The following is a 53,604-nucleotide window of genomic DNA, read 5'->3' on the forward strand; positions in this document are numbered from 1 at the left end:
GCATCCTGATCGGTATTGTGCTGATCATCTTCCTGCTGATCGTGCTCGGCGTCTTCGCCGTGACTTAGCCCGCATATTCGCCGCGGCAGGCCAGAGCCGCGTCCTGGCCGGGAGTCGCGTTGCACTGGTAATTCCCGCCCGTTTCCGCCATATAGCGCCAAACGGAATTGGAACGACCGGTTAGATGGCAGGCACTGCCCCATTCGCCAAGATGAACGGCATCGGCAACGAGATCATCGTCGCCGATATGCGCGGCCGTGCCGACAAGGTGACGGCAGCCGCGGCGATTGCCCTCAATGCCGACGCGGCGACCAAGTTCGATCAGATCATGGCGATCCATGATCCGCGCACGACCGGCACTGCTTATTACGTCGACATCTTGAATTCGGACGGCACCGGTGCGCAGGCCTGCGGCAATGGCATGCGCTGCGTCGTGCAGGCGCTTGCGGCCGAGACCGGCCAAAAGACCTTCACCTTCGAAACCCGCGCCGGCATTCTCAATGCTCAGGAACATGCCGACGGCTCGATCTCGGTCGACATGGGCAAGCCGCGTTTCGGCTGGCAGGAGATCCCGCTTGCCGAGGAGTTCCGCGACACTCGCATGATCGAACTGCAGATCGGCCCGATCGATGCGCCGGTGCTGCATTCGCCTTCGGTCGTCTCGATGGGCAATCCGCACGCGATCTTCTGGGTTGATCGCGACGTCTGGTCCTACGAGCTCGACCGATTCGGTCCGCTGCTCGAGAACCATCCGATCTTTCCCGAGCGCGCCAACATCACCATCGCCCAGGTCACCTCGCCCGAGATGATGATCATCCGCACCTGGGAGCGCGGCGCGGGTCTCACCAAGGCCTGCGGCTCCGCGGCCTGCGCCGCCGTGGTGGCTGCCGCCCGCACCAAGCGCACCGGCCGCAGCGTGTCGCTGATCACGCCCGGCGGCGGCGAGCTCAATGTCGAGTGGCGCGACGACGATCACGTCATTTTGACCGGCGCGGCCGAATGGGAGTTTTCCGGCAGCTTCGACCCGTCGACCGGCGCCTGGGCCCGCGACACCGAAAGCGCCGCCTGATGTCCGCTCTTCAAAAGGGCCCGGCGCCCGAAGGGCCTATCGGCAACGGTATCGACGTGGTCACGTTCGGCTGCCGCCTCAACACCTATGAATCGGAGGTGATGCGCCGCGAGGCCGAGAGCGCCGGCCTCGGCGCGCTGGAAGGCGGCGCCGTCATCTTCAACACCTGCGCCGTCACCGCCGAAGCCGTGCGCCAGGCCAAGCAGGCGATCCGCAAGGCCCGTCGCGAAAACCCTGAAGCGCGCATCATCGTCACCGGCTGCGCCGCGCAGACCGAGCCGCAGAATTTCGTCGCCATGGACGAGGTAGACCTGGTGCTCGGCAATGAGGAGAAGCTCAAGGCGAACTCCTACCGCGCGCTGCCGGACTTCGGCGTCAACGATACCGAGAAGGCGCGCGTCAACGATATCTTCTCGGTGCGCGAGACGGCGAGCCACATGGTCGACGCCATTGAGGGCCGGGCGCGCGCCTTCGTGCAGGTGCAGAATGGCTGCGACCATCGCTGCACCTTCTGCATCATTCCTTACGGCCGCGGCAATTCGCGCTCGGTGCCGATGGGCGCCGTGGTCGAGCAGGTCAAGCGTCTCGCAGGCAACGGCTATGCCGAGATCGTGCTCACCGGCGTCGACATGACCAGTTTCGGTGCCGACCTGCCGGGCAGCCCGAAGCTTGGGAAGCTGGTGAAGACGATCCTGCGCCAAGTGCCCGAGGTGAAGCGGCTGAGGCTGTCGTCGATCGATTCCATAGAAGCCGACGACGAGCTGCTCGACGCGATTGCCACCGAGCCTCGGCTGATGCCGCATTTGCACCTGTCGCTGCAATCGGGCGACGACATGATCCTGAAGCGCATGAAGCGGCGGCATTTGCGCGATCAGTCGATCCGCTTCTGCGAGGACGTGCGCAAGCTCCGTCCCGGCATCGTCTTCGGAGCCGACATCATCGCCGGCTTCCCGACCGAGACCGAGGCGATGTTCAAAAACTCGGAGAAAATCGTCGAGGAATGCGGCCTGACGCATCTTCACGTCTTCCCGTTCAGCCCGCGCGAGGGCACGCCCGCCGCGCGCATGCCGCAGCTGCGCCGCGAGGTGGTGAAAGAGCGCGCCGCAAGGCTGCGCGCCGTCGGCGAGGCCGCCTATCGCCGCCATCTGGCCGCCCTTGCAGGCACGCGGCAGTCGATCCTGATCGAGCGCGACGGGCTCGGCCGCACCGAAGGTTTTACGCTTGCCGCGATTGGCGTTGGACAGCCGGGTGAGATCGTCGAGGCGGTTGTCACCGGCCATGACGGCGCCCGGCTGATCGCGGCGCCGCTCGCCGCGCAAGCCGCCTGAGACTGCAAGACGTATGGCTGGTTTCTTCAAGAAGATATTTTCGTTCGGCAAGAAGGAAGTCGTCGAGGAGCGCGTCGACGAGACCGCGCCCCTGCCGCCGATCAAATGGGACGCGCTCGAGGCGCTGAAACCGGAAGCCGAGCAGGAGCCTGCGTCCCGCAGCGCCGACGCCGGCGCCAATCACCCTCGAGCTGCGCTCGGGACCTCCCCCATCGAGGGGGAGGCAGGACCTGCGCCACAGCCGGTTCCCGAGGAGCCGAAGCCCGAACCCGCACCGGACATTCCGCCGGCGCCGGAACCCGTCATCCCGCCGGCACCGGAGCCGGTTGTTCCATCCGAGCCGGAGCCGCTGCCGCAGCCCCAGCCGGAAGAAGAGCCGCGGCCCGCCCCGGAGCAGCCGCAGCCGCCTGCACCCGAGGAAGTGCCTGCTCCGCCCGAACCTGCACCTGAGCCGGTGCCCGCGCCGGCACCGCAGGAGGTGCCTGCACCCGCGCCGGCCGAGCCGGAGATCGAGCCTTCGCGTCCGGAGCCGCAGCCGGTGCCGGCGCCCGTCGAAGTGCCGACGACGCCCAGCGAAGTCCCGGCCGAGGCGCCAGCGCCGATCGAAGTTCCACCGGGCGAGGCACCTTCTATCGAGCCATCTTTAGAGGTCGGCGCCGCGCCTCATCCGCCTGCCGGCACCTTCTCCCCGTATAGTGACGGGGAGAAGGAAGAAGCGCCAACGCCGACGCCCCCTTCTCCCCGTTCTTCACGGGGAGAGGATGAGGGTGAGGCGCAGCGTAAGCCTGCGGAGGATTTGCCGCCACCGGAGCCGGCTCCGCCGGCGGAAGCCCTGCCTCCCATTCGCCAGGCTGCGCCGGTCGAGCCGGGGCGGATCCTTGCCGAGATCGCGCCCGAGCCGGAAGCCGTCCCCGCGCCGCCGCCGACCCCCGCTGCCGGCAAGGTGACGGTCGCCAAAAAGGTCGAGCAGAAGGCCGAGCCGCAGAAGGCACCGGAGCCGGCGCCGCGGCGGTCCTGGTTCCAGCGCATGCGCGACGGGCTTGCCCGTTCCTCGCGCGAGCTCACCGGCAACATCGCCGGCGTCTTCACCAAGCGCAAGCTGGACGAAGACACGCTGCAGGATCTGGAGGACGTGCTGGTCCGCGCCGATCTTGGCGTCGAGACGGCGCTGCGCGTCACCGATTCTCTCGCCTCAAGCCGATACGGCAAGGACGTTTCCGACTCGGAGGTCCGCGCCGTGATGGCGGCGGAAGTCGAAAAAGTCCTGACCCCGGTCGCCAAGCCGCTCGAGCTCGATCTCAGCCACAAGCCGCATGTCATCCTGGTCGTCGGCGTCAACGGCACCGGCAAGACCACGACCATCGGCAAGCTGGCGGCCAAGCTGACCGAAGGCGGGCTTTCGGTCATGCTGGCGGCCGGCGACACGTTCCGCGCGGCCGCCATCGAGCAGCTGAAGATCTGGGGCGAACGCACGAAGTCGCCGGTCATCGCCACCAAGCTTGGCGCCGACGCCGCCGGCCTCGCCTACGATGCCTTCGAGAAGGCGAAGGAGGCAGGCTCCGACGTGCTGATCATCGATACGGCCGGCCGCCTGCAGAACAAGACCGAGCTGATGGCGGAGCTGGAAAAGATCGTGCGCGTGCTGGGCAAGCTCGATCCGGAGGCGCCGCACACCGTGCTGCAGACCGTCGACGCCACCACCGGCCAGAATGCGCTCAGCCAAGTCGAGATCTTCCGCAACGTCGCCGGCGTCAACGGCCTGGTGATGACCAAGCTGGACGGCACGGCGCGCGGCGGTATTCTGGTGGCGATCGCCGCCAAGCATGGATTGCCGGTCTATTTTATCGGCGTCGGCGAGCAGGTCGACGACCTCGAACCCTTCTCGGCCAGCGAATTCGCCAGAGCGATCGCCGGCGTTGCTTGAACGATCCCAAAAGCGCCGACTTTCGGGACAACAAGGACTTTCATGAACATCCTCGAACGCGACCCGTCCGACCCGCAGAAACAGAAGAAGGAGGGCATCAACCCGCCGCTCAAGCTGGTGCTCGAGCTCGGGCCGCTGCTGGTCTTCTTCTTCGCCAATGCGCGCGGCGAATGGCTGGCGCAGAAATTTCCGGCCTTGGCCGAGCTCGGCGGCCCGATCTTCGTCGCCACCGGCCTGTTCATGGCCGCCACCGCGTTGGCGCTGATCGCCTCGTGGCTGCTCACCCGCACCTTGCCGATCATGCCGCTGGTGTCGGGCGTCGTCGTCCTTATCTTCGGCGCGCTGACGCTCTATTTGCAGGACGACGTCTTCATCAAGATGAAGCCGACCATCGTCAACACGCTGTTCGGCGGCGTGCTGCTCGGCGGCCTTTTCTTCGGCAAGTCGCTGCTTGGCTATGTCTTCGACTCGGCTTTCAGCCTCGATGCCGAAGGCTGGCGCAAGCTCACCTTCCGCTGGGGCCTGTTCTTCCTCTTCCTGGCCCTCGTCAATGAAGTCGTGTGGCGGAATTTTTCAACCGATGCCTGGGTTACCTTTAAGGTCTGGGGCATCATGCCGATCACGCTTCTCTTCACCTTCAGCCAGATGCCGCTGATCATGCGCCACTCGCTGGAGGAAAAAGCCAAGGAAGAGCAGGCGAGTAAATAGAGCAGGTTCCGGGGAGGGGGCGGCATGGAATTCCTCACCACGCGCGATGAGCTGAGGACGATCTACAAGACGCCGCGGCCGACCGACGGGTCGATCCGCAAGGAACTCAAGGCGCTCGATGGCCACTGCCGTTCCTTCATCGGCAAGAGCCCATTCGTGCTGATCGGCTCCTCCGACGGCGCCGGCAATGCCGACGTGACCCCGAAGGGCGACAAGCCCGGCTTCACCGCCATCCTCGACAGTTCCACCATCGCCATCCCTGACCGTCCAGGCAACAACCGGCTGGACACGCTGGAAAACATCGTTCGTTACCCGTCGGTAGGGCTGCTCTTCCTCATTCCCGGCATGAACGAGACGCTGCGCGTCAACGGCGAAGCCCACATAACCATCGACGCCGGACTGCGCGCCCGCCTGGCCGTCGACGGCAAGGAGCCGCTGAGCGTCATCGTGGTGGCGGTCAAGGCCGCTTACATGCACTGCGCCAAGGCCTTTATGCGCTCCGAGCTGTGGGAGCCGGAGACCTGGTATGACCGCGCGAGCCTGCCGACGCTCGGCCAGATCATCCGCGACCAGCTGGCGCTTACAGAGAGTGCCGGCGAGATCGACCGCGAACTGGACGACGATTACCGGCAGACCATGTGGTAGGCTCCCGGGCTATTCGTCCGAACCGCCCCCGTCACCCTTGCTGAACCTCCTCGCCATATCCGGCAGCCTGCGCGCCGCCTCGACCAATTCGGCCCTTGTCGCGGCGCTTGCCGCCAACGTGCCCGCGGATTGCCGCGTCACCGTCTATGACGGGCTCGGCCGCTTGCCGATCTTCAACCCGGATGAAGAGGGCGCGCGCACGCCGTGTGAGGCAAGATACCTGATCGAGGCCGTCACCCGCGCCGATGGCGTCATCGTCTCCTGTCCCGAATACGCCCATGGCGTGCCGGGCGGCATGAAGAACGGGCTCGACTGGCTGGTGTCGCGCGACGCCGCCGTCGGCAAGCCGGCGTTGCTGGTGCACGCCTCGCCGCGCTCGCTCTTTGCCCGCGCCGCCCTTGCCGAGATCATGCGCACGATGTCCTTCGCGCTTTACGAAGAGAGCGCGCTGGAGATCGCGCTGCTCGGCAAGAAGCCGTCGGAGGTGGAAGAAATCCTGGCTGAGCCGACCAGTCGGCAGGCGATGCGCGACGCGGTTCGGGCTTTCGCCGGCTTTATCCGCGGCCGCTGACGCCGATGCCGGTCAATAGGTCTTCGCCCCATTCACCATCAGCCAGACCACATAGAGCGAGGTGGTGCCGCAGATGTAGAGGCGGTTGCGCTTGGCGCCGCCGAAGACGCAGTTGGCGACGACTTCCGGCACTTTGATCTTGCCGATCAGCGTGCCGTCCGGCTCGTAGCAATGGATGCCGTCGGCGGCGCTCGTCCAGATGCGCCCGCTTTCGTCGAGCCGGAAGCCGTCGAACAGGCCGGCCGTGCAGTCGGCGAAGACCTTGCCGCCCGAGACCTTCTTGCCGGCCTTGCCGACATTGAAGACGCGGATATGCGCGGGGTTCTTGGCGCCATGGGTGCGGCCCGTGTCGGCGACATAAAGCAGGCTTTCATCGAGCGAGAAGGCGAGCCCATTGGGCCTGACCATGTCGGTGATGACGGCATCGATCTCGCCCGTGCCGGGGTCGACGCGGTAGACATTGCAGGCGCCGATCTCGCTCTCGGCGTGGTCGCCTTCATAATCGCTGTCGATGCCGTAGGCGGGATCGGTGAACCAGATCGAGCCGTCGGAACGGACGACGACGTCGTTGGGCGAGTTGAGCCGCTTGCCGCGCCATTTGTCGGCGATGGTGGTGACCGAACCGTCATGCTCGGTGCGGCTGACGCGGCGGCCCGAATGCTCGCAGGTGATCAGCCGGCCCTGCCGGTCGACGGTATTGCCGTTGGAATTGCCGGACGGCTGGCGGAAGACGCTGACGCTGCCATCGGTCTCGTCGTAGCGCAGCATGCGGTTGTTGGGGATGTCGGACCAGACGAGGTAGCGGCCGGCGGCGAACCAGGCCGGGCCTTCCGCCCACCGGCACCCGGTGAACAGCTTCTCAACCCGCTCATTGGCGTTGAACAGCCGCGAGAAACGCGGATCGAGAAGTTCATAGTCAGCGGCCGTCATGCTTTCCCTCCCGGCAATCAAAAGACGCGCGATCAAGCCAGCACAGAGCGGAGAAGGCAAGATCGCGGATGCCTCTCACGGCATGTTGACGCGTGGAGGGGCTAAGACGCCATTAACCGGCTATGCGCTGCTTGCAATGGTGCATTGCAACATCTTTCTTTTGCAATGCACCATTCCTATGTCATTCTCGCAATCGATCAGGGAGGAATAACTCAGAAGGAACCTCGTCATGATCTTCGACAACCTCGTCACCCGCGCTCGCACCAACCTCGCCAAGCGCCGCCACTACAATCGTCTCGTCGCAGAAATCGAGAACCTGTCGAGCCGCGATCTCGCCGATCTGCGTGCCGACCGCTCCGAGATGCTCTACCAGATCCACAAGCAGATTTACGGTTGAGTCCGAGGCCGGTCGAGCCGGCCTTTGCGCCGCGTCGCTTCGCTCCTTGCCTTGCACTGGAATGACGACGCAAGGGGCGCCTAACCCGAAACCGCCAGGGCCTTCTCGATCTGCGGCAACAGCAAATCCTTCGCCGATTCCGGCGTCAGCGGCCCGACATGCTTGTAGGCAATCTTGCCGTCCTTGCCGATGACGAAGGTCTCCGGCACGCCGTAGACGCCCCAGTCGATCGCCGCGCGCCCGGCCGGATCGACGCCGATCGCCTGGTAGGGATTGCCGAGATCGCCAAGGAAGCGACGGGCGTTTGCCGGCTCGTCCTTGTAGTTCAGCGCGGCAAGCGTGAACCGCTTGTCCTGCGACAGCGCCAAAAGCACCGGATGCTCTTCCCGGCACGGCGCGCACCATGATGCGAAGACGTTGACCAGCGTCACCTTGCCGGCGAAGGATTTCGAGTCCAGCCCTGGCAGGTTCGAGCCTTCGAGCGGCGGCAGGTTCGTCTGCGGCGCCGGCAGGCCGATCAGGGCCGAGGGAATTTCAGACTCGTCGCGGCCGGACAAAAGCTGCGACAGGAACAACCCCGCCAAGCCCAGGAAAACCAGCAGCGGCAGCAGCACGAACAGGCGGCGACGGGGCGACGCCGGGGCTCCGGTTTCGGCGCTCACGGCTTCGCCGTCCCGGCCTTGTCGGAGCGCCGCCGCACGCCGGCCGCGTCGAGCGCCGCGAGCTCACGCTTGCGCGCCCGCTGGTCGAGCAGGATCCAGGCGATCAGCCCGACGAGCACGATCGCGCTGATGGCATAGGCGGCGGCGACATAGAGAGCATGAGCGCTCATATCAGCCGCTCCATCTGGGCACCTTTCGCGCCTGCCATGCCAATCCGTTCGACCATGCCTTCCCTTAACTCTGCGTCACATGCCGCGCAATCAGGCGCGGTGCCGCAGTTGAGAAACGCCCCAGCGCCTCAATCCGTCCCGTGCCGCAACGCCAGCGCCGCGGCCAGCGGTCCGACCACGGCAAGAAACAGCGTCAGCGCGGCAAGAATGAGGAAGGGCTGCAGGAACGGCGCGGGATCGGCCACCGCGCCATAGCTCGCCGAGACGCCGAAGATCAGCACCGGAATGGTGAGCGGCAGCACCAGCACGGAGATCAAGAGCCCGCCGCGCGGCAGCGCCACTGCCACGGCCGCGCCGGCGGCGCCGATGAAGGTTATGGCCGGCGTGCCGACAAGAAGCGTAAATGCCGTCGCGCCGATACCGAGCGGCTCCATGTTCATGAACAGGCCGAGCAGAGGTGCCGCGATCACCAGCGGCAGCACGCTGCCCGCCCAATGCGCCAGACACTTGGTCAGCACCGTCAACGCCAGCATGTGACGGTCGCTGTTGAGCACCAGAAGATCGAGCGAGCCGTCCTCCCGGTCGGCCTGGAAGAGGCGGTCGAGCCCAAGCAGGCAGGCGAGCAGGGCGGCGATCCACAGGATCGCCGGACCGATGCGCGACAACAGGTTGAGGTCGGGCCCGACGCCGAACGGGACCGTGGCAATCACCGCCAGGAAGAAGATGACGCCGATCAGCGCGCCGCCGCCGGCGCGGATGGAGAGGCGGATATCGCGGAGGAAGAGGGCTAGCATGACTTGATATGCCTTCGCCCAGGGGTGCCTCGCGCCGACATCAGTCACCCATCCTCAACGTCTTTGCTCCCTCGAGCCCGAGCGGCAAATGCGTGGCCGCCACGATGATGCCTCCCTCTCGGCAATGCCCTCTCATCAATCCCGCGAATCGTTCCTCCGAAGCCTTGTCCAGCCCAGCGGTCGGTTCGTCGAGCAGCCAGACCGGCCGGCGGCTGACCAGGAGCTTCGCGATCGACGCGCGCCGCCTTTGCCCGGTCGAAAGGTAGCCGAACGGCAGGTGCCCGAGCCCGTCCAATCCGACCGTCTCCAGCGCCTGCCCCACGCTCAAACCAGCCTCGCCCTGGAAGGCGCGCCAGAAGCCCAGGTTTTCTTCGACGCTCAATGCCGTCTTCATCGCATTGAGATGGCCGAGATAGTGCGAGGCCGAAGCGACCGATGGAAACTCGTCGCCGCCGCCCTCGACCTTCACCTTGCCTTCGGCCGGCGGCAGCAAGCCGGCGATGACCCGCAAAAGGGTCGATTTGCCGGCGCCGTTCGGCCCGGTGACGACGAGTGCCTCGCCCCGGTCGAGGGCGAATTCGATGCCGGAAAAAACCGTCTCGCCGCCGCGCTCGCCGCCCAGATTTTCGGCGATCAGCCGCATCCTTGCCCGTCCCGAAAGCACCGTTTCGCGGCCGCCGCCGCATCGCACAAATTTGCTTTTCGACTGTCTAGAACTATTCCAGAAAATTCTCTATATGCGGTTCATCCGTGCCAGCGGTCGGCGCGGGAACAGAATTAGCGCCGAACCAGCGCACGCGCCGCCTTCAACGGCTCGGGTTGCTCGGGAGCGGACAGCGGAAATGGCCGTACCCGCACCTTTGCGCGTGATTGCATGCCAACGGCGTCCGTTCCCTTTCAGGCTGAACAGACAAGGACGGATCGCCGTGACGAAATCCCTCGATAGTTTCAACTGCCGCCGCACCCTGACCGTGGGTGGCGCGGACTATGTCTATTTCGACCTCGCAGAGGCGGAGAAAAACGGCCTTGGCGGCATTGCCCAGCTGCCCTATTCGATGAAGGTGCTGCTGGAGAACCTGCTGCGCAACGAAGACGGCCGCTCGGTCACCAAGGAAAGCATCCAGGCGGTCGCGGCATGGCTCACCGACAAGGGCACTGCCGGCGTCGAGATCGCCTACCGCCCGGCGCGCGTGCTGATGCAGGATTTCACCGGCGTTCCGGCCGTTGTCGATCTCGCGGCCATGCGCGACGGCATCAGGGCGCTCGGCGGCGATCCGGAGAAGATCAACCCGCTGGTGCCTGTGGATCTCGTCATCGACCACTCCGTCATCGTCGACGAATTCGGCACGCCGATGGCCTTCGCCCGCAATGTCGAGCTCGAATATGAGCGCAACGAGGAGCGCTACAAGTTCCTGAAGTGGGGCCAGCAGGCCTTCCGCAACTTCCGCGTCGTGCCGCCGGGCACCGGCATCTGCCACCAGGTCAATCTCGAATATCTGGGACAGGTGGTGTGGACCAACGCGGAAGAGGGCGAGACCACAGCCTATCCCGACACCTGTGTCGGCACCGATTCGCACACCACCATGATCAACGGCCTGGGCGTGCTCGGCTGGGGCGTCGGCGGCATCGAGGCCGAGGCCGCGATGCTTGGCCAGCCGGTCTCCATGCTTCTGCCGGAGGTGATCGGCTTCCGCCTCACCGGCAGGCTCAAGGAAGGCGTCACCGCCACCGACCTCGTGCTCACCGTCACCCAGATGCTGCGCAAGAAGGGCGTCGTCGGCAAGTTCGTCGAGTTCTTCGGCCCAGGCCTGTCCAACATGACGCTGGCCGACCGCGCCACCATCGGCAACATGGCGCCGGAATATGGCGCCACCTGCGGCTTTTTCCCGGTCGATAGCGAGACCATCCGCTATCTGACAATGTCCGGCCGCGAGGAAAGCCGCATCGCGCTGGTCGAGGCCTATTCCAAGGCGCAGGGCATGTGGCGCGACGCCGGCTCGGCCGATCCGGTCTTTACCGATCTGCTCGAGCTCGATCTCGGCGACGTCGTGCCGTCGATGGCCGGCCCGAAGCGCCCGGAAGGCCGCGTCGCGCTGCAGGATATTCCCGCCGGCTTCGCCAAGGCGATGGAGACCGAGTACAAAAAGGCCGTCGAGATCTCGAAGCGTTACGCCGTCGAAGGCACCGCTCACGATCTCGGCCATGGCGACGTCGTGATCGCCGCCATCACGTCGTGCACCAACACCTCCAACCCAAGCGTCTTGATCGGCGCCGGCCTGTTGGCTCGCAATGCCAACCGGCGCGGCCTGAAGCAGAAGCCGTGGGTGAAGACCTCGCTGGCGCCCGGAAGCCAGGTGGTCGCCGAATATCTCGAGAAATCCGGCCTGCAGAAGGAACTCGACCAGATCGGCTTCAACCTGGTCGGCTTCGGCTGCACCACCTGCATCGGCAATTCCGGCCCACTGCCAGCGCCGATCTCCAAGACCATCAACGACAAAGGCCTGATTGCTGCCGCGGTGTTGTCCGGCAACCGCAACTTCGAAGGCCGGGTTTCTCCGGACGTCCAGGCGAACTATCTCGCCTCGCCGCCGCTGGTGGTGGCGCATGCGCTGGCCGGCACCGTCACCAAGGACCTCACCACCGAGCCGCTCGGCGAGGGCAGCGACGGCAAGCCGGTCTATCTCAAGGACATCTGGCCGACCTCGGCCGAGATCCAGGAGTTCATCGAGAAGAACGTCACGCGCGAGCTTTTCGCCCGCAAATATGCCGACGTCTTCAAGGGCGACGAATATTGGCAGAAGGTGAAGGCGCCGGAAGGCCAGACCTATGCCTGGGACGATCATTCGACCTATGTGCAGAACCCGCCTTATTTCGCCGGCATGGGCCGCGCCTTCGGCAAAGTGGGCGACATCAAGGGCGCGCGCGTGCTTGGTCTCTTCGGCGACAAGATCACCACCGACCACATCTCGCCGGCCGGCTCGATCAAGGCGGCTTCGCCGGCAGGCAAGTACCTCACCGAGCACGGCGTCGGCGTCGCCGACTTCAACCAGTACGGCACGCGGCGCGGCAACCATGAGGTGATGATGCGCGGCACCTTCGCCAACATCCGCATCCGCAACCACATGCTGGGCGAGAACGGCCGCGAAGGCGGCTACACGATCCACTATCCTTCGAAGGAGGAGATGTCGATCTACGACGCCGCCATGGAATACAAGAAGGAAGGCGTGCCGCTAGTCATCTTCGCCGGCGTCGAATATGGCAACGGCTCCTCGCGCGACTGGGCAGCCAAGGGAACCAACCTCCTTGGTGTCCGCGCCGTCATCGCCCAGTCCTTCGAGCGCATCCACCGCTCGAACCTGGTCGGCATGGGGGTCATCCCCTTCGTCTTCGAGGACGGCACCTCATGGGCTTCCCTCAACCTCAAGGGCGACGAGCTGGTCGAGATCGACGGCCTGGATGCCATCAAGCCGCGCCAGAAGATGATGGCCAAGGTCACCTATGGCGACGGCACGCTGAAGAACGTGCCGATCATCTGTCGCATCGATACGCTGGACGAACTCGACTACTTCAAGAACGGCGGCATCCTGCAATACGTGCTGCGCGATTTGGCTGCGTAGCGACAGGGAATAGGGTAGGCATAGGCAGGGGGGAGATACTCCCACTGCCTAGTGCCTACTGACGTTCTAATTAAACTGCGGCAGGCCAAGCATTCTCCGCCCGGCTCAAAGTCCAAGTCCGATTGGCGCGCAATAGAAATCCTCCGGCAGCAGCAAACTTACCCCTTCGCGGCGATGCGGTCCCGAAATCGAACCGGGTCGAAGAATGCAGTGGCCCCTCCCGTCGCCGCCTTACCTACGGTCGCGGCGACAAAATTTCACCGCAACGTGACTTCCCGTTGACTGTCCGTTCTGCCACATATTTTAGCAACCAGAACAAGGCCGGCGTGACCGGCGGGAATTGGAACGGTCATGGCATTGCGAGGACCATTGCGGCTTACGGCAGTTGCGCTGGTCCTCACGGCGTTGAGCCGCGTGGCCTCGGCAGCCGAGCTTGAGAAAGCCGCGACCGGCAAGCCGCAGACTGAAAAGCCTTTGGGCGTCGTCGAGTTGTTCACCAGCCAGGGCTGCAGCTCCTGTCCGCCGGCCGATGAATTCTTCGCCGAGCTGGCGGCGAAGGAAAATGTCGTCGCGCTCGCATATCACGTCAATTACTGGGACTATCTGGGCTGGCAGGACACGCTGAGCAACAAAGAGAACACCGAGCGGCAGTATGACTATATGCGCGCCTTTGGCAGCCGTTCGGTCTATACCCCGCAAGCCGTCATCAACGGCCGCAGCCATGTCAACGGCGCCAACCGCAAGGAGATAGACGGCGCGCTGGCCCGCATGGACAGGACCGGCGAGGGCATGCGGGTCGGCATCAAGGTGAGCCGCACCAGCGATCGGGTCATGATTGACGCCGGCGATGCCGGCAATGGGCCGACCGACGCCCATGTGGTGATCGTCTATTTCGATCCGCCGCAGATGGTGAAGATCGGCCAGGGCGAAAACAGCGGCCGCAACATGACGTATTGGAACGCCGTTTCCGACATCCAGATCGCCGGCATGTGGAACGGCAAGGCGCAGCGTTACGAGTTGCCGATGACGGAGATTGCGAAGAAGGGCGGCTGTGCCGTGCTGCTGCAGTCCGTCGGCAAAGACGGCGTCCCGGGACCGATTCTCGGCGCCGCGCTCATCCGCAAGCCTGACCGGCTCTGACGGCTCCGCTGACAAAACCTGATCGCCGACGAAAGCCGGCCGGGGCCCACGAAGCAGAGCATCCATGGCAAAGCGACCCGAGCCGCACCCGATTCTCCTGACGACGCGGCTGCGCCTGCGTCAGTTCAGGGCTGAGGACACGGATGCGATGCACGAATGCTTTGCCGACCCGGAGGCGATGCGGTTTTGGAACGCACCAGTCCACACCAAGCGGACCGAGACCGAGCGCACCGTGCTCAGATATGTCGCCTGCACCCCGTCCTACCATCGGCACTGGGCGGTCGCCGACATTGAGACTGACCGCTGCCTCGGCCTCGTCAGCTATCACGATGGCCATCCGCAACAAGCGTGCGGCCATCGGCTATTTCATCAACCCCGCATATCAGAGCCGGGGCATGGCCACCGAGGCTGTCTCGGCGATGCTCGACTTCTGTTTCGACCATCTCGGCCTGCACCGTCTGCAGGCGTTCATCGATCCCAACAACACCCCGTCGCGCAAATTGGTCGAGAAACTCGGATTCGGGCGCGAAGGCCTACTGCGTGATCATCTGCGTGTCGGCGGCATCTGGCGCGATGAGATCCTGTATGCGCTCCTTAGGACTGGTCGCTCATCCAGCGCAGCGGTTCCAGCTCTCATTCCCTGATCGTGCATTGTGATGACGCCCGCCTGGCCGCGAGACAGGGGCCGGCGGGCCAGAGCGGACAGGCATGAAAAAACCGGCGTCAGCTTGCTTCTGACGCCGGTTATTCAGGTTTTGGGATCGTCGCACCTGATTTTTCCAAGGAAAAACCGAGGTTGGTTCGATCCGACGCTGACCCGTGGGCGGGGGGCTTGGGGTTTACGAGCCGGTGCCGGACCGAACCGTCTCAGGCAACGCGGGTAAACTCGTCGGACATTGGGGCATGAGCGCGGATAATTTGTGGCGACAATGTGGCAGAGCATCACCAATTCCAACACGCGTTTTGCAAACGTGACTGGACCTTTCGGAAACGGCGGACCGCAAGCCTGCTTCGCCGGCCCTTGCAATTCCGCCGGGAAAGCGCGAACCTTGGCCGGCGCAAGATTCAATCGAAGGATCGCGGCATGACCGATCACAGCAGCGGGACGGAGGATGGGGAAGCATCCGGAATACTGATCCCGCTGCATGAGGCGCGCAGCGCACGCCTCGACCAGCCGGTGCGCTTCGACCGGCGCGAGCTCGACCAGATCCTAAGGCTTTACGGACGCATGGTGGCGGCCAATGAATGGCGCGACTATGCGATCGACCATCTTTCCGATCGTGCTGTCTTTTCAGTCTTCCGCCGCGCCAGCGAAGTGCCGCTGTTCCAGATCGTCAAGGACCCGAAACTGGCGCGCCGACAGGGCGCCTTCGCCGTCATCGCCGCCGGCGGGCGCATCCTCAAGCGCGGCCAGGAACTCGGCCGCGTGCTCGGCGTCTTCGATCCCAAGCTGAAGCTGGTCGAAGCTTAACTGTCCAATTTGCCGCGAAATCTCCGCTCCGGCAGTGACTTCGGATCCGGCGGCACTTCCGCGCCGCCGTTGAGCGGCAGCTGCATGAACACGGTGTCCAGCCAGCGCCCATGCTTGTAGCCCGAGCCTTCCAGGCGCCCGGAGTGACGAAAGCCGAGCTTCTCGTGCAGGCGCACCGAGGCGCTGTCGGCATGGCCGTCGCCGATCACCGCGACGATCTGGCGAAAGCCGGCCAGGCGCGCCGCCTCGATGAGCGCCAGCATCAGCAGGCGACCGATGCCCTGGCCCTTGGCCTCGGGCGCCACATAGACCGAGTCCTCGACGGTGAAGCGATAGGCGGGCCGGGGCCGGAACGGTCCGGCATAGGCGTAGCCGAGCACGACGCCGTCCCTTTCAGCCACAAGATAGGGAAAGCCGCCTCGTGCCAAACTGTCGAATCGATCGCCCATTTCGGCGCGGCTGGGCGGCTCCAGTTCGTAGCTTGCGGTGCCGTGCGTGACCGCGTCCGCATAGATTTCGGTTATTCGGTCGAGGTCGGCCGCAGTAGCGGCTCTGATCGCCAGATTGCTCATAATTTGTGCAGTTCTTCCTGTTGCCTCAATATCAGCAGAGGAGCGCACAAAAGGAAAGGGCGGCCGTTGGGCCGCCCTTTCCGAAGTCTATGGTCCAGCCGGACGGCTACCGTTTAGCGGCGGTCGCCCATGAACTGCAGCAGGAACATGAACAGGTTGATGAAGTCGAGATAGAGCTGCAGCGCGCCCATGATCGCCTTGCGGCCGGCGACATCCGCGACGTCACCCTCGAAATACATCTCCTTGATGCGCTGCGTGTCGTAGGCGGTCAGACCCGCGAACACCAGCACGCCGATCGCCGAAATGGCGAAGGCCAGCGCCGACGACGCCAGGAAGATGTTGATGACCATCGCGATCAGCAGGCCGATCACGCCCATGATCAGGAACGAGCCGAACGCGCTCAAATCGCGCCTGGTCGTGTAGCCGTAGAGCGACAGGCCGCCGAAGGCCGCGGCCGTGGCAAAGAAGGTCTGGGTGATGCTGGTGCCGGTGTAGACGAGGAAGATCGTCGACAGCGACAGGCCGACAAGGCCGGCATAAACCCAGAATGTGGTCTGCGCCGCAGCCACGCTCATCGATTGGATCCTGAAGGACAGGAACATCACGGCAGCGAGAGGCGCCAGGATAACGACCCAGCGGAACGCGCTAGCATAGATGAGCTGGCCGAAGGCGGTGAGCTGGCCGTCGCCGGTGACGGCCAGCTGGAATGCGCCCCAGGCGGCAATGCCTGTGATGAGCAGGCCAAGCCCCATCAGGTTATAGACTTTGATCATATAGGCCCGCAGGCCCTGATCGATATCGACGCGCGCGCCGGAGGCGGCGGACGTCTGGTAGTTGCGAATGGGATCAGCCATTGGAAATCCTCTATTGCTTCTGCCCCGTCCGGTGACAGGTCCTTGGAGCGACCTCCTTGGACCAGGCGCCGCTGGCGGGACTCCAGCATGCCTAGCGCGAAATATGAGCGTTCTCGACCTCAAGAACAAGACGGTAACGAGCGGTAACGCTTCGTGAGAAGGCAAAAGCCCGATTTTCAGCCTTTTCCCGCCGGCATTCTTACCAAGATTTAACGCAGACAGGCCATCGAAGGGCGCTGCCGGTAGTGCAACTGATGCACTACCGCGCTGCCGGATCAAAGCTCGCGCAGCACCGGCGCCGCCTTGTGGCCAAGCACCCGCCAGGTGCCGGCAAGGCCGATGCCGACGGTGACGGCGAGCGAGACGAGGATCGTCGCCGCCGCAACTTCCGGCATGAAGTGCGACGGCAGCGTCATGATGCGGGCCACCACGAACCATGCCGCGACGCCGCCCGCGGCAAGCGCGAACAGCGCGGTCGCAAGACCGATCAGCACATATTCCAGCGAGAAGGCCGCAATCAGCGTCCTCCTTGTCGCGCCGAGCGTCTTCAGCACCACCGCGTCGTGGATGCGCGCCCGGTTGCCGGCGGCCAAAGCCCCGGAGAGCACCAGCACGGAGGCGATCAGCGCCACGCCGGCTGCGGCGCGGATCGCAGTGCCCAGCTGTGCGACCAGCCGGTTGACGATGTCGAGCGCGTCCTTGACCCTCACCGTCGTCACTGCCGGAAAGGCGCGGGTGACAGCGTTGAGCAGCCGCGCGTCGTCGGCCATGGTGGCCTTTCTGTCGGTCAGCGTCGCCAGCCAGCCATGCGGCGCGCCGGCGAACGTATTGGGCGAGAAGATCATGACGAAATTGATACCCATGGTTTCCCACTCGACCTGGCGGAAGCTGGCTATTCTTGCCGTCACGTTGCGGCCGAGCACGTTGACCGTGACCGTGTCGCCGAGCTTCAGCCCGATCGCTTTGCCTTCCTCGGCCGAGAACGACACCAGCGGCTCGCCGGAATAGTCCTGCGGCCACCATTTGCCTTCGGTCAGCGTAGCGTTTTCCGGCTGCTTTGCGTCATAGGTCAGCCCGCGGTCGCCGCGCAGCACCCAGGCGCCGTCGGCCGGGACCTTCACCTTGTCGACGGCGATGCCGTTGAGCGCCATGATGCGGCCGCGCAGCATCGGCACCTTGACCAGCATCCCTTGCGGCGCTTCCTTTTCGACCAGGCCGGCAAAGGCATCGACATCGCTGCTCTGGATGTCGACGAAGAAGAAGTTCGGCGCCCGCTCCGGCAGGCTGCCGGAGATCTGGCGTCTGAGATTCCCGTCGATCAGCGCCAGCGTCACCAGCAGCGTCAGGCCGAGCCCGAGCGACAGCACCACCGATGGCGTGAGCGCGCCGGGCCGATGGATATTGCCGAGCGCCAGCCTGAGAGAGACCGACCGCAGCCGCGGGCTTCGCCGGGCCAGCCATTGGACCAGCGCCGCCACCAGCCGCAGCACCAGGAAGGCAAAGACGGTGGCGCCGACGAAGATCGAGGCGATGCGCCGATCGTCGGCGGAAAGGATGGCGAGCGCCGCCAGCGCAAGCACGATCGTCAGCGCGGCGCCGACATAGGGCAGGCGCGGCAGGCCGCGGCTTTCGAACCCCATTTCGCGAAACAGCGCCGTTGCCGGCACGTCGCGGGCGCGGCCGAGCGGCAGCAGCGCGAAGGCCAGCGTCACCAAAAGGCCGAACAGGGCCGCGATCGCAAGCGCGCCGGGATAAAAGCCGCCTTGCGCCGGCACCGGAATGACCGACTGCAGGAGCGCGCTCGCCACGAACGGCATTGCCGCACCCAGGATCAGGCCGAGCACGATGCCGAGGCCGGCAATCAAAAGGATCTGCACGAGATAGATGGCGAAGACGAAGCCCCCGGAGGCGCCGAGGCTCTTGAAGGTGGCGATGACGCCGCGCTTGCCGTCGAGATAGGCGCGGACCGCATTCGCCACGCCGACGCCGCCGACCACAAGCGCCGTCAGCCCGACCAGCGTCAGGAACTGCGAGAAGCGCTGGATGTTGGCGGAAAGCGCCGGTGCTGCGTTGCTGCGCGTGCGAATCGACCAGCCGGCCTGCGGAAAATCCTTCGCCGCTTCGGCTTGTATGCCTTTGATCCGCGCCTCGCTCGCGCCATCGGGCAGTCGGATCTTATAGGCGTTCTCGACCAGGCTGCCGGGCTGAACCAGCCCTGACGCGACCAGCCCGTCGTGCGAAATCATCAGCCGCGGCGCGAAGCCGAAACCGTCGGAAATCGCGTCGGGTTCGCTGACCAATCGGGCCCTCAGCTCGAACGTTGCGCCGCCAAGCTTCAAGCGGTCGCCGATATGCAGATTGAGGCGATCGAACAAGAGAGCGGGCGCGGCGGCGCCGAAGATGCCGGATCTTTCGCCGAACAATTCATTCCTGGGCAGCTGCGGATCGGTCTCCAGCGTGCCGTAAAGCGGATAGGCGTCGTCGACCGCCTTGGCTTCGACCAGCGCCTGGTCGGAGCCGTCCTCGAGCCGCGCCATCGAGCGCATGCCGGAATTCAGCGAGACCGTGCCGAGGCTCTTGATGAAGCCGAGCTCGGCGTCCGAAGCGCTGCGCTGGTTGATCTGGAAGCGCAGGTCGCCGCCGAGCAGCGTCTGGCCCTGGTTGGCGACGCCGGCGGTAATCGCCTGCGCCACCGAATTGACGCCGCCGATCGCCGCGACGCCAAGCGCGATGCAGGCGAGGAAGATCATGAAGCCGGACAGGCCGCCGCGCATCTCGCGCAGCGAGAAGCGGAGGGCCAGCCTCAAAGTCCGCATCAGGCCGGCACCCTAGCCTGTCTTGGCGCGTCCTCGATGCGTCCCGAGCGCATCGACACCTGACGCGAGCAGCGGCCCGCAAGCGCCGGATCATGCGTGACCAGCACCAGCGTCATGCCGCGCTCGGCCGCCTTGGCGAAGAGGAGGTCGGCGATCTGCTTTCCCGTCGCCTGGTCGAGGTTGCCGGTCGGCTCGTCGGCAATGAGGATGCGCGGCGAGGGCGCCAGCGCCCTGGCGATCGCCACGCGCTGCTGCTCGCCGCCCGAAAGCTCTCCCGGATAGTGCGTCACGCGGTCGCTCAAGCCGACCGCCGCGAGTTCCTGCGCGGCCACGCCGAACGGGTCGTTGTGCCCGGCGAGCTCCAGCGGCACCGCGACATTCTCGAGCGCCGTCATGTTGGGGATGAGGTGGAAGGACTGGAAGACAATGCCGATGTTTCGCCCTCGAAACGAAGCAATCTGGTCCTCGCTTTTGCCGTTGAGCAATTCGCCGGCGATCCGCACCGTGCCCGAATCGACCCTTTCCAGCCCGGCCAGAACCATCAGCAAGGTGGACTTGCCGGATCCCGACGGGCCGACGATGCCGGTGGCTTCGCCGGCGGCCACATCGAGGCTGACGCCCTTCAGCACATGGACGGAGGAGGCGCCCTCGCCGAGCGTCAGCGAGACATCCCTCAATGCGATGACGGCTTCTGTCACAATGAATGCGCCCTATATGGTGGAAGAAGGAGGCAAAAAATGTCTCCTTTGCATGAATCGTGTCGGTCATATGGGGCTCGCCGCATGGCTTTCAAACACTCAGCTGCCGCAGCCCTCACTCTTCTCCTGGCGGTTTGCGGCGCTATTTCGCCGGCGCGCGCCGATACGTTCAAGATCGTCGGCTTCGGCGACAGCCTGATGGCGGGGTTCAGCCTTGGTCCCGATGAGGGCTTCACCGATAAATTGCAGGCGGCCTTGAAGGCAAAAGGCCTCGACGTCGCCGTCGGCAATGCCGGGGTTTCCGGCGACACCACAAGCGGCGGCCTCGCGCGGCTCGACTGGTCGGTGCCCGACGGCACCGGGCTCGTCATCCTCGAGCTCGGCGCCAACGACATGCTGCGCGGCGTGTCGCCCGAGATCGCCGAGAAAAATCTCGACGCTATGTTGGCCAAGTTGAAGCAGCGGAACATCCCGGTGCTCCTGGCAGGCATGCTTGCAGCGCCCAATCTGGGCGCCGAGTACCAGAAGGCCTTCGACGCCATCTACCCGAAGCTTGCCGCGAAATACGCCGTTCCGCTCTATCCGTTTTTTCTTGACGGGGTCGCCGGCCACCCGGCCATGCAGCTGGAGGACGGTCTTCATCCCAACCCGAAGGGAATAGACGTCATGGTCAAAGGCATTCTACCGGTCGTGGAAAAGGCCATCGCCGCCAAGGGCGGCGCGTGATGGGACCAAAACGCCACGGTTTCCCCAGGGGAAAGCTTGTGGACAACAAACCGCTTGCCCCGCATGGCTATCGATGATTCGCTAGGGGCGAGAGTTTCGATTCGAGGACAGGAGGCTTCCCATGCCACGTCTTTTCACCGCCCTCGAAATTCCGCGTGATGCCGCGCTTTCACTCTCGCTGCTCCGGGGCGGCCTGCCCGGAGCCCGCTGGATCGACGTCGAAAACTATCATCTGACGCTGCGCTTCATCGGCGATGTGGAGGGCCATATCGCCGACGACATCGCCAATGCGCTCGATCGCGTCAACCGTCCCTCCTTCCCCCTGGCGCTCTCCGGCGTGGGCGCTTTCGGCGGCAAGAAGCCGCACGCCGTATGGGCCGGCGTGTCCGCCTCGCCGGACCTGGTGGCACTGCAGGGCGAGATCGACCGCATCTGCCAGCGGCTCGGCCTGCCGGCCGATCCGCGCAAATTCTCGCCGCATGTGACGCTCGCGCGCCTGCGCAATTCGAGCCCGGCGGATGTCGCGCAATATCTGTCGGCGCGCGGCAACTTTTCCACGCTGCCCTTCCGGGTCGGCCGCTTCGTCTTGATGTCGTCGCGCGATTCGGTCGGCGGCGGCCCCTACATCGTCGAGGAAGCCTGGCCGCTGGTTGGCGCCGATCCGCTCGCCTCCAGCCGCTTCGCCAGCGCCTCCGACGCCTCGCGGATCATGCGGTAGACCGAAACGAAGGCCTGCTGGTCTTCGTAATAGGGGTCCGGCACATCGCGCGCATTTCCGCTGGCAAACTCCAGGAAGAGATGGATGCGGTCGCGCGCGGCCTGCGGCGCTAACGCCTTCAGATCGCGCACATTTGTCCGGTCCATGCCGAGAATCAGGTCGAAGCGCGAGAAATCGTCCAGCGCTATCGTGCGCGCCTTTTGCGCGGAAATGTCGATGCCGTGCCTTGTGGCAACCGCGATCGAACGCGGATCGGGCGCGGAGCCGACCTCCCAGCCGCTGGTCGCGGCCGAATCGAGCAGGATGTCCCGACCTTCCCCGCGCTCGGCTCACACGGCGCGGAAGACGCCTTCGGCCAAGGGCGAGCGGCAGATGTTGCCGAGGCAGACGAACAGAATGGATTTTATGGGCTTTGCGCTCATCGATCCGGCGCTATGGTTGGAATACCTCCGAATAGCACGGGAACCCGACATGACCAGGGAAAAACTCAACAAGGAAGCGATCACCGCAGCGCTGGCGGAACTCGAAGGCTGGTCGCTGGCGGCCGACGGCGCCTCCATCAAGCGCAGCTTCGGCTTCAAGAACTTCTCCGAGGCCTTCGCCTTCATGACCCGCGTGGCGCTGGCCGCCGAGAAGATGGACCACCACCCCGATTGGTCGAACGTCTACAAGACCGTCGACGTCACGCTGAACACGCATGACGCCGGCGGCGTCACGGCGCTCGACATCGAACTGGCGAAGCGGATGAACCGCTATTTCGGCTGACGACTGCCGATAAGTCCGATTCCGATTTGCCGGGCTGGCAACGGTGGAGACCTTGCAGGGGGGTGCCGCTTTCACCACATCTTCCGCGGTGGCCGCAACGCAAGCTGGCGCGTGGCCGAGGAGAGATTGATGGCGCAGGAATCCCGTTTCGATTTCTTTGGCTTCGGCGACAGGCTCGCCGGCGAAGGCGAGGTGCGCGAGAAGTTCTGGCGCACGGCCAAGAAGGCTGCCCGGCAGATCCCGTTCATGGAAGAGGTGGTCGCCGCCTACTATTGTGCCATGGACAAGGACACGCCGCTGCGCACCAAGGGTACCCTGCTTGCCGCGCTCGGCTATTTCGTGCTGCCGGTGGATTTCATCCCCGACTTCGTGCTCGGTCTCGGGTTCACCGATGACCTTGCCGTGCTCACCGCGGCAATCACCGCCGTCAGCGCCCATATCACCCCGGCGCACCGGCAGGCCGCCAGGGACGCCCTCGCCGACAAAGGTTGATCCTGGCTGACTTTTCGCCACAACGAAACCGCGAAACCGCCCGCGCGAAAAGACAAACTCTTGCCGCTTTCGTGCCCTCCAAGTTCGCGCCGGGACATCGCGACCGCCGCGTGGAAGCGGCGGCGCGAATGGCGGCGGTTTCCTGGGGTGAGTTCCTTTTGTTGGGAAAAATTCACCGTTTGGTAACCCTGATTAAATCAAAATGAAGCGACGGCAGGACGCCATGCGACCCGCCTCCGCACCATTTCGGAATACGGGAAGAACGATGCGCGGATTGATTGCTACAGTTTCCAGCCTGGTCCTGGCGGCCGCCTTCGCGGCGCCGGCGCTGGCGCAGCAGGCGACCAAGATCGGCCAGCACAACGCCTGGGGCACCTACAGCTATCAGTCGGCAGGCGGCAAGGTCTGCTATGTGCTGACGGTGCCGACCGACAAGCAGCCGCCAAAGCTCGACCATGGCGACATGTTCTTCTTCGTCAGCCAACGGCCCGGGCAGCAGGTGTCCTATGAGCCGCAGTTCATCGCCGGCTACAACTTCCAGGAAGGCTCCAAGGCCACCGTCACCATCGACAAGAAGTCCTTCTCGATGTTCACCCGCGGCAAGTCGGCCTGGGTCGAGAACGCCGCTGAAGAGCCGGTGCTGATCGCCGCCATGAAGACGGGTACCGACATGAAGGTGCAGGCGAAGTCCGGTCGCGGCAACCCGACTTCCTACGTCTTTTCTCTGAAGGGCATCTCGGCCGCGCTGGCCTCGATCGCCAAGTGCAAATAGGCTGAGGCTCCCTTGGTGGAGGATGGCAATATGGAAGTCCGCCTCCCGCAAGTGCTGCCAGGGACAAGCGAATAAGGCGACAGCGCCAAGCTCGCCATTCAGCCTTGCTGCTCGACGGCCCTGCGCCGCCTGATCGCCTCGGCGATGAACACGCGTGACAGCGCGTGATAGAGCGGCTCGTTGGAGATCAGCCGCGCCGTGCCGTAGCCCAGCATCGCCGCGCACATCAGCGCGATGACGTTGTCGTGGTTGCCGGTCATTTCGAGGATGATGACGAAGGCCGTCATCGGCGCCTGCACGACGCCGGCGAAATAACCGGCCATGCCGAGCAGCGCGGCGAGGCCTGTTCCGGCGCCGAACGCCAGGCCAAGCGTGCTGCCGAGACCGGCGCCCACCGCCAACGACGGCGCGAAGATGCCGCCCGGAATGCCCGACACCATCGACAGCACGCCGGCCGCGAATTTTTCCAGGAAGAAGAACGCGGGTAGCGGCGCGCCTTCGACGGCGCCGCGGGCCTGAGCGTAGCCGGTTCCGAAGGTAAGGCCGCCCGAGACGAGACCGATCGCGGCAACCGCCAAGCCGCAGATGCCTGCCACGAGCAGCGCGCGCCACAATGGCTGCAGGCCATTCCAGCGTCGGACGCGCCGCGTGATCCTCAGCGCCAACAGCGAAAACAGCGCGCCGAAGCCGCCGCCGATGACGCCGCAGGCAATCACCAGCGGCCAGTCGGTGGCGAAGGCCACCGTGTCCCTGGCGACGCCGAAATAGGTGTAGTTGCCGAGCAGGCCGAGCGAGGCGAGGCCGGCGAGGATCACCGCCGTCAGCACCAGCCCGTTGGTCCGTGACTCATAGGCGCGACCCATCTCCTCGATGGCGAAGACGATGCCGGCGAGCGGCGTGTTGAAGGCGGCGGCGACGCCGGCAGCCGAGCCGGCCAGGATCAGGCCGCGCGCCTGCGCCATGCCGCCCCAGCGCGCCGCCTGAAGCATGAGTGAGGCGCCGACCTGCACCGTCGGGCCCTCGCGGCCGATCGATCCGCCGCAGGCGAGACCGATGACGGTAAGCGCAACCTTGCCCGCTGCCAGGCGCAGCGAAAGAAGGTGGCCGCGATCCTCGTCATCGCGCAGGTGACGGGCGGCGATCGCCTGCGGAATGCCGCTGCCTTGCGATCCCGGAAAGAAGGAATGGGCAAGCCAGGCGCAAATCACGAAGCCCGCGGGCGTCATGACCAGCGGCAGATAAAAGCGCCAGCTGCCGCTATCGCCGCCGGTGACGACGTGGAACAGCGCCTGCGCCCGGTCGGCCAGCAGGGCGAACAGCACGCTGATCAAGCCGATCGAGATGGCGCCGGCCCAGAACACAAGGCGCGGCTGCCAGACGCGGCGCGACGCCCACATAGCCTGCGAGCGCCGCAGCATCGGGTATCTACGCGATATGCCGGCCATGCCTGTCCTCTGGGTGATGACCCGCCCCTAGCACACTGAGAGGGAGGATCAAGCCTGCGAGGTCAGGTCAGGTCGAGGCGAGCGACGAAAATCGGAGATCGAGGAGCCAGGGCAGGACCGCGGTTTGGATATCCCGCCGGCCTGCGCCGGCGGGCAGCAGGGCTGGCGAGTCCCACCATTCTCACATCGCCATCTTTTCGCATTCGGCCTGGGCCTTCTTGGTCGACGTATCGATCATGTAGGCTTTGCCTTTGGCGTCGGTGATTATCATCATGCAATGCTTGATCGGCTTCGCCATCTTCATCATTTCGGCGCTCATCTTGGCGTCAGGCATCATGGTGCCCATATGGCCGTCGGGCATGATCGCCGTCATTTGCCCACCCTTCATCATGGTCATCGTGCCCATCGTATCCTCGGCAAACGCCTGCGAGGCAAAAAGGCTTGCGAGACCGGCGATGGCAACAAGCTTGATCGAATGCATTCCGCGTACTCCCATTTCTGCAAGGGCATGGTCGCCCCTTTCAGGTTCGCGGGTGCGCTTCGAGCTGTTACGCCAACACGAATATGTGATCTCACCCGAGGCGGGAATAGCGACACCGGCCGCCTCTGCCGCCGACATGACTCCGGCCGCAAGCTGTGCTATGCGCCGCGCTTCATTTCAGGCACGATGCTGAAATCGGCCGCAAACCGCTTATATTGGCGCAACCATGACCCTTTCATTCGATCTGACCGCCGAAGGCGCCCGCGACGCCTTGCGCGCCCGCGCCACGCCGGCCGAAAAGCCGTCGCTGATCGGCCTGACGCGCGCCGAGCTTGGCGCCGCTCTGGTTGACGCCGGCATTGTGCCGGAGCGCCAGGCGAAGATGCGCGCCCAGCAGCTCTGGCACTGGATGTATGTGCGCGGGGTCTCCGACTTCGCCCATATGTTCAACATCTCCAAGGATCTGCGCGCCGAACTCGATAAGCACTTCACCGTTGCGCGGCCCGACATCGTCGAGGAGCAGATCTCTTCCGACGGCACGCGCAAATGGCTGTTTCGCTTTCCGCCGCGCGGCGCCGGCCGTCCGGTCGAGATCGAGACCGTCTATATTCCGGAGGAAGGCCGCGGCACGCTCTGCATCTCCTCGCAGGTCGGTTGCACGCTGACCTGCTCCTTCTGCCACACCGGCACGCAGAAGCTGGTGCGCAACCTGACGACGGAAGAAATCCTGGCGCAGCTGCTCACCGCGCGCGACCGCCTCGGTGACTTCCCCGACCGCGACACGCCGGACGGCGCCATCGTGCCGGCCGAGGGCCGCAAGGTATCCAACATCGTCATGATGGGCATGGGCGAGCCGCTCTACAATTTCGAGGCGGTGAAGAAGGCGCTGCTGATCGCTTCCGACGGCGACGGACTTTCCCTATCGAAAAGACGCATCACGCTGTCGACCTCGGGGGTCGTGCCGGAGATTGCCCGCACCGGCGAGGAGATCGGCGTTATGCTGGCGATCTCGCTGCATGCCACCAATGACGACCTGCGCGACCTGCTGGTGCCGATCAACAAGAAGTATCCGCTGAAGGAGCTGATCGCTGCCTGCCGCGCCTATCCGGGTCTCTCCAACGCCCGCCGCATCACCTTCGAATATGTGATGCTGAAGGACGTCAACGAATCCCTCGAGGACGCCAAGGCGCTGGTCAAGCTGCTCAAGGGCATTCCAGCCAAGATCAACCTGATCCCGTTCAACCCGTGGCCCGGCACCAACTATCAGTGCTCGGACTGGGAGACGATCGAGAAGTTCGCCGACTACATCAACAATGCCGGCTACGCCTCGCCGATCCGCACGCCGCGCGGCCGCGACATCCTCGCCGCCTGCGGCCAGCTCAAGTCGGAATCGGAACGCATGCGCAAGGTCGACCGGCTGGCGCTTGAAGCGATGATGATCGCGGGGCACGGCGAGGCGTGAAGCGTATCATCGCCTATCTCGTCCGCTTCGCCGCCATCCTGATCGGCTATGTGATCGCCTCGCTGGCGGCGAGCGCCTTTCTCAACGTGCTGTTCCTCGGCTATTTCGGCTATGCGCCGGAGCCCGGACATCAGACGATCGCGCCCGCGCTCTATTTTTCGGTGCCTTTCCTGGCATTGTTCGTCGCCTATTTCGGCTTCATGCCGGCAGCGATCGTCATCCTGATCGCGGAAGTGCTCGGCCGCCGCGACTGGCTGTTCTATGCGCTGGGCGGCGCCGTCATCGCCGTCGTCTTCCTCGGCTTCGCGCATAACATCGGCGACGGCGATTTCGATGTCGCCGACAACAATGTCAGGCTCGCGCTGATCGGCAGCGGCATGGTCGGCGGCATCTTCTATTGGCTCTCTGCCGGCCGCTGGGCCGGAAGCTGGCGCCGCGAGGCGCTGCCCGATCTGGAGCCCTGAGCTCGGCGCGGGCTTTACTTCGCCTGTGCCGTCAGGATCTTGAGCGCGAAGGCCGAGAACACGCCGCCGAACAGATAATCGACCACGCGCGTGACGCGCGGGCTCGCCTTCATCGCCGCCGCGAATTTCTCCGCCGCGAGCACCATCGGCGCCGTCACCGGGATCGACAGCACGATGAATGTGATGCCGAGGAAGAACAGCTTGCCGGGTGCGTTCGGGTCATGCGCGGAGACGAATTGCGGCAGGAACGTCATGAAGAACAGGATGATCTTCGGGTTGAGGAGATTGACCCCGAGCCCGGCCGCCCAGCTGCGGAACAGCGAGATTTGCAGTCCCGTCTTCTTCTCCGGCGAAAAGGCCGAGCCTTTGGCCACCGCCTGCCAGGCTAAAAACACCAGATAGCCGGCGCCGAAGATCTTCAAGGCGAAGAAGGCCATCGGCGAGGCGACGATCAGCGCCGAGATGCCGACCACCACCAGCGTGGTATGGATCAGCGTGCCGCAGAGCGCGCCTGCCATCGAGGCGAAGCCGGTGGCGCGGCCCTGGCTCAGCGTGCGCGACACGAACAGCGTCATGTCGGGTCCCGGCGTGATCGCCAGGATGACCGTGGCGATGGCGAACTGGATGAGCGTCGAAGTGTCGGGAATGAAGGACATGGGTCGCCTCGGAGTGGATCGCGCAGCTCTATAACGCGGCGATTTTTGCGTCGCCAGCGTCTGCCCAGGCAAACATCTGGCCCAGCCTGTATCATCGGCGGGCATCTGTTCGTCTCTTGCGCCGCCCGGAACGGCCGTGATACCTCGCCCGCGAAGCCATCTTCCCGCGGAACCGCCAAAATGTCCAAGACCAAAGACGTCAAGAAAGTCGTGCTCGCCTATTCCGGCGGCCTCGACACCTCCATCATCTTGAAATGGCTGCAGACCGAGCTCGGCGCCGAAGTCGTCACCTTCACCGCCGATCTCGGCCAGGGCGGCGAGCTGGAGCCGGCGCGCCGCAAGGCCGAGATGATGGGCATCAAGGACATCCGCATCGTCGACGTGCGCGAGGAATTCGTTTCGGACTTCGTCTTCCCGATGTTCCGCGCCAACGCCGTCTATGAGGGTACATATCTGCTCGGCACTTCGATCGCCCGGCCGCTGATCTCCAAGCACCTGGTCGAGATCGCCAAAGAAACAGGTGCCGACGCCATCGCCCATGGCGCCACCGGCAAGGGCAACGACCAGGTCCGCTTCGAATTGTCGGCTTACGCGCTGAACCCCGACATCAAGGTCATCGCGCCGTGGCGCGACTGGTCGTTCAAGTCGCGCACCGATCTCATCAACTTCGCCGAGCAGCATCAGATCCCGGTGCCGAAGGACAAGCGCGGCGATGCGCCGTTCTCGGTCGACGCCAACCTTTTGCATTCCTCCTCGGAAGGCAAGGTGCTCGAGGATCCGTGGAGCGAGCCGCCGGAATTCGTCCACCAGCGCACCGTCTCGCCGATGGACGCGCCGGACGTCGTCACCGAGATCGAGATCGAGTTCCTGAAGGGCGATCCGGTCGCGCTCAATGGCAAGAAGCTGTCGCCGGCTGCCATGCTGGCGGCGCTCAACGACCTCGGCCGCGACAACGGCATCGGCCGTCTCGACCTTGTCGAAAACCGCTTCGTCGGCATGAAGTCGCGCGGCGTCTACGAGACCCCCGGCGGCACCATCCTGATCGCCGCCCACCGGGCGATCGAATCGATCACGCTCGACCGCGGTGCCGCGCACCTCAAGGACGAGTTCATGCCGCGCTATGCCGAGCTGATCTACAACGGCTTCTGGTTCTCGCCCGAGCGCGTGATGCTGCAGGCAATGATCGACAAGAGCCAGGAAGACGTCGAAGGCGCGGTGCGGCTGAAGCTCTACAAGGGCAATGTCATCGTCACCGGCCGCAGGTCGAAGAAGACGCTCTATTCCGATGCGCTGGTCACCTTCGAGGACGACCGCGGCGCTTACGACCAGAAGGACGCCGCCGGCTTCATCCGTCTCAACGCGCTGCGGTTGCGGACGCTGGCGGCAAGGAACCGCGAAGGCTGATATCCGAACGTCGAAAGTTGAGATAAGCGGGAAAACCCGGCGGAGACGCCGGGTTTTATTTCGCGTATCTAATCTAAGAAAAGTTCAGACCACTTCAGAGAAATTATCGTTTGACCTTTCCGCCGCTCCAATTAAGTTCCCAGCGGGATGCGGGGGGTTTCAACAGTGAAAAGTAGTATTTCTCTTCTGGTCGCGACGGCGTTGACCTTGATGACGTGCGGGTCCTCGCAAGCAGCCACGAAGCAGGCGTCTGCGGCTAATTTGGACGGGTGCATCTCGGCTGTCCATTTATGGAGCATCACGTTCAAGCACGAAATCGCCTCCTTCATGGGCGTCTCGCAGGAGCGCATGCCGGCCTTGTTCTGCCAGCGCATAGCCGAGGGGATACGCAGCGGCCGCATCAGCTACTCCGACATAAACAGGCTGCAGCTCGACCAACCGACCGAAATCTGGTTGGTCATCAAGGGCAAGTCCAAGGCGGCTGCTGCGGCCACAACGGCGCCGCGGAACTCTAAATTCCGTACCTGCTCAAATGTTATCACCGGCTCCTTCGAGGTTGCCGCTTCCGAGAAATGCCCCTTAGGCGGCAGCTACTCGCAAGCTGCCGGAGTCCCGACGGTGATCGAGGACAGGCCAAAGGCGGCTCCTTCAGCGCCGCGGAACGCCAAATTCCGTACCTGCAACGGCACTACCGGTACCTTCCAGATTCCCGTTTCCCGGAAATGTCCATTGAGCGGCTACGCGAACGATTGAGAGTTAGGTGATGAGATCGAACCTGGTCGTTCCGGGTGGTTGGGTTTTGATCCTTGCTCCGTAACAAAAAGCCCGGCGCAGGCCGGGCTTCTCGTTGGAATGGAGATATTGCATCAGTTGGCGTCGATCGCCTCGGCGATGCGGGCGATGGCCTGCTGGTAGACGCTTGCCGAATTCCAGCCGGCGATGGCGCCCATATTCGCCTCATATCCCGCGCCGGCCTGCCAGCCATGGGCTTTGAGGAAGTTGGCGGTGGAAGCCAGCGCGGTGTTCCTGTCGCGCAGATTTCCGTTGCCGACGCCATACTTCAGAACATTTCCGGGCAGGAACTGCGTATGGCCGATCTCGCCATGCATGGCGCCGACCGAGGAGGCGGTCAGCGCGCCGCGATCGACCAGCTTCAGGGCGGCGATGGCATGGGGGGTGAAATAGTCCGGGCGGCGGCAATCATAGGCCAGCGTCAGAATGGCGGAGACCGTGTTCTGGTTGCCCATCGACGCGCCGAAGCCAGTCTCCATGCCCCAGATCGCAAGCAGGACGCCCGGCGGCACGCCGTAAGTCTGTTCGATCCTGTCGAACATCGCCGCGTTCTGCTTCTTCAACGCACGGCCCTTGGAAATAATCGCGGCCCCGCCACGACGCTGCATGAACGCTTCCACCGAGCCGCTGAAAGCCTTGTGGATCGCGCGGTCGGCAGCGATCGTCCTTGTCGCGTAAGTCGCGCCGGCCAACGCGGACAGACCCCTCTGGCCCACGCCCTCGGCTTGTGCTTCCGCGGCAAACTGCTGTTTCCATGCGTCGAAGCCGGCGCCGTTCTTGCCGCAGCTGGCCGCGGCCTGCGCGCCTGTCGCCAGCCCGAAAGCCGCCACAACGGCGGCCATGAAAATCCTTCCCTTGGCAAAAAATGCCATATCGTTCTCCTGGTTGCCTGAATCACGTCCCGGCTGCAAATCTGCCAGTGAAGCGCCCGGTTGTCACCGCCCGCGCGGGCTGCGCGGCGCTTGAAGCTGGCGAATGCCGGGGAATTTGCCCACGATCAAGCATAAATTATGGCGCAAGGATTTATTGTGTGTGTCTTTTGGGAAGACGTCGATGTTGTGATCATTGGCGCAGGCTCGCCTATGCGGCTGCCCAATCCGACCGTTCCGAAGCGCGCGCCACACTGTTGCAGGCGGTGGCGGAGAAGATCTTCTTCGCCGGCGAGCATGTCGCCGGACCGCTCATCCAGACTTGTGGCGGTGCGACATTGTCAGGCGAAAGCGTGGCCAGGCGGGGCGTCGCCCTGCTCGCGACGAAATAGAAACGGAACGACGGCCGGCGACGGGCGTTTGGGCGTTGCCCAACTTCGTTGACCTTTTTCCCGCGGTTCGACGACCGATGAAGCTGTTCGACTGCCCTCATTGCGGCCACCGTCTCTATTTCGAGAACGCGCAATGCCTGAACTGTTCAAGCCTGGTGCTTTACGATCCGGAGCGGGCGTGTTTCGTGCTTTCCGGCGGCGACGCCGTTCCATGCGGAAATGCCGACGAGTGTGCCTGCAACTGGCGGGCCGAGCCGGGCAGGATTTTCTGCCGCGCTTGCGCGCTCAACCAATTGATCCCCGACCTTTCGGTGGAGGGCAACCGCCGGCGCTGGATCCGCGTCGAGGCGGCCAAGAAACGCGCCGTCTATTCGCTGCTCGCCTTCGGCTTGCCGGTGGCGCCCAAGGCCGGACCGCAGGACGAGGCCGGGCTCGCTTTCGACTTCCTCGCCGATCCGATCGGCGGCGGACCAGGCGGCGAGCGCATCCTGACCGGCCACGACAACGGCAGGATCACCCTCAACGTCGCCGAGGCCGATTCCGCCGAGCGCGAGCGGCGGCGCGTCGAAATGGGCGAGAACTACCGCACCTTGCTCGGTCACTTCCGCCACGAGCTCGGCCATTATTACTGGGACCGGCTGATCCGCGACGATCCCGAGCGACTTTCGAGCTTTCGCGCTCTGTTCGGCGACGAGCGGGTTGACTACGAGCAAGCGCTGAAGGCCCACTACGCCAAGGGCGCGCCGCCGGACTGGGAGCAGCGCCACATCTCGGCCTATGCGGCGTCCCACCCCTGGGAAGACTGGGCCGAGACCTGGGCGCACCACCTGCACATCACGGACACGCTGGAGATGGTGCATGCGCTGAATTTTCCGCTCGGCCGGCTGGAGACAGTGGAAGCCAACGACCTGCCGCCTGGCGATACAGGGGGAGATCCGCTGCGGGAGCCCGCCGAACCCGATCCGGCGCCGGAACCGTTCGAAAGGATCCTCGCCCGCTGGCTGGTGCTGTCGGAGGCCTCCAATTCGATCAACCGCTGCATGGGTCTGCCCGACCTTTATCCCTTCGTCATTTCGGAGATGACGGCGCAAAAACTGGCCTTCGTTCACCAGCTTTTGACCGACTTGCCCACAACAAATGGAACAATTCGTGAGCAGGCGACGGCACTTTAGCCGGAACGCATAAGGTTCTGGTTCGTTTTCGAGCCCGAGGGAGCGTTGAGAACGGAGAGAAATCATGAAAAGTCTATTGTTTCCGGCACTTGCCGGTGCGCTGCTTGCCATGTCGGGCGCGGCGCTTGCCGACACGCCCGTCTCGGCAGTGACGGATCTGAATGTCCGCGCCGGCCCCGGCCCGCAATATCCCGTTATCGGCGTGCTGGCTGCCGGCCAGTCGGCGACGCTCAGAGGCTGCATCGAAGGCAGCAAATGGTGCACCATCGCCGAAGCCGGCGGCAAAGGTTGGGTCTATTCCGACTATGTGACTGCCGAATTCGGCGGCAGCCGTGTTGTCGTGACGCGCCGGCCGGCCGATGCCGGCATTGCCGTCGTGGCTCCGCCGACCGATGATATCTACACCACTGACACCTACACCGGCGCCATCGTTTCCGGCGATGACGCCATCGAGCCGATCGCCAGGCCGCCGGCCGAGGTCGGCACCTATGTCACCACGCACCGGGTCGAACCGGTCTATCTCGAGGGCGAAGTGGTGACCGGCGCGGTGCTGCCCGACACGGTCGAGCTGCGCGAGATCCCAGATTACAACTACCGCTATGTCTATGTGAACAACCAGCCGGCGCTGGTCGATCCGGGCACGCGGCGCATCGTCTATGTGATGCGCTGACCTAGGGTATTCGAGAGGCGGCCGTCGGGAAACGGGCGGCCGACTTTCGAAGAATGTGAAGGTTGGGTCAGGCTACCTGCAGCTGCTCGACAGCCGCCGGTTTCGACCTACGATTTCAGGGGTTCGCTCCGCTCGTTGCTTCGCCTTGAACGAGGAGGGCAGGGTGGCTCCGTCAAACGCTTCACGCCCTTGGATGCGCCCGGTCGTAGATGTCGAGCAGCCTTGCCGTATCGACGCCGGTATAGACCTGGGTGGTCGACAGGCTGGCATGGCCGAGCAGTTCCTGGATGGTGCGCAGGTCGCCGCCACGGCCGAGCAGATGCGTGGCGAAGGAATGGCGCAAGGCATGCGGCGTCGCGGTTTCCGGCAGGTTGAGGGCCGAGCGCAGCTTCGCCATCTCGCGCTGGACGATGGCCGGATTGAGCGGGCCGCCGCGAGCGCCGCGGAACAGCAGCTCTTTCGGATCGATGTGGAAGGGACACAGCCGCCGGTATTCGGCGACCGCCCTGAGCGCCACCGGCAGCACCGGCACCAGCCTTGTCTTGCCGCCCTTGCCGGTGATGCGCAGCACCGTGTCGGCCTCGGTGGCGAGATCGGCCCCGGTCAGGCCCAGCGCTTCCGAGATGCGCAGCCCGGAGCCGTAGAGCAGCGTCAGCACGGCGGCGTTGCGGGCGGCGATCCAGGGTTCTTCCGCCAGTTGGCCCTCGACAGTCACGACCTGCTTGGCATCGCTCGCCGTCAGCGGTTTCGGCAGCGATTTCGGCTGACGCGGCGCGCGCAGAGCGGCCGCACCCGCCGCGTTGACGAGGCCGCGCTTTTCGAGAAAGCGCAGCAGCGAACGGACGCCGGCCAGGCCGCGGCCGAGCGTGCGGGCGCCGGCGCCGCCGTTGCGGCGCGCGGCGAGGAAGCCGCGCAGGTCGGCCGGCCGCAGGTCGGCGATATCGGAGATACCTGGCGGGCCGCCGCAATGCCCGGTCAGGAAATGCAGGAACTGGCGCGTGTCGCGCTCATAGGCTTCGACCGTTTCGGGCGACAGCCGGCGCTCGCGCGCCAGCATCTTGAGCCAGCTCTCGCGCGCCGCCTGGAGGTCGGGTTTTGCCGGGATGAGGAATTCCTGCATGCCGGCATTTTCGGGCAGTCAGGTTAGGAAGCGGTGAAGAGCCGATCATTGAAATGGCGGCTTCAGAGGGTTAGAGCAGGGCAAAGGAAGTGATGCCGATGTCGAAGCTCGAGAACCCTGTACAGATGGCCGTGATCGGCGCCGCGCACGGCATCAAGGGCGAGTTGCGGGTGAAAACCTTCACCGGCGATCCGCTGGCGCTGGCCGACTACGGGCCGCTGCATGCCAAGGATGGCCGAGCCTTCCAGATCCTCGACATCCGGCCGGCCGGCACGGTCGTGGTGGTGCGCTTCAAGGGCGTCAGCGACCGCAACACGGCCGAGGCGCTTGCCGGCACGGAGCTGTTCGTCGACCGTTCGGTGCTGCCGGACGACGGCGAGGAGGACGAGTTCTACCATGCCGACCTCATCGGCCTTGAGGTGAGGGACGATACCGGCGTCATCGGCAGGGTCGTCGCCGTGCATAATTTCGGCGGCGGCGACATACTCGACGTCACGCTCGCGGGCCGCAAGGGTGTGCTGATCCCGTTCACGCAAGCCGCGGTGCCGCATGTGTCGATCGCCGACGGCTTCGTTCAGGTCGATCCCCTGGCGGCGGGGCTGGTCGAGGACGAGGATAGCGAAGCCGCCGGGCGGCCCGGTTTCGACCCGAAGGGCCTGCCGCGCGGACCGAAGGACGCCGGGGGCAACCGGTGAGCTTTGCCGCCTCGGTGCTGACGCTCTATCCGGAGATGTTTCCGGGTGCGCTTGGGCTTTCGCTCGCCGGCCGGGCGCTGGAAGCCGGCACCTGGTCGCTGGAAGCGATCCAGATCCGCGATTTCGCCACTGACCGGCATCGCACCGTCGACGATACGCCGGCCGGCGGCGGCGCCGGCATGGTGATGCGCGCCGACGTGCTGGCCAGGGCGATCGACCACGTTTCGCCGCAGGGCGATGAACGTCCAAGGTTGCTGATGAGCCCGCGTGGAAAACCGCTGACGCAGGCCCGGGTGCGCGAGCTCGCCGCCGGGCCGGGTGCCGTCATCCTGTGCGGCCGGTTCGAGGGCGTCGACCAGCGGCTGATCGAGGCGCGCGGTCTGGAGGAAGTCTCGATCGGCGATTTCATCCTGTCGGGCGGCGAGCCGGCGGCACTGGTGCTGCTCGATGCGGTGGTGCGGCTGCTGCCGGGGGTGATGGGCAACGCCGTCTCGGGCGAGGAAGAAAGCTTTGAGAACGGCCTGCTCGAGCATCCGCATTACACGCGGCCGCAGGAGTTCGAGGGCAGGCAAATCCCCGAAGTGCTGACCTCCGGCAATCACAAGAAGATCGCCGCGTGGCGTCGCGCCGAGGCGGAGAAGCTGACGCGGGAGCGCCGGCCCGATCTGCTGGCCGGTGCTCAGCCCTTGGTAAAGTAATAAAAGGCCAGAAACAGGCCGACGGCGACGACGAAGCCGCGCACGACACCTTGCGGCACGCGCCTGGCGATCCACACCCCGGCATAGCCGCCCAGCGCCCCGCCGGGGATCATGACGATCGCCTGCGGCCAGGCGACGACGCCGCCCGAAACGAAAACCAGGATGGCGATTGCCGCGATGACCACCGCCAGCATGTTCTTCAACGCATTGAGCTTGTGGTAGTCGCCGGCCTGCGTCAGGCCGAGGGTGGCAAGCATCATCACGCCCATTCCGGCGCCGAAGAAACCGCCATAGACCGAGGTCAGCAATTGCGCCAGCGATCCGGCGAGCGAGCCGAGCGAGGCCTGGTGCTCCGCTCCGGCCGCCGGCTTCAGCCACGGACCGGCCGCGAACAGGGCGGTCGCGGCGATTAGCAGCCAGGGCACAAGCGCGCGGAAGGACGTGTTGGAGAGCGCCAGCAGAATGAGCGAACCGGCCAGCGCGCCAAAGCCGGATATCACGCAGAGCACAAGCGCTTGGCGCCAGAAATGCCTGATGTCGTTGAGATAGGCGAGCGTCGAGGTGATGTAGCCCGGAAACTGTGTCACCGAGGACGTTGCGTTAGCGACGATCGGCGGCAGGCCGACCAGCGTCATGGCACCGAAGGTGACGAAAGTGCCGCCGCCGGCGACGGCGTTCACCGCGCCCGAGACAAAGCCTGCTAAGAAGAGCAGGACGGCATCGAAGAATGTCATCGAGGGAGGCCTGGGAAATAGCTTTCTCCGACTTAGAAAGCTTGCATGGCGCGCGCAACCCGGCACGGAGGCAATATGATGGGGCCATAGTTTTCAAAAATTAGGCGTCAAAGGCGTGACAAAGCGCCGAAATAGCTGTATGTCGCCGCCCGAACCGGAAGAACGATCTTCCGGACCCGTCAACAAATGGCGGTGTAGCCGTCCCTGTCCGATGCCCCCGATTTGAATGTCTGGGCAAAGGACATAGCCGAGCGGTCATTGGAACTGCAAGGCAAGTCGAGGACGCTCTGGCTGTCGGAAGAACAAGAAGTGGATATTTGAGATGGATCTCATCCGTCAGCTCGAGGCCGAGCAGGCCGCCAAGATCGAAGCCAAGCGCAAGCTGCCCGAATTCCAGCCTGGCGACACCGTGCGCGTCCAGGTGCGCGTCACCGAAGGCAGCCGCACCCGCGTCCAGGCCTATGAGGGCGTCGTCATCGCCCGTTCCGGCTCCGGCTTCCAGGAGAATTTCACCGTCCGCAAGATTTCCTACGGCGAAGGCGTCGAGCGCGTGTTCCCGGTCTACTCGCCGATGGTCGAAGGCGTCGAGATCGTGCGCCGTGGCAAGGTGCGCCGCGCCAAGCTCTATTACCTGCGCGACCGTCGCGGCAAGTCGGCACGCATTTCGGAAAACACCGGCGTGCGCGCCCGCAAGCTGAACGATGAAGAGCGTGATGCGCTGAACGCCGAACGCGCCCGCATCGAGGCCGAGAAGGTCGCCGCCGCCGAGGCGCTGGCTGCTGAGAAAGCCGCGCAGGACGCCGCCGAGAAGAAGGCTGCGGAGTCCGCGTCGGCCGAATAAGGCGCTTCCGTAGATTGTCTTGGAAAGGCGGCTTCGGCCGCCTTTTTCGATTGGATGTGCAGGCGGCGCTTGCCTGAAGCATGCCGCTGGATCGCGCCGAGCTGAAAGCCCTGCATGGCACGCTGACCCGGCTGGTCGCCGGGTTGCGCGAAGCGGTTGCGGATTGCGCGGATGGTCCGTCGCAGGCTGGGTTCGGGAAGCGTGCCGATCAGAGCATGGGAATCCGCTTTGGCGCTCATCGGTGCAGCGGATCGGCTTGCAAGGCGCTTGCGGAAAGCTAAAGTCGGCGCCGGTTTTTCTCTTGGGGCGAGCGTAGCGCCGCCAGTCACGTTCGGGAGTTCGTCATGATCAAGTCGAAACTGCTGCTGGCCGGCCTATTGGCCTGCCTTCTCGCGCCCGCTGCGGCGCTCGCCGACACGCTGCCCGATCTCGGCGGCAGAAAGGTCGTGGTGGTGACCGAAAACGCTTACCCGCCGCTGCAGTTCATCGACAAGAAGACCGGCAAGCAGATCGGCTGGGAATATGACGCGATGGATGAGATCGCCAAGCGGCTGAACTTCAAGGTTGAGTACCAGAACACCTCCTGGGACGCGATGATCCAGGCCGTTTCCGACAACCAGTACAATATCGGCATGACCGGCATCACCATCAAGGACGAGCGCAAGGCGAAGGTCGACTTCTCGGACCCTTACATGCGATCGGAACAGTTCATGCTGGTGCGCGGCGACGAGAGCCGCTTCACCGACGCCAAGAGCTTTGCCGCCTTCAAGGACGGGCTGATCGGCGCGCAAGCCGGCACGACGCCCTTCTACACCGCCGTCTACAGCGTGCTCGACGGTAATGAGCAGAACCCGCGCATAAAATTGTTCGAGACCTTCGGCGCCAGCGTGCAGGCGCTGAAGTCCGGCGATGTCGACGTGGTGCTGACGGACGGCACCGCCGGCAAGGGCTATGTCGACGCCTCCGAGGGCAAGCTGAAGCTGATCGGCGGGCCGCTCGGCAGTGAGGATTTCGGCTTCATCTTCCCCAAGGGCTCCGACCTGGTGAAGCCGGTCAACGCCGCGATCGCCGCGCTCAAGGCCGATGGCACGCTCGATGCGCTGAACAAGAAGTGGTTCCTCGACTACAAGATGGGGCAGTAGCCCACGTTGTTGACGGCAGTGCCTGTGCAGGAAATCGCGCTGACTTGGCGCATGAGCACCCCCCTCTGCCCTGCCGGGCATCTCCCCCTCAGGGTGGGAGATTGGCAGTTTCAGCGCCTCCGCACATTCTGCATCGATGGTTTGCGAAAGCCGATCGACCATCTGATCTCGCGCCTTGAGGGGGAGATGGCCTGCAGGCCAGAGCGGGGTACCTGGGCGCCATCCTTTCTGGGTCGTTACACCGGCGGCACGTCCTGATGACCGCCACGACGTCCACCGCCAAATCCGAATTCCCCTGGTGGCTGGCCGCAGCGGCCGTTCTGGCGCTCGCCGCGGCGCTGGCCATCGCCGCCAGCGACCTTTACGCCGAGGTCTTCGCCACCGTCGCCAAGGGCATCGGCATCACCGTCTTCGTCACCGTGGTCGGCTTCGCGCTGGCCTCGGCGCTTGGACTCGGCATCGCGCTGATGGCCTTGTCGGGGTCGCAATGGCTGCGCCAGATCGCGCGCTTCTATGTCGAGATCATCCGCGGCGTGCCGATCCTGGTGCTGCTGTTCTGGATCGCTTTTGCCGGGGCGCCGGCATTCGTCGCGGCGTGGAACGCGCTGACGGCGCCGCTGCAGAGCGCCGGCTGGATCGGCGAGCTCCTGGTGCGCGACATCTCGCTTCTGTGGCGCGCCATCATGGCTCTGACCATCGGCTATTCGGCCTTCATCTCGGAAGTGTTCCGGGCCGGCATCCTGTCGGTCGAGAAGGGTCAGATCGAGGCGGCAAAGGCGCTCGGGCTGACGCGCGTGCAGCGCTTCCGGCTGATTGTCTTTCCGCAGGCGATCCGCACCATCCTGCCGCCGCTCGGCAACGATTTCGTCGCCATGGTCAAGGACTCCTCGCTGGTCTCGGTGCTGGGCGTTGCCGACATCACGCAGATCGGCAAGGTCTATGCCGCCGGCTCGTTCCGCTTCTTCGAGACCTATTCGATCGTCGCCTATATCTATCTGATCTTGACGGTCGGCCTGTCGCTGGCGCTGCGGGCGCTCGAGAAACGGCTGCGACGGCAGCATGAGCAATAGCCCCCGGGCCAAGAGCGCGCTACGCTTCCTGGGTTAGTAACGTCCAGGAGCTGACCCATGAATTTCGACAAGCCCAATGCGGCGCTGGACTCCGTCTATTCGGCCGAGACGCCGGAGGCGCTCGCCAAGGCCTATGCCGAATGGGCGGCGACCTATGACGGCGAGACCGCCTCGCTCGGCTATCTGCTGCCCTTCCTTATCACCGCCTGGGTGGCGCGGCATGTGCCGGCGGGCGAAGGCCCGCTGCTCGACGCCGGCTGCGGCACCGGCCTGTCCGGGCCGTCATTGAAAGCGCTGGGCTATGGCGACATCTGCGGTCTCGACCTTTCAGACGACATGCTGAAGATCGCAGGCAGCCGCAATGCCTATGGCGAGCTGAAGAAGGCGATGCTCGGCGGTCCGCTGCCCTGGCCCGACAGTCATTTCCGCGCCTTCTTCTCGACCGGCGTCTTCACCATCGGCCACGCGCCGGCCGAGGGCCTGCACGAACTCGTGCGCATCACGAAGAGCGGCGGCCACGCCATCTTCACAGTGCGCGACCAGGTTTTTGAGAGCGGTGGCTTCCAGGCGGTGTTCGACGATCTCAGGCAGGCAAGGAAATGGCGGCTGGCCGAGGAAAGTCCGTGGTTTCGCTGCTATGCGATCGGCGACCCGGACGCGCTGGTGAAGACTTTCGTATTCGAGGTGCTGTGAGCGCGGCTTCCCCTTCTCCCACAAGGGGAGAAGGCAAAGCTACCGCAATTGCCGAAAAGCCAAAACGTTGATATGAGCAGCGCCATGGAAGAGCTTTTCAGCGATCCGGCCTATAAGGGTTTCGTGCTGCAGGACAGGAAGCGCCTGCCGTCGCGATTTGCCGCGCGCGTCTGCGGCGCGCTCACCAGCCGACTTAGCTGAGGCGACCGATCCGGTCGCTTCGCCGGTCAGAAGCCCCGGCGCCAGCTTTTGCCATTCTCATATCGACGGATTTACGCACATGAGCGCACCGCGCACCCTCTACGACAAGATATTCGACGACCATGTCGTCGACCGCCAGGACGACGGCACCTGCCTGCTCTATATCGACCGCCACCTCGTCCACGAGGTCACCAGCCCGCAGGCCTTCGAAGGCCTGCGCATGAGCGGCCGAGACGTTCGCCATCCTGAGAAGACGCTCGCCGTGGTCGACCACAACGTGCCGACCTCGCCCGAGCGCAAGTTCGGCATCAAGAACGAGGAAAGCCGCATCCAGGTCGAGGCGCTGGCCAAGAATGCCAAGGATTTCGGCATCGAATATTATTCGGAGAACGACGTCCGCCAGGGCATCGTCCACATCATCGGGCCGGAGCAAGGCTTCACGCTGCCCGGCATGACCATTGTCTGCGGCGACAGCCACACCTCCACGCACGGTGCGTTCGGCGCGCTGGCGCACGGCATCGGCACTTCGGAAGTCGAGCATGTGCTGGCGACGCAAACTTTGATTCAGCGCAAGGCCAAGAACATGCTGGTGCGCGTTGACGGCCAGCTTCCGGAAGGCGTCACCGCCAAGGACATCATCCTCGCCATCATCGGCGAGATCGGCACTGCCGGCGGCACCGGCTACGTCATCGAATATGCGGGCGAGGCGATCCGCTCGCTGTCGATGGAAGGTCGCATGACGATCTGCAACATGTCGATCGAAGGCGGTGCGCGCGCCGGCTTGATCGCGCCGGACGAGACCACCTTCGCCTATGTGAAGGACAAGCCGCGCGCGCCGAAGGGCGCCGCCTGGGACGCCGCGCTTGCCTACTGGAAGACGCTGCATTCCGACGAAGGTGCGCATTTCGACAAGGTGGTCGTGCTCGATGCGCAAAAACTGCCGCCGATCGTCTCCTGGGGCTCCTCGCCCGAGGATGTCGTCTCGGTGCAGGGTTTCGTGCCGAATCCGGCCGACATCGCCGACGAGAACAAGCGTTCCTCGAAGCTGCGCGCGCTCGACTATATGGGGCTGACGCCCGGAACCAAGATCACCGACATCACGCTCGACCGCGTCTTCATCGGGTCCTGCACCAATGGCCGCATCGAGGACCTGCGCGCCGCCGCCAAGGTTGTCGAGGGCAAGAAGGTCAATCCGCGCGTGAACGCCATGATCGTGCCGGGCTCCGGCCTGGTGAAGGAGCAGGCCGAAGCCGAAGGGCTCGACAAGATCTTCGTCGCCGCGGGCTTCGACTGGCGCGAGCCCGGCTGCTCGATGTGCCTGGCGATGAACGACGACCGGCTGAAGCCGCATGAGCGCTGCGCCTCGACTTCGAACCGCAATTTCGAGGGCCGGCAGGGTTTTAAGGGCCGCACCCATCTTGTCTCGCCGGCCATGGCGGCGGCGGCGGCAATCGCCGGCCATTTCGTCGATATCCGCGACTGGAAGTAACGGCCTGCCGCGGACGCGATCAAAGGCCCGGAGCGCACCGCGTTCCGGGCCTTTTGTCGCTCAGCGGTCGCCGAGCCGGATAATCTCGTGGAACTCCTCACGTCGGCCAGGCTCGTCGGCAGCGACGATCAGCGCCAGTTGCTGCTCGTCGAAAATCTTGAACCACTCGTCCCATTCGACCAGCTCGTAGCCGCCGGCGTTGGGAGGCCGCTCCGGGCGGTCGTCGTCCTCATAGGCGTTCTGGCCAAAAACCAGGCGCAGCATGGGTTGCGTGCCGGCCTCGGGCGAAATGTCGACAATGGCCGGAAATCCGGCGCGCGCCGCCGCCCAGGAACGGATCGCATCGTGCTCGGTCAGGGTGATTGTACCGGCCATCGGCGTTCTCCTGTTTTGTGTTGAGAACGCCGGTCTCCCGGAGCTGTTCCAAGCCGTCGCTTAACCGCTTGTTTGTGCTTCCCGACTAGCATCTCCCCTTGGGTAACTTGGGGAAGTCACGGTCCGTTGGACACCGGTCTGCTCATAGCGCTGCTCAATCCGACGATAGCGCTGGCGCTCGGCGCTGCGTTCCTCGTGCTGTGGTTCTACCAGCGCCATCGTCCGTATCTGGCGGTGCTGGCGGCGAGCTACTGCCTGTCGGCGTCGGGTTTCCTGCTGCAATATTTCACGCTGCCGCTCGGCATCGTGGCGACCAAGCTGATCTCCAACATATGTTTCACGATAGCCGCCTGCTGCCTTTCCGGCGCGATCATCGCCCGCTACGGCCGGCGCGTGCCTTGTTTCGGCATCGGGCTCATGGCCGGCGGCGGGCTCGCCGCCTTCGCATGGTTCATGTTCGTCGAGCCGGATCTTACCTGGCGCGTGCTCAGCATGAATTTCGGCTTCGGCGGCCTGAGCCTGCTCGTCGCCGCCGAGCTCAGGACAGTGCGCAACAATGGCCCTGAGAAAATCCTGGTCGCGCTGGCCCTGCTTTCCGCGCTGAATTTCACCGCCCGTACCCTGATCGTCGTCATCGCGCATGGACCGTTCCCAAGCTATGACGGCTTCTACGGCTCGTCCTACTGGACGACGGCGCTGCTCTCGCACGCGCTTTTGTCGCTTCTGATCGCGCTCTGCCTGTTCACGGCGGCCGCCCTCGACGTGCTGAAGGCACTGAAGGCCGAGACGCACACCGACCCGTTGTCCGGTCTTCTCAACCGCCGCGGCTTCGAGGACCGGGCAGCACTGCTGCTCGATCAATGCGCCAAGGCCGGGTTTCCCGTCGCGCTGGTGCTTGCCGACCTCGATCACTTCAAGGCGCTCAATGACCAGCACGGACATGAGGCGGGCGACCGAGTGATTGCCGACTTCGCTGCCAAGCTGCGCTTTGCCACGGGCGCGCGCGGGGCTGCGGGCCGCATCGGCGGCGAAGAGTTCGCCGTGCTCCTGCCGCTCAGCGATCTCGCCGCGGCGCGCCTTTTCGCCGAAGCGATCCGCACTTTCTATTCGGCCGGGGCCGTCGACGGCCTGCCGCCCGGCACCAGGGTGACAGCGAGCTTCGGCGTTGCGGCCCGCAGCGGCGCGGAAGGGCTGGCGCCGCTGATGCGGCGCGCCGACGAGGCGCTCTACAAGGCCAAGAGGAATGGCCGCGACAGCGTCCGCCTTTCCTACGAGCGCCCCGAAACCGCCTTCGTGCCCGAAGCGGTGAGCGTCGGCTGAAAATCGCAGGCTCCAGAGCACCTGACAACAGCCAACATCACTGCCCGAAGGCGACGGACGTTAACGTGTTTTTCGCCCGTCGATGGTTTTCTGCCCGGGGGGCTTCGAAGGGAACATGGGCAGCGCTGATTTCATCCTGGTGATCAATCTGCTCGTCGCCGGGCTGTTGGCCGCGGCCTTCGCGGCGATCGCCGTCCACGACGTCGGGCGTGTGTCGGCGCGCTGGCTGGCTTTCGGCTATTTGCTCGGCATGGCCTATTTTGCCATCGAGTTCAGTATCCCCGCTTTTGCCGATGCCCGGCTGCCGGTTGTCATGGCCTTCGCTGTCTTCCTCGGCGCAACCATCGCTTTCAACGGCGGGCTTGCCCACAAATATGGCGTGACGCCGCCCTGGGCGCCGATGCTGGTCTTGCTGGCCGTGGCCTCGGCCGCCGTCTATCTGGTGCAGGACCTGCCGCGATACTCGCTCACCCGCATGTTGGCCTATCAGCTTCCTTATGCGGCCATGCAGTGCACCGCGCTTGGCATCGTGCTGTCCTCCAGGCAGCGGCTCGAGCGGCTCGATCACCTCCTGATGCTCGTGCTCGCGGCAAGCGCTCTGCAGTTCGCTTCAAAGCCTTTCATCGCCGGCGCGTTGGGCGGCTGGGGCGCCAATCCGCAATCCTATGTGCAGACGGGTTATGCGCTGGTGTCGCAGTCGCTTGGCACCGTGTTCGGTCTGGCGCTGGCGCTGCTCGCGCTCGCTATCCTGGTGCGCGACGTGCTGGCCGAGGCGATGTCGAAATCGGAGACGGACACGCTGTCGCGGCTCCTCAACCGCGGCGGTTTCGAACGCCATGCCGAGCTGGCGTTGCGGGATGCGATGCGCCGGGGCGTTCCGGTGGCGCTGGTCATCGCCGACCTCGATCACTTCAAGAGGATCAACGACAGCTACGGCCATGCCTGCGGCGATCGTGTCATCGAGACCTTCGCAGGCTTGCTGCGCGAGGCGGCGGCCGAGCATCACGTCGCCGGCCGCATCGGCGGCGAGGAATTCGCCATCATCCTGCCCGGTACCCATCTCGCTGCCGCGCGATTGTTCGCGGAAGGCGCGCGCAGCGCCTTTGGCGGGCTGCCGATCGAAGGCCTGCCCGCCGATCATCGCTGCAGCGCGAGCTTCGGCGTCGCCGAGCTTGCCGTGGACGAGGATTTTTCAGATCTGCTGCGGCGCGCCGACGAAGCGCTTTACGCAGCCAAGAATGCCGGCCGCGACTGCGTTCGCGTCTCGCTCGGGACCGCGCGCCGGCAGTTCCCGGCGGCGGTCAGCGGCAGGGGCTGAGGTTGGGCATCTCGCCGTCGGAGAGGCCGTACATATAGGAACGGCCCTTGATGAAGACCGGCGGCTGGTAGCAGCCCGGGGCACCGGCTGCGTCGGAATCGTAGAGGACGTCGGGCTGGCCGGCGCCGGTGAAGTTCGAGAGCTGCTTGGCGTGCCTGCCCTCACCGACGATGATGCGCTTGTAGCCGGCGGCGCTGTCGATGACGAGATTGCCGAAGGAATCGGCATAGACGCGGTCGTGATGGCGCAGGCCGGCTTCGGCCGGCACAGCAATGGCGGTGGCAAGTGCAGCCAGCGTCGCGACCGCCAGGCCTGCCCGCACTGAATTCGAACGCATATCGCTCTCCCTTGGACGGTGCGACCCTCGGGATCGCCCTGCAAACGTCGTGCGAATCGGAAATTAACCCTTTCTTAACCTTTGTTAAGGGGCAGACAGGCTTCAGGAGGGGAACTTAATGAACATGGTTAATTTCGGCGCCTTGGCTTCCACTCCGTCCATCGCCCCGTCCCGGCCCAGCCGACCCAGGCGAGCTTGATCTTGGCGCATTGCGTGGCTAGCGTGCCGCGCACGAAAGGGGCAGCACATGATGTTTGGCCGCGCGATTTGGGTGTCGCTCGTTGTTCCGCTGCTTCTTGCGGCTGCGGCCTGCGTGCCGCAGGACGGCGTGCCGAAGGCGGCGAATACTTTATCGCCAACAGTCTCGCCCGTTCCAAGCAGCCAACCCGTCGCTCCCGGGGCTGGAGCTGCCGCAACGCCCAAGACATCGACAACAGCTTCGCCACCCGCAACCAAAATCACCACCGACTTGACCATGCCGCGAGCCGGCGTCGGAACGGCCACCTACAGGTGCGGCGACGGCGGCATGATCACCATCCAAAATCTCGGCTCGTCGCTGCGCGTGCTCGGGCCGGATGGCTCGGCCGAAGTGTTTCCAGCGTCGCCCGCCAACCAGACCAGCCGCTATCAGGAAGCGGCGACGCATGACGCAATCGTGATCGACGGTCGCGAGGCGCTGGTGATGAAGAAGGGGTCCACGCCGCAGAGCTGCAAAAGATAACGGATTTATTGCACCGCAGCGACGTTGCGCCGGCTGCAGATCGGCCGCTAATCGATTGAAGCTGAATTTCCCCGTTTTGTCAGACTAAATGACGTTTCCAAAACGATTTTCCGGCTTTGACGCGGTGCAAAAAGCGCATTAGAAACCCGCTATCCGAGGCCCTATGTCGTGGCGGCAAAAGCCGCATCCTTCGCGGCTCAGGAACGCCGATCTGGGGGAGCCATGAGCAAATCACCAGCCACCCGCGCAATTGCCAGACGTGAACGGCCGCTTTCGCCGCACCTGACGATTTACAGGCCCCCGATCACGATGACGATGTCGATCGTCCATCGCATCACCGGCGGCGCGCTCTATTTCGGCACGCTCCTGGTGGCGGCCTGGTTGATCGCTGCGTCGAGTTCGCAGGCTGCGTTCGACTGGGTCAACTGGGCCTTCGGCTCCTGGCTCGGCCGGCTGGTCCTGTTCGGCTACACCTGGGCGCTGATGCACCACATGCTGGGCGGGTTGCGCCATCTCGTCTGGGACACCGGCGCCGGGCTCGAAAAACACACCGCCTCGAGGATCGCATGGGCAACGCTCGCCGGCTCGATCGTGCTGACGCTGCTGGTCTGGATCGCGGGCTACATGGCGCGGGGGGCATTCTGATGACCGCAAAGAATTCGGACATGCGCACGCCGCTCGGGAAGGTTCGCGGCCTTGGTTCGGCGCGTGAGGGTACCGGCCATTTCTGGCGCCAGCGGCTGACGGCGGTGGCCAATATCCCGCTCATCCTGTTCTTCGTCGGCTTCCTGATCGCCCTCAACGGCCACGGCTATGCTGAAGTGCGGGCGTCGCTCGCGAACCCCTTCGTGGCGCTGGTGCTGTCGTTGGTGCTGATTTCCGCGCTCTACCACATGCGGATCGGCATGCAGGTCATCATCGAGGACTATGTGCATGGCGAGGGCATGAAGCTGGCGCTGATCGCCCTCAACACATTCTTCTCAATAGCAGTCGGCGTCGCCTCACTCTTCGCTCTGCTCAAACTCGCATTCGGAGGCTGACGTCTTGGCCAACGCAAACACAGCCAGCACGGCTTCGGCCTACACCTTTGTCGATCACAAATTCGATGTGGTGATCGTCGGCGCCGGCGGTGCCGGGTTGCGCGCCACGCTCGGCATGGCCGAGCAGGGGCTGCGCACCGCCTGCATCACCAAGGTGTTCCCGACGCGCTCGCACACGGTCGCGGCGCAAGGCGGCATCGCCGCCTCGCTCTCCAACATGGGCCCAGATTCCTGGCAGTGGCACATGTACGACACGGTCAAGGGCTCAGACTGGCTGGGCGACGTCGACGCCATGGAATACATGGTGCGCGAGGCGCCGGCCGCCGTCTATGAGCTCGAGCATTACGGCGTGCCATTCTCGCGCACCGAAGAGGGCAAGATCTATCAGCGGCCGTTCGGCGGCCACATGATGAATTATGGCGACGGCCCGCCGGTTCAGCGCACCTGCGCCGCCGCCGACCGCACCGGGCACGCCATCCTGCATACGCTCTACGGCCAGTCGCTGAAGAACAACGCGCAGTTCTTCATCGAGTATTTCGCGCTCGACCTGATCATGGAGCCGGACGGCACATGCACCGGCGTGGTGGCGTGGAATCTCGACGACGGCACCATCCACCGCTTCTCGGCAAAGATGGTGGTGCTGGCGACCGGCGGCTATGGCCGCGCCTATTTCTCCGCCACCTCGGCGCATACCTGCACCGGCGACGGCGGCGGCATGGCCGCGCGGGCCGGGCTGCCGCTGCAGGATATGGAGTTCGTGCAGTTCCACCCGACCGGCATCTACGGCGCCGGCTGCCTGATCACCGAAGGCGCGCGCGGCGAGGGCGGCTATCTCGTCAATTCCGAGGGTGAGCGCTTCATGGAGCGCTACGCGCCGTCGGCCAAGGACCTCGCCTCGCGCGACGTGGTCTCGCGCTGCATGACGCTGGAGATCCGCGAGGGCCGCGGCGTCGGCAAGAACAAGGACCACATCTTCCTGCATCTCGACCATCTCGATCCGGCGGTGCTGCACGAGCGGCTGCCGGGCATCTCGGAATCGGCCAAGATCTTCGCCGGCGTCGACCTGACCAAGGAGCCGATCCCGGTGCTGCCGACGGTCCACTACAATATGGGCGGCGTGCCGACCAATTATTGGGGCGAGGCGCTCAACCCGAGCTTCGACAACCCCGACCGCGTGTCGCCCGGCCTGATGGCGGTGGGCGAGGCCGGCTGCGCCTCCGTGCATGGCGCCAACCGGCTCGGCTCCAACTCGCTGATCGATCTGGTCGTGTTCGGCCGCGCGGCCGCAATCCGCGCCGGCCAGGTGATCGATCGCAAGTCGGCGATTGCGTCGCCCAATCAGGAATCGGTCGACAAGATCATGGATCGCTTCGACAAGCTGCGCCACGCCAGCGGCTCGACCCCGACCGCGGCGCTGCGCGAAAAGATGCAGCGGGCGATGCAGGAAGACGCGGCGGTGTTCCGCACGCAGGAATCGCTGGAAAATGGCTGCAAGCGCGTTTCTCAAATCTGGAGCGAGCTCAAGGACGTCAAGGTCTTCGACCGCTCGATGATCTGGAACTCGGACCTGGTCGAGACGCTGGAGCTCGAAAACCTGATGATCAATGCCATCGCCACGGTCTACGGCGCCGAGGCGCGCAAGGAGAGCCGCGGCGCGCATGCGCGAGAGGATTTCTCGGCGCGCGACGACGCCAACTGGCGCAAGCACACGCTGGCCCAGGTCGGCGAGGACGGCAAGGTGACGCTTTCCTACCGCCCGGTGCACACCGACCCGCTGCTGGCGGAAAAGGATGGCGGCATCAGCCTGGCCAAGATCGCGCCAAAGGCCAGGGTCTACTGACATGGCATTGGCGGCCGCGGGATATTCCGGCACGCCCCTTGCGGCCAAGCTCGGCCTGAAGGACGGCATGGTCGCCGCCTTCATCGCGCTGCCGCCCGAGCTCGACGAGTTGGCTGGAGCCGTCGGGTTTGCCGGGGTCGATCGGCTGCCCAACTGGTCGGCGATCTCGGGCAACCGAAAATACGATGCGGTGCACGCGTTCACCCGGCAGCGCGCCGAGATCGAGGACGGCCTGGCCGGCATCGAGATGGCGATCAAGCGCGACGGCATGGTCTGGGTCTCCTGGCCGAAGAAGGCTTCGAACGTGCCGACCGACGTCACCGAGGACGTCATCCGCGCCGAGGCGCTCAAGCGCGACCTTGTCGACGTCAAGGTCGCGGCCCTCAACGAAATCTGGTCCGGGCTGAAGCTCGTCATCCGAAAGGACCGCAGGTAATGGTCGAACTCACGCTTCCCAAGAATTCGAAAGTCCAGCAGGGCAAGACCTGGCCGAAGCCGGAGGGCGCCACCAATCTGCGCGAATACCGCATCTACCGCTGGTCGCCGGACGACGACGAGAATCCGCGCATGGACACTTATTTCGTCGACATGGACGATTGCGGCCCGATGGTGCTCGACGCGCTGCTGTGGATCAAGAACAAGATCGACCCGACGCTGACGCTGCGCCGTTCCTGCCGCGAAGGCATTTGCGGGTCCTGCGCCATGAACATCGACGGCTCGAACACGCTCGCCTGCACCAAGGGCGCCGACGACATTTCCGGCGCGGTGAAGATCTATCCGCTGCCGCATATGCCGGTGATCAAGGACCTCGTGCCCGACCTCACCAACTTCTATGCCCAGCATGCCTCGATCGAGCCATGGCTGAAGACGGTCTCGCCGACGCCCGCCAAGGAATGGCTGCAAAGCCATGAAGACCGCGAGAAGCTCGATGGGCTCTATGAGTGCATCCTGTGCGCCTGCTGCTCGACCTCGTGCCCAAGCTACTGGTGGAACGGCGAGCGCTATCTCGGCCCGGCAACGCTGCTGCAGGCCTATCGCTGGCTGATCGATTCCCGCGATGAGGCGACCGGCGAGCGGCTCGACAATCTCGAGGATCCGTTCCGGCTCTATCGCTGTCACACCATCATGAACTGCGCGCAAACTTGCCCGAAGGGGCTCAATCCGGCGAAGGCGATCGCGGAGATCAAGAAGATGATGGTGGAGCGGCGCGTCTAGAGTTTAGCGGCTCAAGTTCGTACGCAGCGATTCTTCGCGCCCCCCTCTGGCCTGCCGGCCATCTCCCTCACGGGTGGGGAGATTGGCTGTCATCGCGGCTTTCGCCAATCGCCAACGTTGAAGGATGAGCGCCGTCGGCGAAGCTGCTGATCTCCCCCCAAGTGGGGGAGATGTCCGGCAGGACAGAGGGGGGCGCTGTCCCGCCGACGTTCCGAAGGTTCTGCCTTGTCGCGGCGATCCGATTTCTGTCAAAATCGGTACCCGGAGAACCGACCTTATCGAAAAGCCAAACCCAATGACCGATCTCCCCGTCCTCTCTTCCGTCGAAGCCCGCGTGCTCGGCTCGCTGATCGAGAAGAAGGAGCTGACGCCGGACGTCTATCCGCTGACGCTGAACGGTGCGCATGCCGCGGCCAACCAGAAGACGGCGCGCGAGCCGGTGATGGCGCTGGAGCTGACCGACGTTAGGCGCGCGCTCAGCTCGCTCGAACAGAAGGGTCTGGTGCGCCAGGCTTTTGCTTCGCGGGTCGAGCGCTACGAACATCTGATGGCGCAGCGCTTTTCGCTGACCACGCCGCAGATCGCGATCGTCGGTCTGCTGCTTCTGCGCGGCGCGCAGACGGCGCATGAGCTGCTCGCCCGTTCCGAGCGCATGGCGCGCTTCGGGTCGATCGAAGAGCTTCGCGACAATCTCGACCTGATGATCGGCCGCCGTCCGCCGCTCATTCTGCTGCTCGAACGTGCGCCCGGGCAGCGCGAGGAGCGCTATGTGCATCTGCTCAGCGGTCCGGTGGAAGTATCAGCGGCCGCAGCGCCATGGGAACCGCCGGCGTCCTCCGACGCTTCCGATCTCGAAGCGCGGGTGCGGGCTCTGGAGGAAGAGGTTGCTTCGTTGCGGGCGAAGATCGAGGCGCTGGGCGGCTAGCGTGAGATGATGGCGGGACAGCGCCCCCCTCTGTCCTGCCGGACATCTCCCCCACAAGGGGGGAGATTGGCAGTTCCAGCGCCTCGCTCGCGGCGTCGGTGACTGGCGAAAGCCGGCGCGAATATCCGATCTCCCCCCTCGTGGGGGAGATGTCCGGCAGGACAGAGGGGGGCGCGACGGATCCCTGCCCCGCGCAGCCTACGTCAGCCCAGCCTGGCGTCCAGCGAGACTTTGATGGCGCCGAGCGCCTTTGAGACCGGGCACTCGGCCTTGGCCTTCTCGGCCAGTTCCTGGAACTTTGCCGCATCGATGCCCGGGACCGTGCCGACCAAGGTGATGGCGCTGCCGGTTATGCCGGTGCCGGGCACCAGTGTCACAACAGCCTTGGAGTCGAGCGCGGTGGCCGGGGTGCCGTTCTCGGCGAGGAAATGCGACAGCTGCATGGCGTAGCATCCGGCATGGGCGGCGGCGATCAGCTCTTCCGGATTGGTGCCGGATTTGCCGCTCTCATCCTCGAAGCGCGCCTTGAAGGAATAGGGTATGCCCTTCAGAGTCCCGCTCTGCGTCTCCAGCGTGCCCTTGCCCTCTTTCAGATTGCCTTTCCAGACGGCGTTTGCGGTGCGGTCCATGAAGTCCTCCTGGCTTGTCGGGGTTCGCGCCGGCGGGCGCCGGCGTTCCGCTGAACTATAGCGCGAGCGCGCCGGAAGACCATGGCGCGATTGGGTCGACGCCCGCGAAAAAATTCTCAAAAAAAGCGCGTGCAGAATGTCGACTTCCCGGCGGCCGGACCGTCCTGGGGGCGGCCACGAAGTTCGGGGCCGAAGGAGGTTGAAGATGGACAATCTGTTTTTCGGACTTTGGAGGCGCCCCGGCGGAAGGGTGCAGATCCCCCGGCCTTCGGCCTCGGCCGGCTGGCGGCGGCCGTGGCCATAATCGGGATTGCGGCATGCCTGCTCGATCATGCGGCGGCCAGAAGCAAGGCTGACAGCATCGCGGTCGCCTCCTATGGTTCATCGCAGGAAGGGAACTGACAATGAAATATGTCCTGCTGGTCTACGGCGAGGAAAAGGACCTCTTCGCGCTCACGCCGGAACGATCCGCCAAGCTCGACGCCGATTCGCTCGCCTATGACAGGGAACTCGATCGACAAGGCAAGCTGATCATCGCGCAGGCGCTGCAGCCGGTGAAGATGTCGAAGTCGCTCAGGCGTCGCAAGGGCAAGCGGCTGGTTACCGACGGGCCGTTCGCCGAGACGAAAGAACAGCTGCTCGGCTTCGTCATGGTCGAGGCCGCCGATCTTGACGAGGCGATGGCGATCGCAGACGGCATTCCGCTGGCCGAGCTCGGCACCGTCGAGGTCAGGGCTGTCTACGACATACCGGGGTCATGACCCGGAGCTATTAGCGGTTTGTTCATCGCCGCAATTGTCGCGAGTTGAAGCGATGCTGTACTTCTTCTATCGTTGCCGCGGTTTCGGGGGAATTCGGCATGCCTTTTCTGCTCGCTATGCTTGGCCTGCTCGGCGTGGCGGCCATCTGGTGGTACCGGCTGAAGGCGATGAACGAGGCGGCCAGCGAGGTCGCCGACGTTATCGGCCGCGTGCAGGGCAATATCCGCCGCAAGAAGCTGCGCAAACAGGCGGCACTTTCGCCGCTGACGGCGATCGACGATCCGGTCGTGGCCGCCGCGACGCTGATCACCGCGATCGTTTCGGAACATGGCCCGATCCTGCCGCAGCGCGAAGCCGTCATCCGTGAGGTGATCGCGCAGATTGCCGACAACCCTAAGAAAACCGACGAGGCCGTCGTCTACGCCAAATGGGCGGCCGCGCAGGTCGACGACACCACGATCGTCATCGACAAGCTGGCGCCGTTCCTGCGCGAGCGCCTCGAGCCGCACGAACGGGACGATCTGCTCAGCATGCTGAACCGGGTGGCACAGGGCGGCGAGCACCGCCTGCGCATCGCCGATCAGCGGATGGTGAGGCTGCGGCAGAAGCTGGGTTTTGAGGTCAATTAAGCTGAAGCAGTGGCGGCCGGATCGCCTACCTTCGTGATTGGCCGAAACGCTTCTCGCATCGTCATTCTATGGCGGAGCAAGGAGCGAAGCGACGCGGCGCAGACCATAGAATCCATTCCGTTACCTATAAGCGTTGCAGCGGTGCAGAATTCTGCTCGGCGGCAT

The 53,604-nt window shown here is 64.7% G+C and carries 61 protein-coding genes and 2 pseudogenes (1 of these 63 running past the window's edge); 43 read left to right on the forward strand and 20 right to left on the reverse strand.

Going from position 1 to position 53,604, the window contains the following annotated elements; genetic code table 11:
* The 7 genes from P9254_RS20675 to P9254_RS20705 form a co-directional block, all read left to right on the forward strand.
* Positions 1-68 carry the final stretch of a DUF1328 family protein gene (locus P9254_RS20675; RefSeq protein ID WP_066991727.1) on the forward strand. 94 nt of this gene lie to the left of the window's left edge, so the window shows 68 of its 162 coding nt (coding positions 95-162); the start codon falls outside the window, past its left edge; it ends in the stop codon at positions 66-68.
* Positions 69-184: 116 nt separating this feature from the next.
* Positions 185-1,069, forward strand: a complete 885-nt coding sequence (dapF, locus tag P9254_RS20680; protein ID WP_095799611.1) for a diaminopimelate epimerase — start codon at positions 185-187, stop codon at positions 1,067-1,069.
* The gene (mtaB, locus tag P9254_RS20685) at positions 1,069-2,397 is read left to right on the forward strand and encodes a tRNA (N(6)-L-threonylcarbamoyladenosine(37)-C(2))-methylthiotransferase MtaB (RefSeq protein WP_278057036.1); all 1,329 of its coding nucleotides are present in this window, start codon (positions 1,069-1,071) and stop codon (positions 2,395-2,397) included. The genes dapF and mtaB overlap by 1 nt, the downstream gene beginning before the upstream one ends.
* A 13-nt stretch (positions 2,398-2,410) precedes the next feature.
* Complete coding sequence (gene ftsY, locus P9254_RS20690) at positions 2,411-4,321, forward strand: signal recognition particle-docking protein FtsY (RefSeq protein ID WP_278057037.1); 1,911 nt, start codon at positions 2,411-2,413, stop codon at positions 4,319-4,321.
* A gap of 42 nt (positions 4,322-4,363) precedes the next feature.
* Positions 4,364-5,029, forward strand: a complete 666-nt coding sequence (locus P9254_RS20695) for a septation protein A (protein ID WP_095779961.1) — start codon at positions 4,364-4,366, stop codon at positions 5,027-5,029.
* A gap of 24 nt (positions 5,030-5,053) precedes the next feature.
* Entirely contained in the window at positions 5,054-5,674 is a 621-nt protein-coding gene (locus tag P9254_RS20700) for a pyridoxamine 5'-phosphate oxidase family protein (RefSeq protein WP_278057039.1), read from the forward strand.
* Positions 5,675-5,711: 37 nt separating this feature from the next.
* Positions 5,712-6,245 (forward strand): NADPH-dependent FMN reductase, encoded by a 534-nt coding sequence (locus P9254_RS20705; RefSeq protein ID WP_278051813.1) that lies wholly within the window; start codon positions 5,712-5,714, stop codon positions 6,243-6,245.
* A 12-nt stretch (positions 6,246-6,257) separates the two neighbouring features.
* Here the strand turns inward: P9254_RS20705 and P9254_RS20710 are convergent, their stop codons facing one another.
* Complete coding sequence (locus tag P9254_RS20710) at positions 6,258-7,175, reverse strand: SMP-30/gluconolactonase/LRE family protein (protein WP_278057042.1); 918 nt, start codon at positions 7,173-7,175, stop codon at positions 6,258-6,260.
* A gap of 229 nt (positions 7,176-7,404) precedes the next feature.
* On the opposite strand from P9254_RS20710, the gene P9254_RS20715 reads away from it, so the two are divergent.
* On the forward strand, positions 7,405-7,572 hold the full coding sequence (locus P9254_RS20715) for a hypothetical protein (RefSeq protein ID WP_082953829.1): 168 nt from the start codon (positions 7,405-7,407) through the stop codon (positions 7,570-7,572).
* Between the two features lie 80 nt (positions 7,573-7,652).
* On the opposite strand, the gene P9254_RS20720 is transcribed toward P9254_RS20715, so the two are convergent.
* From P9254_RS20720 to ccmA, 4 genes are all read right to left on the reverse strand, one after another.
* On the reverse strand, positions 7,653-8,234 hold the full coding sequence (locus tag P9254_RS20720; RefSeq protein ID WP_095782731.1) for a DsbE family thiol:disulfide interchange protein: 582 nt from the start codon (positions 8,232-8,234) through the stop codon (positions 7,653-7,655).
* Positions 8,231-8,404, reverse strand: a complete 174-nt coding sequence (ccmD, locus tag P9254_RS20725) for a heme exporter protein CcmD (protein WP_278051806.1) — start codon at positions 8,402-8,404, stop codon at positions 8,231-8,233. The genes P9254_RS20720 and ccmD overlap by 4 nt, the downstream gene beginning before the upstream one ends.
* Before the next feature lie 128 nt (positions 8,405-8,532).
* The gene (gene ccmB, locus P9254_RS20730; RefSeq protein WP_127323817.1) at positions 8,533-9,198 is read right to left on the reverse strand and encodes a heme exporter protein CcmB; all 666 of its coding nucleotides are present in this window, start codon (positions 9,196-9,198) and stop codon (positions 8,533-8,535) included.
* A gap of 40 nt (positions 9,199-9,238) precedes the next feature.
* Entirely contained in the window at positions 9,239-9,841 is a 603-nt protein-coding gene (gene ccmA / locus P9254_RS20735; RefSeq protein WP_127323818.1) for a heme ABC exporter ATP-binding protein CcmA, read from the reverse strand.
* Between the two features lie 283 nt (positions 9,842-10,124).
* Here ccmA and acnA point away from each other — a divergent pair, with 283 nt between their 5' ends.
* From acnA to P9254_RS20755, 4 genes and pseudogenes are all read left to right on the forward strand, one after another.
* Positions 10,125-12,815, forward strand: coding sequence for an aconitate hydratase AcnA (acnA, locus tag P9254_RS20740; RefSeq protein WP_278057043.1), 2,691 nt, complete (start codon positions 10,125-10,127; stop codon positions 12,813-12,815).
* 351 nt (positions 12,816-13,166) lie between these two features.
* Entirely contained in the window at positions 13,167-13,955 is a 789-nt protein-coding gene (locus P9254_RS20745) for a DUF1223 domain-containing protein (RefSeq protein WP_127239847.1), read from the forward strand.
* Positions 13,956-14,103: 148 nt separating this feature from the next.
* Positions 14,104-14,599, forward strand: a pseudogene (locus tag P9254_RS20750) (GNAT family N-acetyltransferase).
* 440 nt (positions 14,600-15,039) lie between these two features.
* Positions 15,040-15,426, forward strand: coding sequence for a DUF2794 domain-containing protein (locus P9254_RS20755; protein ID WP_095779977.1), 387 nt, complete (start codon positions 15,040-15,042; stop codon positions 15,424-15,426).
* Here P9254_RS20755 and P9254_RS20760 read toward each other — a convergent pair.
* The 4 genes from P9254_RS20760 to P9254_RS20775 all read right to left on the reverse strand — a co-directional run bounded on the left by P9254_RS20760 (position 15,423) and on the right by P9254_RS20775 (position 20,366).
* Positions 15,423-15,998 (reverse strand): GNAT family N-acetyltransferase, encoded by a 576-nt coding sequence (locus P9254_RS20760; RefSeq protein ID WP_278057044.1) that lies wholly within the window; start codon positions 15,996-15,998, stop codon positions 15,423-15,425. The two genes, P9254_RS20755 and P9254_RS20760, sit on opposite strands and share 4 nt — an antisense overlap.
* 113 nt (positions 15,999-16,111) lie before the next feature.
* The gene (locus P9254_RS20765) at positions 16,112-16,852 is read right to left on the reverse strand and encodes a Bax inhibitor-1/YccA family protein (protein ID WP_067323688.1); all 741 of its coding nucleotides are present in this window, start codon (positions 16,850-16,852) and stop codon (positions 16,112-16,114) included.
* 275 nt (positions 16,853-17,127) lie between these two features.
* Entirely contained in the window at positions 17,128-19,668 is a 2,541-nt protein-coding gene (locus P9254_RS20770) for an ABC transporter permease (protein WP_278057045.1), read from the reverse strand.
* The gene (locus P9254_RS20775) at positions 19,668-20,366 is read right to left on the reverse strand and encodes an ABC transporter ATP-binding protein (protein ID WP_067323692.1); all 699 of its coding nucleotides are present in this window, start codon (positions 20,364-20,366) and stop codon (positions 19,668-19,670) included. Before P9254_RS20775 ends, P9254_RS20770 begins: the two co-directional genes overlap by 1 nt.
* A gap of 84 nt (positions 20,367-20,450) precedes the next feature.
* On the opposite strand from P9254_RS20775, the gene P9254_RS20780 reads away from it, so the two are divergent.
* Together P9254_RS20780 and thpR are read left to right on the forward strand one after the other, a co-directional pair.
* Positions 20,451-21,092, forward strand: a complete 642-nt coding sequence (locus tag P9254_RS20780; protein WP_095799624.1) for an arylesterase — start codon at positions 20,451-20,453, stop codon at positions 21,090-21,092.
* A 121-nt stretch (positions 21,093-21,213) separates the two neighbouring features.
* Positions 21,214-21,810 (forward strand): RNA 2',3'-cyclic phosphodiesterase, encoded by a 597-nt coding sequence (gene thpR, locus P9254_RS20785; RefSeq protein ID WP_066991784.1) that lies wholly within the window; start codon positions 21,214-21,216, stop codon positions 21,808-21,810.
* Here thpR and P9254_RS20790 read toward each other — a convergent pair.
* Positions 21,714-22,232 (reverse strand): annotated as a pseudogene (locus P9254_RS20790) (low molecular weight protein-tyrosine-phosphatase). The gene thpR and the pseudogene P9254_RS20790 overlap by 97 nt on opposite strands.
* A gap of 49 nt (positions 22,233-22,281) precedes the next feature.
* Between P9254_RS20790 and P9254_RS20795 the strand changes: the two are divergent.
* The 4 genes from P9254_RS20795 to P9254_RS20810 all read left to right on the forward strand — a co-directional run bounded on the left by P9254_RS20795 (position 22,282) and on the right by P9254_RS20810 (position 23,839).
* The gene (locus P9254_RS20795; protein ID WP_066991930.1) at positions 22,282-22,575 is read left to right on the forward strand and encodes a 4a-hydroxytetrahydrobiopterin dehydratase; all 294 of its coding nucleotides are present in this window, start codon (positions 22,282-22,284) and stop codon (positions 22,573-22,575) included.
* Positions 22,576-22,704: 129 nt separating this feature from the next.
* Positions 22,705-23,067, forward strand: a complete 363-nt coding sequence (locus tag P9254_RS20800) for a YkvA family protein (protein WP_066991933.1) — start codon at positions 22,705-22,707, stop codon at positions 23,065-23,067.
* Positions 23,064-23,273, forward strand: a complete 210-nt coding sequence (locus P9254_RS20805; RefSeq protein ID WP_127214559.1) for a hypothetical protein — start codon at positions 23,064-23,066, stop codon at positions 23,271-23,273. The genes P9254_RS20800 and P9254_RS20805 overlap by 4 nt, the downstream gene beginning before the upstream one ends.
* Positions 23,274-23,332: 59 nt before the next feature.
* Positions 23,333-23,839 carry an invasion associated locus B family protein gene (locus tag P9254_RS20810; RefSeq protein ID WP_066991787.1) on the forward strand — a complete coding sequence of 169 codons (507 nt, stop codon included), beginning with the start codon at positions 23,333-23,335 and terminating at the stop codon, positions 23,837-23,839.
* Between the two features lie 98 nt (positions 23,840-23,937).
* Here P9254_RS20810 and P9254_RS20815 read toward each other — a convergent pair whose 3' ends face one another.
* Together P9254_RS20815 and P9254_RS20820 are read right to left on the reverse strand one after the other, a co-directional pair.
* Positions 23,938-25,284: a chloride channel protein gene (locus P9254_RS20815; RefSeq protein WP_067323698.1), complete on the reverse strand. Its 1,347-nt coding sequence runs from the start codon at positions 25,282-25,284 to the stop codon at positions 23,938-23,940.
* Between the two features lie 181 nt (positions 25,285-25,465).
* Positions 25,466-25,903, reverse strand: a complete 438-nt coding sequence (locus P9254_RS20820) for a hypothetical protein (RefSeq protein WP_278103897.1) — start codon at positions 25,901-25,903, stop codon at positions 25,466-25,468.
* Between the two features lie 88 nt (positions 25,904-25,991).
* On the opposite strand from P9254_RS20820, the gene rlmN reads away from it, so the two are divergent.
* Both rlmN and P9254_RS20830 read left to right on the forward strand, forming a co-directional pair.
* Positions 25,992-27,227, forward strand: a complete 1,236-nt coding sequence (rlmN, locus tag P9254_RS20825) for a 23S rRNA (adenine(2503)-C(2))-methyltransferase RlmN (protein ID WP_278057046.1) — start codon at positions 25,992-25,994, stop codon at positions 27,225-27,227.
* Positions 27,224-27,691, forward strand: coding sequence for a hypothetical protein (locus P9254_RS20830; RefSeq protein WP_067323704.1), 468 nt, complete (start codon positions 27,224-27,226; stop codon positions 27,689-27,691). Before rlmN ends, P9254_RS20830 begins: the two co-directional genes overlap by 4 nt.
* 14 nt (positions 27,692-27,705) lie before the next feature.
* On the opposite strand, the gene P9254_RS20835 is transcribed toward P9254_RS20830, so the two are convergent.
* Positions 27,706-28,347, reverse strand: a complete 642-nt coding sequence (locus P9254_RS20835) for a LysE family translocator (RefSeq protein WP_278057047.1) — start codon at positions 28,345-28,347, stop codon at positions 27,706-27,708.
* Between the two features lie 180 nt (positions 28,348-28,527).
* On the opposite strand from P9254_RS20835, the gene P9254_RS20840 reads away from it, so the two are divergent.
* Together P9254_RS20840 and P9254_RS20845 are read left to right on the forward strand one after the other, a co-directional pair.
* Positions 28,528-29,751, forward strand: coding sequence for an argininosuccinate synthase (locus P9254_RS20840; protein WP_127243104.1), 1,224 nt, complete (start codon positions 28,528-28,530; stop codon positions 29,749-29,751).
* Between the two features lie 165 nt (positions 29,752-29,916).
* Complete coding sequence (locus P9254_RS20845) at positions 29,917-30,504, forward strand: hypothetical protein (protein WP_278057048.1); 588 nt, start codon at positions 29,917-29,919, stop codon at positions 30,502-30,504.
* 113 nt (positions 30,505-30,617) lie between these two features.
* Here the strand turns inward: P9254_RS20845 and P9254_RS20850 are convergent, their stop codons facing one another.
* A complete protein-coding gene (locus P9254_RS20850; protein ID WP_066991813.1) occupies positions 30,618-31,415 on the reverse strand; it encodes a lytic murein transglycosylase in 798 nt (265 codons plus the stop codon).
* Between the two features lie 466 nt (positions 31,416-31,881).
* Here P9254_RS20850 and P9254_RS20855 point away from each other — a divergent pair, with 466 nt between their 5' ends.
* Together P9254_RS20855 and P9254_RS20860 are read left to right on the forward strand one after the other, a co-directional pair.
* Positions 31,882-32,976, forward strand: a complete 1,095-nt coding sequence (locus P9254_RS20855; RefSeq protein WP_278057050.1) for a zinc-binding metallopeptidase family protein — start codon at positions 31,882-31,884, stop codon at positions 32,974-32,976.
* Between the two features lie 64 nt (positions 32,977-33,040).
* The gene (locus P9254_RS20860; RefSeq protein WP_066991818.1) at positions 33,041-33,646 is read left to right on the forward strand and encodes a DUF1236 domain-containing protein; all 606 of its coding nucleotides are present in this window, start codon (positions 33,041-33,043) and stop codon (positions 33,644-33,646) included.
* Between the two features lie 181 nt (positions 33,647-33,827).
* Here the strand turns inward: P9254_RS20860 and P9254_RS20865 are convergent, their stop codons facing one another.
* Entirely contained in the window at positions 33,828-34,766 is a 939-nt protein-coding gene (locus P9254_RS20865; RefSeq protein ID WP_127214577.1) for a tyrosine recombinase XerC, read from the reverse strand.
* Positions 34,767-34,864: 98 nt separating this feature from the next.
* Between P9254_RS20865 and rimM the strand changes: the two genes are divergently transcribed.
* Positions 34,865-35,461 (forward strand): ribosome maturation factor RimM, encoded by a 597-nt coding sequence (rimM, locus tag P9254_RS20870; protein ID WP_278103898.1) that lies wholly within the window; start codon positions 34,865-34,867, stop codon positions 35,459-35,461.
* Complete coding sequence (gene trmD / locus P9254_RS20875; RefSeq protein ID WP_127403547.1) at positions 35,458-36,159, forward strand: tRNA (guanosine(37)-N1)-methyltransferase TrmD; 702 nt, start codon at positions 35,458-35,460, stop codon at positions 36,157-36,159. The genes rimM and trmD overlap by 4 nt, the downstream gene beginning before the upstream one ends.
* Here trmD and P9254_RS20880 read toward each other — a convergent pair.
* Positions 36,141-36,893, reverse strand: coding sequence for a sulfite exporter TauE/SafE family protein (locus tag P9254_RS20880; RefSeq protein ID WP_278057053.1), 753 nt, complete (start codon positions 36,891-36,893; stop codon positions 36,141-36,143). The two genes, trmD and P9254_RS20880, sit on opposite strands and share 19 nt — an antisense overlap.
* A gap of 322 nt (positions 36,894-37,215) precedes the next feature.
* On the opposite strand from P9254_RS20880, the gene rplS reads away from it, so the two are divergent.
* The 6 genes from rplS (at position 37,216) to leuC (ending at position 42,329) form a co-directional block, all read left to right on the forward strand.
* Positions 37,216-37,734, forward strand: a complete 519-nt coding sequence (gene rplS, locus P9254_RS20885) for a 50S ribosomal protein L19 (protein ID WP_040974610.1) — start codon at positions 37,216-37,218, stop codon at positions 37,732-37,734.
* 80 nt (positions 37,735-37,814) lie between these two features.
* Positions 37,815-38,015, forward strand: coding sequence for a hypothetical protein (locus tag P9254_RS20890; RefSeq protein ID WP_189413726.1), 201 nt, complete (start codon positions 37,815-37,817; stop codon positions 38,013-38,015).
* A gap of 63 nt (positions 38,016-38,078) precedes the next feature.
* The gene (locus P9254_RS20895; RefSeq protein WP_095782807.1) at positions 38,079-38,876 is read left to right on the forward strand and encodes a transporter substrate-binding domain-containing protein; all 798 of its coding nucleotides are present in this window, start codon (positions 38,079-38,081) and stop codon (positions 38,874-38,876) included.
* A 257-nt stretch (positions 38,877-39,133) separates the two neighbouring features.
* A complete protein-coding gene (locus P9254_RS20900) occupies positions 39,134-39,946 on the forward strand; it encodes an amino acid ABC transporter permease (protein ID WP_095799636.1) in 813 nt (270 codons plus the stop codon).
* Positions 39,947-40,003: 57 nt separating this feature from the next.
* Positions 40,004-40,639 carry a class I SAM-dependent DNA methyltransferase gene (locus P9254_RS20905; protein ID WP_095825183.1) on the forward strand — a complete coding sequence of 212 codons (636 nt, stop codon included), beginning with the start codon at positions 40,004-40,006 and terminating at the stop codon, positions 40,637-40,639.
* Positions 40,640-40,919: 280 nt separating this feature from the next.
* Entirely contained in the window at positions 40,920-42,329 is a 1,410-nt protein-coding gene (gene leuC / locus P9254_RS20910) for a 3-isopropylmalate dehydratase large subunit (protein WP_066991840.1), read from the forward strand.
* Between the two features lie 60 nt (positions 42,330-42,389).
* Here the strand turns inward: leuC and P9254_RS20915 are convergent, their stop codons facing one another.
* A complete protein-coding gene (locus P9254_RS20915; RefSeq protein ID WP_066991843.1) occupies positions 42,390-42,704 on the reverse strand; it encodes a hypothetical protein in 315 nt (104 codons plus the stop codon).
* 126 nt (positions 42,705-42,830) lie between these two features.
* Between P9254_RS20915 and P9254_RS20920 the strand changes: the two genes are divergently transcribed.
* Entirely contained in the window at positions 42,831-44,024 is a 1,194-nt protein-coding gene (locus tag P9254_RS20920) for a GGDEF domain-containing protein (protein ID WP_278057060.1), read from the forward strand.
* A 115-nt stretch (positions 44,025-44,139) separates the two neighbouring features.
* On the forward strand, positions 44,140-45,342 hold the full coding sequence (locus tag P9254_RS20925) for a GGDEF domain-containing protein (RefSeq protein ID WP_278057062.1): 1,203 nt from the start codon (positions 44,140-44,142) through the stop codon (positions 45,340-45,342).
* Here the strand turns inward: P9254_RS20925 and P9254_RS20930 are convergent.
* Both P9254_RS20930 and P9254_RS28990 read right to left on the reverse strand, forming a co-directional pair.
* Entirely contained in the window at positions 45,326-45,679 is a 354-nt protein-coding gene (locus P9254_RS20930) for a hypothetical protein (RefSeq protein WP_067322927.1), read from the reverse strand. The two genes, P9254_RS20925 and P9254_RS20930, sit on opposite strands and share 17 nt — an antisense overlap.
* A 102-nt stretch (positions 45,680-45,781) precedes the next feature.
* Positions 45,782-46,156, reverse strand: coding sequence for a hypothetical protein (locus P9254_RS28990; protein ID WP_336619658.1), 375 nt, complete (start codon positions 46,154-46,156; stop codon positions 45,782-45,784).
* 49 nt (positions 46,157-46,205) lie between these two features.
* Between P9254_RS28990 and P9254_RS28995 the strand changes: the two genes are divergently transcribed.
* The 7 genes from P9254_RS28995 (at position 46,206) to P9254_RS20965 (ending at position 51,420) form a co-directional block, all read left to right on the forward strand.
* Positions 46,206-46,400 carry a hypothetical protein gene (locus P9254_RS28995; protein ID WP_336619659.1) on the forward strand — a complete coding sequence of 65 codons (195 nt, stop codon included), beginning with the start codon at positions 46,206-46,208 and terminating at the stop codon, positions 46,398-46,400.
* Between the two features lie 222 nt (positions 46,401-46,622).
* Positions 46,623-47,045 (forward strand): succinate dehydrogenase, cytochrome b556 subunit, encoded by a 423-nt coding sequence (sdhC, locus tag P9254_RS20940; RefSeq protein ID WP_127247333.1) that lies wholly within the window; start codon positions 46,623-46,625, stop codon positions 47,043-47,045.
* On the forward strand, positions 47,045-47,440 hold the full coding sequence (gene sdhD / locus P9254_RS20945) for a succinate dehydrogenase, hydrophobic membrane anchor protein (protein WP_066991857.1): 396 nt from the start codon (positions 47,045-47,047) through the stop codon (positions 47,438-47,440). Before sdhC ends, sdhD begins: the two co-directional genes overlap by 1 nt.
* Positions 47,441-47,444: 4 nt before the next feature.
* Positions 47,445-49,280 carry a succinate dehydrogenase flavoprotein subunit gene (gene sdhA, locus P9254_RS20950; protein ID WP_278057068.1) on the forward strand — a complete coding sequence of 612 codons (1,836 nt, stop codon included), beginning with the start codon at positions 47,445-47,447 and terminating at the stop codon, positions 49,278-49,280.
* Between the two features lies 1 nt (position 49,281).
* Positions 49,282-49,716, forward strand: a complete 435-nt coding sequence (locus P9254_RS20955; protein WP_278057070.1) for a DUF3052 domain-containing protein — start codon at positions 49,282-49,284, stop codon at positions 49,714-49,716.
* Positions 49,716-50,495, forward strand: a complete 780-nt coding sequence (locus P9254_RS20960; protein WP_127214597.1) for a succinate dehydrogenase iron-sulfur subunit — start codon at positions 49,716-49,718, stop codon at positions 50,493-50,495. Before P9254_RS20955 ends, P9254_RS20960 begins: the two co-directional genes overlap by 1 nt.
* A 295-nt stretch (positions 50,496-50,790) precedes the next feature.
* Entirely contained in the window at positions 50,791-51,420 is a 630-nt protein-coding gene (locus tag P9254_RS20965) for a YceH family protein (protein ID WP_278057074.1), read from the forward strand.
* Between the two features lie 203 nt (positions 51,421-51,623).
* Here the strand turns inward: P9254_RS20965 and P9254_RS20970 are convergent, their stop codons facing one another.
* The gene (locus P9254_RS20970; protein ID WP_095799953.1) at positions 51,624-52,049 is read right to left on the reverse strand and encodes an OsmC family protein; all 426 of its coding nucleotides are present in this window, start codon (positions 52,047-52,049) and stop codon (positions 51,624-51,626) included.
* A gap of 404 nt (positions 52,050-52,453) precedes the next feature.
* On the opposite strand from P9254_RS20970, the gene P9254_RS20975 reads away from it, so the two are divergent.
* A complete protein-coding gene (locus tag P9254_RS20975) occupies positions 52,454-52,810 on the forward strand; it encodes a YciI family protein (protein ID WP_095782697.1) in 357 nt (118 codons plus the stop codon).
* 98 nt (positions 52,811-52,908) lie between these two features.
* Positions 52,909-53,439, forward strand: a complete 531-nt coding sequence (locus P9254_RS20980; protein WP_095799646.1) for a hypothetical protein — start codon at positions 52,909-52,911, stop codon at positions 53,437-53,439.
* The last annotated feature ends 165 nt before the right edge of the window (positions 53,440-53,604 follow it).

Origin of the sequence: Mesorhizobium sp. WSM4983, assembly GCF_029625765.1 — a bacterium.
Classification (GTDB): Bacteria; Pseudomonadota; Alphaproteobacteria; order Rhizobiales; family Rhizobiaceae; genus Mesorhizobium.

What these genes read in the sequence shown, in the direction of transcription:
- P9254_RS20815 (WP_067323698.1), bottom strand. Translation starts at nt 25,284, where the DNA reads ATGGCCGGCATATCGCGTAGATACCCGATGCTGCGGCGCTCGCAGGCT.
- ccmA (WP_127323818.1), bottom strand. Translation starts at nt 9,841, where the DNA reads ATGCGGCTGATCGCCGAAAATCTGGGCGGCGAGCGCGGCGGCGAGACG.
- rlmN (WP_278057046.1), top strand. Translation starts at nt 25,992, where the DNA reads ATGACCCTTTCATTCGATCTGACCGCCGAAGGCGCCCGCGACGCCTTG.
- dapF (WP_095799611.1), top strand. Translation starts at nt 185, where the DNA reads ATGGCAGGCACTGCCCCATTCGCCAAGATGAACGGCATCGGCAACGAG.
- rplS (WP_040974610.1), top strand. Translation starts at nt 37,216, where the DNA reads ATGGATCTCATCCGTCAGCTCGAGGCCGAGCAGGCCGCCAAGATCGAA.
- P9254_RS20755 (WP_095779977.1), top strand. Translation starts at nt 15,040, where the DNA reads ATGACCGATCACAGCAGCGGGACGGAGGATGGGGAAGCATCCGGAATA.
- P9254_RS20715 (WP_082953829.1), top strand. Translation starts at nt 7,405, where the DNA reads ATGATCTTCGACAACCTCGTCACCCGCGCTCGCACCAACCTCGCCAAG.
- ccmB (WP_127323817.1), bottom strand. Translation starts at nt 9,198, where the DNA reads ATGCTAGCCCTCTTCCTCCGCGATATCCGCCTCTCCATCCGCGCCGGC.
- P9254_RS20880 (WP_278057053.1), bottom strand. Translation starts at nt 36,893, where the DNA reads ATGACATTCTTCGATGCCGTCCTGCTCTTCTTAGCAGGCTTTGTCTCG.
- P9254_RS20890 (WP_189413726.1), top strand. Translation starts at nt 37,815, where the DNA reads ATGCCGCTGGATCGCGCCGAGCTGAAAGCCCTGCATGGCACGCTGACC.
- P9254_RS20760 (WP_278057044.1), bottom strand. Translation starts at nt 15,998, where the DNA reads ATGAGCAATCTGGCGATCAGAGCCGCTACTGCGGCCGACCTCGACCGA.
- P9254_RS20820 (WP_278103897.1), bottom strand. Translation starts at nt 25,903, where the DNA reads ATGTCGGCGGCAGAGGCGGCCGGTGTCGCTATTCCCGCCTCGGGTGAG.
- P9254_RS20955 (WP_278057070.1), top strand. Translation starts at nt 49,282, where the DNA reads ATGGCATTGGCGGCCGCGGGATATTCCGGCACGCCCCTTGCGGCCAAG.
- rimM (WP_278103898.1), top strand. Translation starts at nt 34,865, where the DNA reads ATGTCGAAGCTCGAGAACCCTGTACAGATGGCCGTGATCGGCGCCGCG.
- P9254_RS20800 (WP_066991933.1), top strand. Translation starts at nt 22,705, where the DNA reads ATGGCGCAGGAATCCCGTTTCGATTTCTTTGGCTTCGGCGACAGGCTC.
- P9254_RS20930 (WP_067322927.1), bottom strand. Translation starts at nt 45,679, where the DNA reads ATGCGTTCGAATTCAGTGCGGGCAGGCCTGGCGGTCGCGACGCTGGCT.
- ccmD (WP_278051806.1), bottom strand. Translation starts at nt 8,404, where the DNA reads ATGAGCGCTCATGCTCTCTATGTCGCCGCCGCCTATGCCATCAGCGCG.
- P9254_RS20960 (WP_127214597.1), top strand. Translation starts at nt 49,716, where the DNA reads ATGGTCGAACTCACGCTTCCCAAGAATTCGAAAGTCCAGCAGGGCAAG.
- P9254_RS20915 (WP_066991843.1), bottom strand. Translation starts at nt 42,704, where the DNA reads ATGGCCGGTACAATCACCCTGACCGAGCACGATGCGATCCGTTCCTGG.
- P9254_RS20700 (WP_278057039.1), top strand. Translation starts at nt 5,054, where the DNA reads ATGGAATTCCTCACCACGCGCGATGAGCTGAGGACGATCTACAAGACG.
- leuC (WP_066991840.1), top strand. Translation starts at nt 40,920, where the DNA reads ATGAGCGCACCGCGCACCCTCTACGACAAGATATTCGACGACCATGTC.
- P9254_RS20795 (WP_066991930.1), top strand. Translation starts at nt 22,282, where the DNA reads ATGACCAGGGAAAAACTCAACAAGGAAGCGATCACCGCAGCGCTGGCG.
- P9254_RS20975 (WP_095782697.1), top strand. Translation starts at nt 52,454, where the DNA reads ATGAAATATGTCCTGCTGGTCTACGGCGAGGAAAAGGACCTCTTCGCG.
- P9254_RS20780 (WP_095799624.1), top strand. Translation starts at nt 20,451, where the DNA reads ATGGCTTTCAAACACTCAGCTGCCGCAGCCCTCACTCTTCTCCTGGCG.
- P9254_RS20840 (WP_127243104.1), top strand. Translation starts at nt 28,528, where the DNA reads ATGTCCAAGACCAAAGACGTCAAGAAAGTCGTGCTCGCCTATTCCGGC.
- P9254_RS20925 (WP_278057062.1), top strand. Translation starts at nt 44,140, where the DNA reads ATGGGCAGCGCTGATTTCATCCTGGTGATCAATCTGCTCGTCGCCGGG.
- P9254_RS20980 (WP_095799646.1), top strand. Translation starts at nt 52,909, where the DNA reads ATGCCTTTTCTGCTCGCTATGCTTGGCCTGCTCGGCGTGGCGGCCATC.
- P9254_RS20865 (WP_127214577.1), bottom strand. Translation starts at nt 34,766, where the DNA reads ATGCAGGAATTCCTCATCCCGGCAAAACCCGACCTCCAGGCGGCGCGC.
- mtaB (WP_278057036.1), top strand. Translation starts at nt 1,069, where the DNA reads ATGTCCGCTCTTCAAAAGGGCCCGGCGCCCGAAGGGCCTATCGGCAAC.
- P9254_RS20860 (WP_066991818.1), top strand. Translation starts at nt 33,041, where the DNA reads ATGAAAAGTCTATTGTTTCCGGCACTTGCCGGTGCGCTGCTTGCCATG.
- P9254_RS20745 (WP_127239847.1), top strand. Translation starts at nt 13,167, where the DNA reads ATGGCATTGCGAGGACCATTGCGGCTTACGGCAGTTGCGCTGGTCCTC.
- P9254_RS20710 (WP_278057042.1), bottom strand. Translation starts at nt 7,175, where the DNA reads ATGACGGCCGCTGACTATGAACTTCTCGATCCGCGTTTCTCGCGGCTG.
- P9254_RS20905 (WP_095825183.1), top strand. Translation starts at nt 40,004, where the DNA reads ATGAATTTCGACAAGCCCAATGCGGCGCTGGACTCCGTCTATTCGGCC.
- P9254_RS20965 (WP_278057074.1), top strand. Translation starts at nt 50,791, where the DNA reads ATGACCGATCTCCCCGTCCTCTCTTCCGTCGAAGCCCGCGTGCTCGGC.
- P9254_RS28995 (WP_336619659.1), top strand. Translation starts at nt 46,206, where the DNA reads ATGATCACCATCCAAAATCTCGGCTCGTCGCTGCGCGTGCTCGGGCCG.
- P9254_RS20970 (WP_095799953.1), bottom strand. Translation starts at nt 52,049, where the DNA reads ATGGACCGCACCGCAAACGCCGTCTGGAAAGGCAATCTGAAAGAGGGC.
- P9254_RS20855 (WP_278057050.1), top strand. Translation starts at nt 31,882, where the DNA reads ATGAAGCTGTTCGACTGCCCTCATTGCGGCCACCGTCTCTATTTCGAG.
- P9254_RS20900 (WP_095799636.1), top strand. Translation starts at nt 39,134, where the DNA reads ATGACCGCCACGACGTCCACCGCCAAATCCGAATTCCCCTGGTGGCTG.
- P9254_RS20695 (WP_095779961.1), top strand. Translation starts at nt 4,364, where the DNA reads ATGAACATCCTCGAACGCGACCCGTCCGACCCGCAGAAACAGAAGAAG.
- P9254_RS20770 (WP_278057045.1), bottom strand. Translation starts at nt 19,668, where the DNA reads ATGCGGACTTTGAGGCTGGCCCTCCGCTTCTCGCTGCGCGAGATGCGC.
- P9254_RS20765 (WP_067323688.1), bottom strand. Translation starts at nt 16,852, where the DNA reads ATGGCTGATCCCATTCGCAACTACCAGACGTCCGCCGCCTCCGGCGCG.
- ftsY (WP_278057037.1), top strand. Translation starts at nt 2,411, where the DNA reads ATGGCTGGTTTCTTCAAGAAGATATTTTCGTTCGGCAAGAAGGAAGTC.
- P9254_RS20835 (WP_278057047.1), bottom strand. Translation starts at nt 28,347, where the DNA reads ATGTCCTTCATTCCCGACACTTCGACGCTCATCCAGTTCGCCATCGCC.
- sdhC (WP_127247333.1), top strand. Translation starts at nt 46,623, where the DNA reads ATGAGCAAATCACCAGCCACCCGCGCAATTGCCAGACGTGAACGGCCG.
- P9254_RS20895 (WP_095782807.1), top strand. Translation starts at nt 38,079, where the DNA reads ATGATCAAGTCGAAACTGCTGCTGGCCGGCCTATTGGCCTGCCTTCTC.
- P9254_RS20810 (WP_066991787.1), top strand. Translation starts at nt 23,333, where the DNA reads ATGCGCGGATTGATTGCTACAGTTTCCAGCCTGGTCCTGGCGGCCGCC.
- P9254_RS20850 (WP_066991813.1), bottom strand. Translation starts at nt 31,415, where the DNA reads ATGGCATTTTTTGCCAAGGGAAGGATTTTCATGGCCGCCGTTGTGGCG.
- thpR (WP_066991784.1), top strand. Translation starts at nt 21,214, where the DNA reads ATGCCACGTCTTTTCACCGCCCTCGAAATTCCGCGTGATGCCGCGCTT.
- sdhD (WP_066991857.1), top strand. Translation starts at nt 47,045, where the DNA reads ATGACCGCAAAGAATTCGGACATGCGCACGCCGCTCGGGAAGGTTCGC.
- P9254_RS28990 (WP_336619658.1), bottom strand. Translation starts at nt 46,156, where the DNA reads ATGGTCAAGTCGGTGGTGATTTTGGTTGCGGGTGGCGAAGCTGTTGTC.